The organism is Streptomyces sp. DSM 15324, from assembly GCF_001514285.1.
In the GTDB taxonomy this organism is placed as follows: Bacteria; Actinomycetota; Actinomycetes; order Streptomycetales; family Streptomycetaceae; genus Streptomyces.
In genome coordinates this window covers 230,687-288,357 of sequence record NZ_KQ949026.1, presented here as the reverse complement: position 1 = coordinate 288,357, position 57,671 = coordinate 230,687, and the positions used below count along the sequence as shown (strand labels likewise).

Annotated in this window: 34 protein-coding genes and 1 pseudogene (2 of these 35 running past the window's edge); 17 read left to right on the top strand and 18 right to left on the bottom strand. The window is 70.2% G+C overall.

Features of this window, described 5'->3' with window-relative positions; all coding sequences use genetic code 11:
• The 3 genes in view from AQJ58_RS15465 to AQJ58_RS15455 are tightly spaced (each overlapping or abutting the next) and all read right to left on the bottom strand, a layout consistent with a single transcriptional unit that may run on beyond the window.
• On the bottom strand, positions 1–2,054 hold the 5' portion of the coding sequence (locus AQJ58_RS15465; RefSeq protein ID WP_067250302.1) for a pPIWI_RE_Z domain-containing protein. It extends 1,717 nt beyond the left edge of the window; only the first 2,054 of its 3,771 coding nucleotides appear in the window; its start codon is at positions 2,052–2,054; its stop codon lies beyond the left edge, outside the window.
• Positions 2,047–3,315: a pPIWI_RE_Y domain-containing protein gene (locus AQJ58_RS15460; protein ID WP_067250299.1), complete on the bottom strand. Its 1,269-nt coding sequence runs from the start codon at positions 3,313–3,315 to the stop codon at positions 2,047–2,049. Before AQJ58_RS15460 ends, AQJ58_RS15465 begins: the two co-directional genes overlap by 8 nt.
• Entirely contained in the window at positions 3,308–5,053 is a 1,746-nt protein-coding gene (locus AQJ58_RS15455; RefSeq protein ID WP_234360060.1) for a PD-(D/E)XK nuclease family protein, read from the bottom strand. Before AQJ58_RS15455 ends, AQJ58_RS15460 begins: the two co-directional genes overlap by 8 nt.
• A 182-nt stretch (positions 5,054–5,235) precedes the next feature.
• Here AQJ58_RS15455 and AQJ58_RS15450 point away from each other — a divergent pair, with 182 nt between their 5' ends.
• Positions 5,236–6,717, top strand: coding sequence for a serine/threonine-protein kinase (locus AQJ58_RS15450; RefSeq protein ID WP_067250916.1), 1,482 nt, complete (start codon positions 5,236–5,238; stop codon positions 6,715–6,717).
• 28 nt (positions 6,718–6,745) lie between these two features.
• Here the strand turns inward: AQJ58_RS15450 and AQJ58_RS15445 are convergent, their stop codons facing one another.
• Both AQJ58_RS15445 and AQJ58_RS15440 read right to left on the bottom strand, forming a co-directional pair.
• Complete coding sequence (locus AQJ58_RS15445; protein ID WP_067250295.1) at positions 6,746–8,797, bottom strand: N-6 DNA methylase; 2,052 nt, start codon at positions 8,795–8,797, stop codon at positions 6,746–6,748.
• Positions 8,798–8,977: 180 nt separating this feature from the next.
• Positions 8,978–9,991, bottom strand: coding sequence for a serine/threonine-protein kinase (locus tag AQJ58_RS15440; protein ID WP_067250292.1), 1,014 nt, complete (start codon positions 9,989–9,991; stop codon positions 8,978–8,980).
• Between the two features lie 222 nt (positions 9,992–10,213).
• Here AQJ58_RS15440 and AQJ58_RS15435 point away from each other — a divergent pair, with 222 nt between their 5' ends.
• From AQJ58_RS15435 to AQJ58_RS15425, 3 genes are all read left to right on the top strand, one after another.
• A complete protein-coding gene (locus AQJ58_RS15435) occupies positions 10,214–15,493 on the top strand; it encodes a DEAD/DEAH box helicase (protein WP_067250289.1) in 5,280 nt (1,759 codons plus the stop codon).
• Between the two features lie 139 nt (positions 15,494–15,632).
• Entirely contained in the window at positions 15,633–18,599 is a 2,967-nt protein-coding gene (locus AQJ58_RS15430; protein WP_067250286.1) for a helicase-related protein, read from the top strand.
• On the top strand, positions 18,596–22,768 hold the full coding sequence (locus tag AQJ58_RS15425) for an Eco57I restriction-modification methylase domain-containing protein (RefSeq protein ID WP_067250284.1): 4,173 nt from the start codon (positions 18,596–18,598) through the stop codon (positions 22,766–22,768). Before AQJ58_RS15430 ends, AQJ58_RS15425 begins: the two co-directional genes overlap by 4 nt.
• Before the next feature lie 24 nt (positions 22,769–22,792).
• On the opposite strand, the gene AQJ58_RS15420 is transcribed toward AQJ58_RS15425, so the two are convergent.
• Complete coding sequence (locus tag AQJ58_RS15420) at positions 22,793–22,996, bottom strand: DUF397 domain-containing protein (RefSeq protein ID WP_067250281.1); 204 nt, start codon at positions 22,994–22,996, stop codon at positions 22,793–22,795.
• A complete protein-coding gene (locus AQJ58_RS15415; protein WP_067250278.1) occupies positions 22,993–23,868 on the bottom strand; it encodes a helix-turn-helix domain-containing protein in 876 nt (291 codons plus the stop codon). The genes AQJ58_RS15420 and AQJ58_RS15415 overlap by 4 nt, the downstream gene beginning before the upstream one ends.
• Positions 23,869–24,031: 163 nt before the next feature.
• Between AQJ58_RS15415 and AQJ58_RS15410 the strand changes: the two genes are divergently transcribed.
• From AQJ58_RS15410 to AQJ58_RS43310, 4 genes are all read left to right on the top strand, one after another.
• The gene (locus AQJ58_RS15410; RefSeq protein WP_067250276.1) at positions 24,032–24,505 is read left to right on the top strand and encodes an ATP-binding protein; all 474 of its coding nucleotides are present in this window, start codon (positions 24,032–24,034) and stop codon (positions 24,503–24,505) included.
• A gap of 102 nt (positions 24,506–24,607) precedes the next feature.
• Positions 24,608–25,678 carry a ParA family protein gene (locus tag AQJ58_RS15405; protein WP_199844592.1) on the top strand — a complete coding sequence of 357 codons (1,071 nt, stop codon included), beginning with the start codon at positions 24,608–24,610 and terminating at the stop codon, positions 25,676–25,678.
• Positions 25,675–26,223 (top strand): hypothetical protein, encoded by a 549-nt coding sequence (locus tag AQJ58_RS15400; RefSeq protein WP_067250270.1) that lies wholly within the window; start codon positions 25,675–25,677, stop codon positions 26,221–26,223. Before AQJ58_RS15405 ends, AQJ58_RS15400 begins: the two co-directional genes overlap by 4 nt.
• Before the next feature lies 1 nt (position 26,224).
• Entirely contained in the window at positions 26,225–26,398 is a 174-nt protein-coding gene (locus tag AQJ58_RS43310; protein WP_159056249.1) for a hypothetical protein, read from the top strand.
• A gap of 98 nt (positions 26,399–26,496) precedes the next feature.
• Here the strand turns inward: AQJ58_RS43310 and AQJ58_RS15395 are convergent, their stop codons facing one another.
• Together AQJ58_RS15395 and AQJ58_RS15390 are read right to left on the bottom strand one after the other, a co-directional pair.
• A complete protein-coding gene (locus tag AQJ58_RS15395) occupies positions 26,497–29,112 on the bottom strand; it encodes a GmrSD restriction endonuclease domain-containing protein (RefSeq protein ID WP_067250267.1) in 2,616 nt (871 codons plus the stop codon).
• A 78-nt stretch (positions 29,113–29,190) separates the two neighbouring features.
• On the bottom strand, positions 29,191–29,889 hold the full coding sequence (locus tag AQJ58_RS15390) for a hypothetical protein (RefSeq protein WP_067250264.1): 699 nt from the start codon (positions 29,887–29,889) through the stop codon (positions 29,191–29,193).
• A gap of 128 nt (positions 29,890–30,017) precedes the next feature.
• Between AQJ58_RS15390 and AQJ58_RS15385 the strand changes: the two genes are divergently transcribed.
• Complete coding sequence (locus AQJ58_RS15385) at positions 30,018–32,174, top strand: UvrD-helicase domain-containing protein (RefSeq protein WP_067250261.1); 2,157 nt, start codon at positions 30,018–30,020, stop codon at positions 32,172–32,174.
• 26 nt (positions 32,175–32,200) lie between these two features.
• Here the strand turns inward: AQJ58_RS15385 and AQJ58_RS15380 are convergent, their stop codons facing one another.
• The gene (locus AQJ58_RS15380; RefSeq protein WP_234360059.1) at positions 32,201–33,865 is read right to left on the bottom strand and encodes a sigma-70 family RNA polymerase sigma factor; all 1,665 of its coding nucleotides are present in this window, start codon (positions 33,863–33,865) and stop codon (positions 32,201–32,203) included.
• Between the two features lie 291 nt (positions 33,866–34,156).
• On the opposite strand from AQJ58_RS15380, the gene AQJ58_RS15375 reads away from it, so the two are divergent.
• The gene (locus AQJ58_RS15375) at positions 34,157–37,150 is read left to right on the top strand and encodes a hypothetical protein (protein ID WP_067250258.1); all 2,994 of its coding nucleotides are present in this window, start codon (positions 34,157–34,159) and stop codon (positions 37,148–37,150) included.
• A gap of 81 nt (positions 37,151–37,231) precedes the next feature.
• Positions 37,232–41,926 carry a DEAD/DEAH box helicase gene (locus tag AQJ58_RS15370; RefSeq protein ID WP_079078940.1) on the top strand — a complete coding sequence of 1,565 codons (4,695 nt, stop codon included), beginning with the start codon at positions 37,232–37,234 and terminating at the stop codon, positions 41,924–41,926.
• A gap of 198 nt (positions 41,927–42,124) precedes the next feature.
• Here AQJ58_RS15370 and AQJ58_RS43305 read toward each other — a convergent pair whose 3' ends face one another.
• Entirely contained in the window at positions 42,125–42,427 is a 303-nt protein-coding gene (locus AQJ58_RS43305; RefSeq protein ID WP_159056248.1) for an AAA family ATPase, read from the bottom strand.
• 254 nt (positions 42,428–42,681) lie between these two features.
• Here AQJ58_RS43305 and AQJ58_RS15365 point away from each other — a divergent pair.
• Positions 42,682–43,253 (top strand): annotated as a pseudogene (locus AQJ58_RS15365) (transposase); the annotation flags it as partial.
• A 61-nt stretch (positions 43,254–43,314) separates the two neighbouring features.
• Here the strand turns inward: AQJ58_RS15365 and AQJ58_RS40755 are convergent.
• From AQJ58_RS40755 to AQJ58_RS15350, 4 genes are read right to left on the bottom strand one after another with little or no spacing between them, the layout of a single operon-like run.
• On the bottom strand, positions 43,315–45,141 hold the full coding sequence (locus AQJ58_RS40755) for a TniQ family protein (RefSeq protein WP_079078939.1): 1,827 nt from the start codon (positions 45,139–45,141) through the stop codon (positions 43,315–43,317).
• 14 nt (positions 45,142–45,155) lie between these two features.
• Entirely contained in the window at positions 45,156–46,439 is a 1,284-nt protein-coding gene (locus AQJ58_RS15360) for a TniB family NTP-binding protein (RefSeq protein WP_067250256.1), read from the bottom strand.
• Positions 46,436–48,721 (bottom strand): transposase, encoded by a 2,286-nt coding sequence (locus AQJ58_RS15355; RefSeq protein ID WP_067250909.1) that lies wholly within the window; start codon positions 48,719–48,721, stop codon positions 46,436–46,438. Before AQJ58_RS15355 ends, AQJ58_RS15360 begins: the two co-directional genes overlap by 4 nt.
• Positions 48,721–49,398, bottom strand: coding sequence for a TnsA-like heteromeric transposase endonuclease subunit (locus AQJ58_RS15350; RefSeq protein ID WP_234360057.1), 678 nt, complete (start codon positions 49,396–49,398; stop codon positions 48,721–48,723). Before AQJ58_RS15350 ends, AQJ58_RS15355 begins: the two co-directional genes overlap by 1 nt.
• A 352-nt stretch (positions 49,399–49,750) precedes the next feature.
• Here AQJ58_RS15350 and argC point away from each other — a divergent pair, with 352 nt between their 5' ends.
• From argC to AQJ58_RS15325, 5 genes are all read left to right on the top strand, one after another.
• A complete protein-coding gene (argC, locus tag AQJ58_RS15345) occupies positions 49,751–50,779 on the top strand; it encodes an N-acetyl-gamma-glutamyl-phosphate reductase (protein ID WP_067250253.1) in 1,029 nt (342 codons plus the stop codon).
• Positions 50,776–51,927: a bifunctional glutamate N-acetyltransferase/amino-acid acetyltransferase ArgJ gene (gene argJ / locus AQJ58_RS15340; RefSeq protein WP_067250250.1), complete on the top strand. Its 1,152-nt coding sequence runs from the start codon at positions 50,776–50,778 to the stop codon at positions 51,925–51,927. Before argC ends, argJ begins: the two co-directional genes overlap by 4 nt.
• Positions 51,928–52,090: 163 nt before the next feature.
• Entirely contained in the window at positions 52,091–53,026 is a 936-nt protein-coding gene (gene argB, locus AQJ58_RS15335; protein ID WP_067250247.1) for an acetylglutamate kinase, read from the top strand.
• Complete coding sequence (locus AQJ58_RS15330; RefSeq protein WP_067250244.1) at positions 53,023–54,216, top strand: acetylornithine transaminase; 1,194 nt, start codon at positions 53,023–53,025, stop codon at positions 54,214–54,216. The genes argB and AQJ58_RS15330 overlap by 4 nt, the downstream gene beginning before the upstream one ends.
• A gap of 7 nt (positions 54,217–54,223) precedes the next feature.
• Positions 54,224–54,769, top strand: coding sequence for an arginine repressor (locus tag AQJ58_RS15325; RefSeq protein WP_067250240.1), 546 nt, complete (start codon positions 54,224–54,226; stop codon positions 54,767–54,769).
• A 77-nt stretch (positions 54,770–54,846) separates the two neighbouring features.
• On the opposite strand, the gene AQJ58_RS15320 is transcribed toward AQJ58_RS15325, so the two are convergent.
• The 3 genes in view from AQJ58_RS15320 to AQJ58_RS15310 are tightly spaced (at most 59 nt apart) and all read right to left on the bottom strand, a layout consistent with a single transcriptional unit that may run on beyond the window.
• Complete coding sequence (locus AQJ58_RS15320; protein WP_234360056.1) at positions 54,847–55,650, bottom strand: FAD:protein FMN transferase; 804 nt, start codon at positions 55,648–55,650, stop codon at positions 54,847–54,849.
• Positions 55,643–56,800 carry an FMN-binding protein gene (locus AQJ58_RS15315; protein ID WP_067250235.1) on the bottom strand — a complete coding sequence of 386 codons (1,158 nt, stop codon included), beginning with the start codon at positions 56,798–56,800 and terminating at the stop codon, positions 55,643–55,645. The genes AQJ58_RS15320 and AQJ58_RS15315 overlap by 8 nt, the downstream gene beginning before the upstream one ends.
• A gap of 59 nt (positions 56,801–56,859) precedes the next feature.
• Positions 56,860–57,671, bottom strand: the 3' portion of a protein-coding gene (locus AQJ58_RS15310) for a ferredoxin reductase family protein (protein ID WP_067250232.1). It continues 571 nt past the right edge of the window; only the last 812 of its 1,383 coding nucleotides appear in the window; its start codon lies beyond the right edge, outside the window; it ends in the stop codon at positions 56,860–56,862.

The following is a 57,671-nucleotide window of genomic DNA, read 5'->3' as shown; positions in this document are numbered from 1 at the left end:
CGGACTCGGCGTCGTGTCCGCTTCTCATCGAGGGTGTGCAGGACGTCGTGGGCGAGGGCCGTGAGCTCGTCGGCGGGAGTTCCGTAGGGGCCGCGTCCGCCGAGCGGATCGTCGCGGAACGTGTCGAAGAACCCGGTGATCGCGGTGCGTCGCTGTACCCAGGGAACGTCGGGGACGGGGGAGTCGCCATCGGCCCCGAGCCCTTCCTCGTCCTCGTAGAGTGTGCTCTCGTCCTCGACATCCTCTTCGTTCATGTTGTCCGGCCGCCCGACGGCCTGGCCTCGCGTCAGCGGGTACCAGGCATGCAGCAGCTTCTCCTGAAGGGTCCAGGCACTGAAGTAGTCGATCTGCGCCCAGTCCCGCATCGCTCCGTCGTCGATGAGCATGGCGTACAGCCGGTTCGCGGCGGATCCGACGACGTCCAGGGCGGCGGACCACCGTTCGACGTCCTGGTCGGAGAGTTGCAGCCGTCCCTGCCGGGCGAGTTCGGCGATCTCGTGAGTCTGCAGCTGGTCGAGCCAGGAGTCGGAGACACCCTTGGTGACGAGCGTGGCCGACGGGGCGAACATCTGGTCGAGCTGCATCTGTACGCGGTCGGCCTCGTCGACGACGACGATGTCGCTGCGCAGGCAGGCCAGCTCCAGATAGCGCAGGCGCTCGGCGTTTAGCTGACGCGGAACCGCCGTCTGGACGAGACTGGCCGGGTTGGCCACCCAGATCAGCGCGTCCACGAGGTCACGCGCGGCGGAGTGCCGGGGGCAGGCGCTCCACAGCGGGCAGGCGTGCGGGGTGCCCAGGTCCTGCTCGTCGGTGTCGGTGTCGTCCGTGGCGCCCTCCCTGTCGACGGCGCCTCGGGCTCGTTCGAGTTCGCGTACGGCGCGCTCGGCCGCGGGCTCCTCGGTGGTCTGCTGGCGCCGAGCGGGGTGAAGGCCACCGCAGGGCGCGTCGGTGTAGCGCAGGGGCTCGGACGTGTCGAGTGCGCGCAGGGCGTCCAGCGGGCAGGCGGTGCTGAGGTGGGCGAAGACGGGTCCGGTGTGAGCCAGTAGGGAGTGTTCTCCCCGTGCGGCGAGTCTGCGGTGCAGCCGCTGGGTGTGTTGAGGCCGCGTCGTGCCCCCCTGCACCAGGGCGGCGCTAAGGCCGAGCGTGCGGAACAGCTCGGTCAGCGTCAGCTGTTCGGCCACGTCGCCGACGACGAGAGTGATGCGCAGGCCTTTGTGGTACGCCCAGACGGCTAGCAGGGTCATCAAGGTCGACTTGCCGGCGCCGACCATGCCGACGAGGTGGGTGAGCCGGTCGAGCGGCAGCGCGGACGCCGCTTCGAAGACTGTCCCGTCCGGGGTACGGGTGTCGAGGTCGAGCTGGGCGAGACGCTGCTCCCAGTTCCCCGCCTTGAGCCCGCGCCGCCGCTCCTCCGCGTCCATCCACCGTGCGACGTCGGCGAGTTCGTCGAGTGGGACGTCGAGGGGGCCTGCGGTGGCCGGGCGTTCGGCGGTGAGGGGGTGGCCGGGGAAGGGGTCCCGCACGAGATCGGCGGGGACGGTGACAGAAGTGCGCCGGTGGCGGCGGTCCATGAAGCGATGTTCGCCCGCCTCCGCCGGGGGAAGCACCTTCGTGGCGAAGCCGGGGAGTTTCGCGAGCGCGTCGTCGTAGGTGGTGAAGCGGTCGGCCGCCACCTTGAGGGGGACCCGGTGGGCGGGCTCCCCGGCCGCCGGGACGCGGTACGCGCGCAGCCGTTCGGGCAGTTCCAAATAGGCGCCCAGGCTCTGCTCCCACATCCGGCCACGGCGCATCGGCCAGAGCAGGTGCCGGGCCGCGGCCAGCGCGACCTGTTCGGTGGTGCCAGTGGGGAGCTTCGAGGCCCGCGCGAAGGCGAGGCCGTAGCCGCCGAGGAGCGTCCACGCCCCGTCGGCAGCGTGACCGGGCGCCACGGTCTCCATCAGCCGCAGAGCGAGCTCGACCTGGCAGAGCAGAGCGGGCCGGGTCCCGGCGTGTTCTTCGGGCCAAGGCCTCAGTGCGGCGACGACCGGCTGGTACCAGCTGCTACGGTCACGCATGGTCTGCTCCCTTCTTCCCGGCGCCGTCGGTCGCCGCCGTCTGGTTTCCGGACCGGGACGACGCTGTGCGTGCCCCGCCGTGCTCCCTGGCCGGAGGCACTGTGTGCAGGGGCGCGATGGACGCGTCCGGCCCGCGTTCGCCGGACAGCCGCAGCCGCGCGGTCCGTTTCAGCTGATCGTCCGTCAGTAGCCGCAGACCGCCCGCCCCCGCGCCCCGCTCCCTGGCGTACATGGCCAGGTAGTCACGGCGGGCACGCACCCGGAATGCGGGCACCACCCAACAGGCTTCGTCGTACGGGGGCTCGGGGCGGACGGCGGTGGCGGCGCGTCCGAGGAAGGCGGGGTGTGCCCAGTCCTTGACGTCGACAGCCCATACGTGACCGTCGGGGAAGGTGATGCGAAGGTCGTACGCGTCGAAGCCGGGCCACATCTCGACGGTGAGGCCCAGGGCGCGTAGCTCGCCCTCCAGAAAGACCTCGGCGCGTCCAGGGCCGGTGACGAACTGCCGCAAAGGTTTCCGCAGTTGACGCAGCTCGCCCACCTCGGACGCGACGAGTTGCCGACCGCGCGGTGGGGGACCTTGGTGCCGGCACTGGTCGCGCTCGCACCACCACTCGGTGTCGGACACCGGATGGAGCAGGGTCAGGCAGCGGTGACAGCACAGGCACGCGCCGTCCCGGCGGAACCCGAGGGGGACGGGGGCGTAGATCTCCTCGATGAGAAAGCGCACGGGGTCGAGGAAGAGGTCGGTGCTCACCTCGGTCCAGTCCGCCTCGGTGAGGACAGGCCGATTTACCAGGAGGCGACGGAAGGCCGTGTACGACTCGGGTGACGACACGGCCCGGCAGGCGCGCAGGGCCTCGTGGATCACCAGGCGGTCGTACTGCCGTCCGGTGCTGTCGCCATACCCCTGCACGGCGAGCTCGTGGCAGAGCTGCGCGGGCTCTCCGGAATCCTCGTCGATCAGCCGGTCCGCGGTGTCGAACAGGTCCGCGGGCAGCCGGTCGAGGGGCCAGCTGCCCAAGGGGCGGGCGCGGGCCCAGCGCATCATCTCGGGCACCCCGGCCGGGGGCTTGGCGCCGTTGCGCAGGCACTGGAGTACCAGGGCATCCAGGGCCCGCTGCGCGCCGGCCGGGTAGGGCAGAGTGAAGGAGTCAAGGCGGTCGACGGCCGCCAGGTGCAGTACGGCGGTGGCCACGTCCCGCAGGAGGACGACATCGGGGTTGGACAGCCAGTCCGGTACGAGCTGTTGGTCAGGCATGGGGCGTGGCGTCTCCTCGTGGCGAGGTCTGCGTGTCGGGGCTCGGCGGGCGCGGATGGTCGGTGACGTAGGCGGTGCCGGGCCGACACCAGGTCCGGGCCTGACAGCCGTGGCAGTGTCGTCCGGTCCTCGGTTCGTAGGTGGTGTCGTCCAGGAGTGGCTGGGCGAGTTCGGTGATGACGGCCCGGGCTTCGTCGACGTTCTCGTCGCGGCCGGGGTCGATGGGTTCGAGCCGACTCTCCCCGTGGCCCTCACGTAGGTGCTCCAGTTCGACCCAGGAGCGGCGCGGGTCGTCGCCCAGCGCGCCCGCGTGAAACAGCAGGACACCGAGGGCGAGTTGGGGATAGGTGTGGAGCAGGGAATCGCGTTCCCACAGGGGGCGGGCCGACGTCTTGGTCTCGCGCCAGATCCACCGGCCGCGGTGGGTGTACACCAGGTCGGGTACGGCGAGGACGACGATGTCGAGTTCGGGCACGTAGGCCGTGACCCGATGCTGTACGAGCACCTGCTCGTCGGCGTCAAGTCCGTTGAGGGGGCACAGGAGCCGGTGTTCCGCGAGCATCCCGGCAGCCTCGCGTGCGGAGGTGTCGTCGAGTCCGGCCCTGGCCCGTATCGCCGTCGGCTCGGGGATCTCGCGGTCCCGGCAGCCGCGCACCGGGCGTTCGGCGTGCTCTGCGTCGAGCCAGGCATCGACGGCTCTGCCGCGCCGTGCCCCCCGGTCCTCGGCCGAGAGGTCGTTGAGGTGCAGTCGCCGCACCAGGTGGTACTGGGCGGGGCACTCGGCGTGCAGCCGCAGGTCCCAGACGGAGACAGAGCGGCGTGGGCGTGCGAGAGCCGGAGGGTGCCCGCCCCACAGCCGCGGGGTGCGTTTCAGATCCGTGCAGCCGGCGATGGCCTTGCAGTCGACACAGCTCTCCCCGGGCTGCACGCCGAGTTCGGTGGCAGCCGTGACGAAGGCAGGCACAGCGTCGTCCCTGAACCGCTGACTCGCCTTGGCGGGGTCTTCGGAGAGCAGCTTCTCCACGGACCCGTCGGCGCACCCGACGTCGAAGACGCGGACCACTTGGGGCAAGCAGGTGCTCTCGGTCGCGGTGGGCGGAGGCTGGGCGCGTTGCTTGCGGCGAGGCGTGGGCGCGCCGAAGGCCATCACCTGTGCCACGGCCCCGAGTTCCGCGTCGGGGCGGTGGGTCTTGGCCCGGCCCATGGAAGGCAGCCACAGGTCGCGCACCCTTCCGTCGGAGGAGGTGTACATGCGGCCCCAGAGGGTGTGCTCGTACTGCCGGGCGCCACGCGCGTCGGGAGCGTCCGTGCGGGAAGTGCGCCACGTCCATGGCTGCTTCACCGGCTTGGTCTCAGGCAGCCCGGCCTCGACGGCGGCTGCCTGTTCGCGGGTACGGGCGGCCACGTAGCGCTCCAGGGCGTGGGCGGTCCAGGCCAGGTGGGCGGGGTGGACCGGGGCGCCCCATCCCCGGAAGGGACCGCGGGTGCCCCGGAGTTCCTCGCGTACCCGCTCCACGGACCATCCGTCGTATTCCAGCAGGTCGAGGGCGGTGAACAGCGGGCCGAACCCGAACTCCTCGCGGGGTGGGCGCCGGAACGACACGGCCGGGTCGGCGACGAGCAGGGGCCGCATCGCGGTGCGTCGGTGGGTGGGACAGGCCGCGTCGTCGGGCCGGGCCATCCGGGGGCTCGCCCTGATCAACCAGTCGTGGCCGACGACGCCGGGTGGGTTCTGCATGGTGACCCCCGTGGCAGGCGGTATGGGCAGGAGGGTGCCCAGAGCAACGGGAGTCCGAGGACGTCCGGGCGCCACTAGAGCATGGCATAAATCTGTGAACTGAGTCCATGGACGGCTCGTGTCCAGAATCTTTCACGCTACGCTGGTGGGTCTGATGCGCAGCGGTGCGAAGGGGCACAGTGGTGGACGCGGATACGTACAAGCCCGGCGTGGGTGATCTGGTCAACGGGCGCTACGAGTTGAAGGACTCTCTGGGCAAGGGCGGGATGGCCCAGGTCTGGCGGGCCCGAGAGGTGTCCGGGGGGCGGGAGGTGGCGGTGAAGTTCCTGCGCCACGACTCCGAGGCCCTGTACTGCCTCGACCCGTACGAGCGGGATGTCGAACTCGCCGTCAGGAACGCCCGGTTCCGGCGCGAGGCCAACCTCCTGGGCACGCTCGACCATCCGGGAATCACCGAACTGTACGGAAGCGGATCGCACCGGGGCGTCCCCTACATCGCCATGCGCCTGGTGACCGGAGTGAGTCTGCGGACGTTCCTCGACGAGCACAGCCCCCTGCCTCTGGCGACGGCGGTTGCCGTCGCCATCCAGGTGGCAGGGGCGTTGGCCTGCGCACACACGCTCCCGGTCGTACACCGGGACCTCAAGCCCGCGAACATCATGATCGATGAGGAGGGGTGGGTCGTCCTCATCGACTTCGGCATCGCCAAGCCGCTGCACGCCGACGCCACCCGTTACACGGCGCACGGTTCGACGCTTGGCACCCGCGGTTATCTGGCGCCGGAGCAGCTCCTGGAGCGCGAGCCCACCACGCGCACGGATGTCTACTGCTTCGGCTGCATCTTCTACGAACTCCTCACCGGGCGGCCCCCGTTCCCGCTCGGCGCGGAGTCCGGCCTGACCGACAAGCACCTCAACGAGGAGCCGCTGCCACCGAGCACGTACGCCGCGGGCATCCCGGAGCCGATCGACGATCTGGTGCTGCGGATGCTCGCCAAGAAGCCCGAGCAGCGCCCGGCCGTTGACGAGGTCCTGGAGGTCCTCGACCCGTTCGCCCCGGGCGTCGGCGATCCCGAGCCCCGGCCCCGCACCCACCCCGAGCCCACCGCCCCCCTGCGTCGGCCGCGGGACCGGGCTGTTGGTCCGCGCCCGGTCGCTCTCGCGTTGCCTGTCGCGTCCGCACCGGCCGATGAGTGGCTGGACGCCCGCGTGGTGGAACAGCTCTGCGCGCAGGCCGAGTCGGAGATCGCGGCCGGTGAGCCGGGCGACGCGACCGACCGGCTGCACGGTCTGACAGAACGGGTCCGCAAGGAGTGGGGTGAGCGGCGCCCTCTGGTGCGTCGCGTGTGGCAGGGGGCTGCGGACGGATTCCGCCTCTCCGGCAACTTCGGCGCTGCGGCCCGCCTCTACCAGGCCGTCGACAACTATCTCATTCACGGGGACGGCCCGGACGAGCGGGCCGATCGCGCGCTGATCCGGCTGCGCACGGCCGAGTGCCGGCTCACGTTCGGGGAACTGGAGGCGGCCATCGCGGCGGTTGACACGGCGGGCCGCACCGCCGCCGGACTGCCACCGGAACTCGCGGCTCGTGTCGAGGCCGTACGCCACGCCGTCGACGCCCAGCTCACGGCCCGCCTCGCCGAGCCCAGGTGCAGGGAGGCGTGACGTCGGCTGGTGCGGGCGGGCCGATGTGCTACGCCTGGTTGGCGAGGCGTCCGGCCGCCAGTTCGTCGCCAAGGTCGCGGGCAAGGCTGGTGCCGAGGTCGGCCGCGCGGCGCAGCAGCCGTTCGAAGGCGGTGAGTTCGCGGAACGCCTCTCCGTAGCGCCGTTGTTCTCCGAGGGGAACCTGGCGGATCTGAAGACGGCGGACGTCGATGCGGGAGGAGTTCGTGGTGTGGGTGCCGGCCTGCCGGGCATTGGCGGGAGCCCGCAGTGAACCGGCGAGGAACCAGGCGTCGAGCTGTTCGGGCTGTACTCGCACGGCATGCAGTTGGGGGCCGAGGGCGGTCGGCGGCCCCTCGTGGACCCAGGCGGAGAAGGCACGGGCGACGCCCACCACCACGATGTCCCCGGGTTCGGCGATGACGGCCTCGCCGGCCGCCGCGGTGCCGGGAGCGAGCCAGCTGCGGGGTTCGCCGTCCACCAGAAGATCGGGGACGGTGAGGAGGGGGATGCCGTCGTCGGACGGCGGGCCGGCGTGGATCGATTCCTCCGGCGGCTGCTGGCCGCCGCGCAGGGTGAGCGCCCCGGCCCGGGCGAGCTCGGCGACTGTGGTTGCCGTCGGTGTGTCCGCCTCGGCCGTGGCGAGGTCGAGCGCCGCGAGCAGCCTGGCCGACTTGTTCACGTTCGCGGTGAGCCCGGTGAACTCCCGCCAGGATTCGGCCAGTCGGAGTGCCGTGTCCGCCGGGGGCGGGGCAATGTGGCGTCCAGGGGTGAGGTCGACCTCGTCGTTGAGGAGTTCGATGACGGGTACCTGTCGTACGTAGGCAGGGGCCTGTGGGGAGTCCGCCTCTTCGACGGCCTCGCGCACGAAAGCACTGATCGCCGCCCAGTCGGGGGTCCACTTCTCCTCCGGGTCCCGGGGGAAGCGCGAGGCCGCGTCGGCGACCAGTAGCCGATCGCCCACCGGTGTGCCTTCCCCGTGGACGGGCATCCGCAGCACCCACAGGTGCAGGGAGACGCTGTGCGGTGCGGCGCAGCCCGGCGGCAACGCGACGACGGCCCGCAGTTGCCCGGTGCGCAGCAGCGAGCCGCGGATGCGGCGGCCGGCCTTCCTGGCCGCGACGGCGGGCGGCAGCAGCAGTACCGCGGCGCCGCCGGGCCGCAGCTGGGCCAGGCAGTGCTGGACCCAGGCGAGTTCGGGCTCGGTGCGCGGGGGAAGGCCGTGGCTCCAGCGGGCGTCGGTGGCCAACTCCTCGTATCCCCAGTCCCGTTCGTTGAAGGGCGGGTTGCACAGGACGATGTCGGCGGGGGTGCCGGAGAACGGGTCGTCGCGTAGGGAGTCAGCAGCCCGAACGGAGACCTGCGCCCACTCCTTCTCCCTGTGGCCCTCGTTCTCGGCGAGGGCCATGCGGGAGTCCGCCAGCGAGGCGAGGACGGCGTCCCGGTCACTGCCGAGCAGCGTGAGTGCCTCGGCGCCGGATGCCCTCGCGGCGTCGGCCGCGGCCAGGAGGAGATGCCCGGGGCCGCAAGCAGGGTCCATGACCGTGGTGCCGCCGGAGCCGCCCGGGCTGTCGCCCGCCAGGCCGTTGGCCGCCCCGAGGGCGAGTTGCGCCATGAGGGATGCCAGCGGTTCCGGGGTCGTGGCGATCTGGCGCACATGGACGTCGAGCCAGCGGCGCAGCAGAAACGCGAACGTTTCCGTGCCTCCTTCACGCTGTCCGAGATCCACGGCCCGTTCGATCAGCTCCTGTGTGTCGGCACGGATCTCTTCGCCTTCATCGCCCACTCGCCCGGAGAGGAGCCGTCCTGCCTCGGCGATCGCGGCCCCTGTCTCGTCACGCCCGCCGAGCGCCTCGAAACCGGGCCAGAGCCATTCCCTCTCGGCGGACTTCTTCAACTTCTTGTTGTCGCGCAGCCAGCCCTCGATGTCGGTCAAGGAGAACTGAGGGTTGGTGTCGGTGCCGGCGATCCGCTCCGGGAAGGACGGATGCCGCCGCCGCCAGTTGCTCACCGCGGCTCGTCCCACACCCGCAAGGCGGGCGATTTCGGCCAAGGTCACCGGTACGGCGCGCGACGTGGACATTTACACTCCCAGGGCATTTCTGGTGGAGGGAGGACTTTTCCCCTCGGTCATGGGTGTGTGATCAAGCCACCCTTCCTCCGAACCGCATCCGTCAGCGTACATGACCATTGACTTTGTTCACAGATGCGTAATGGCGGGTGTGGGGGCATATGTCGCGTTCTGGTCGACGAGGTGCGAGGGTCAGTGCGACGGCCGGCCGTGCCGCCCGGACGTCGCCCCCGTCCGCCCCGGTCGGCCGTTCCGCCCCGATGCCGCCCATGCCCGCACCGGCCGGGCCTCGGGTCCCATCGGGTGGGTGAAGGGCCGCAGCGGGTCAACCTCGGCCCACGGGAGGAGTGCCTGTTCGGGGGTGCGGCGCTCGGGTAGCCACACGGCGAGGCGCCGCCACACCTCGCCGGCGTGGGCGGGTCGCTCGTCGGGGTCCTTGGCCAGTAACTGGAGCACCAGGTCCTCCAGTTCGGAGGGGATGCCCGCGCGGAGCCTTCCGGGCGGTACGGGCGGCTGCTCAAGGATCATGCCGGGCAGCATCAGTTCGGACTCGTGCGTGAAGACTGGCTCGCCCGTCAGCATCGCGTACAGCAGGCAGCCCAGCGCGTACAGATCGGTGCGGGGGTCGACCGGCTTGCCCTGCACCTGTTCCGGCGCCATGCACTCCAGGCTGCCGGGGCGCTCACCGGTCGTGGTGAGGCCTGTGGTGTCCGGGTCGAGGAAGGCGGCGACTCCGAAGTCGAGGACCTTGACCACGCCGTCCGTGCGGATCACGACGTTGCTGCCCTTGAGGTCGCGGTGCACGACGTCGCGGGCGTGCACTGAACCCAGGACCGAGGCGATCTGGACGCCGATCGACGCGGTCTCCTCGATGGAGAGCGGGCCCTCCTCGACGATCCGGTCGCCGAGCGGGGGCCCGATCACGTACTGCATGACGAGAAAGCGGGTGCCGTTCTCCTCGCCGAGGTCGTAGACGGTGGCGAGGCCCGCGTGATCGAGTCGCGCGACAGCCTGCGCCTCCCGGCGGAACCTTTCGGCGTCGCGGGCGCGCTGCTCCTCGGTGAGTCCCGGATCGACGTTCATGGTCTTCAACGCCACGTCGCGGCCCAGGTTCTCGTCGTGGGCGAGCCAGACGACTCCCATGCCGCCCCGGCCGATGAGACGCTTGATCCGGTAGCGACCGGCGATCAGTGTTCCGGTGTCCATTTGCGCTCCGGCCCGTCCCCTCCGTGCCCTGCCGCGCCCTGCCCGGGCTGGTGTCAGGGAGAGTGTGACACGGCGGTGCTTCGAATGCCGCCCGCGCGACGCTTTGTTCGTTGACTGAGTTCACATGCTCTTGCTCTAATGGGGTGAAGGCGGGGCGTTCGTCCCGTGCGCCTCACCCACTACGGTGAGGCGTGGATTACGTCGGGAGCTAGTGAGGATCACGTGGACGTCTTCGAGGTGCACCGTCGGCTCATCCGGGACTACAAGGAATACACGTCCGGATCGGTGGTGATCGACGACCCGCGGATCGGCGAGAAGGTGGCCAAGTCCCTTGCCGACGGCGACCAGTGGCCCGACCCCTGGCTCTCGCTCAACCCGAGCTTCGCGAGCGGCGGCACTGTCGACCACCTCGCCGACGACCTCGGCCTCCTCCACCCCGAGTGCAAGCGGATCTTCCGCACCGGCAAGGACAAGCGGGGTGCGACCATCCGTCCCATCCGCTTCCACCGGCACCAGCGCGACGCCATCGAGGCCGCCGACTCGAAGGACTCCTACGTCCTGACGACCGGCACCGGCTCCGGAAAGAGCCTCGGCTACATCGTGCCCATCGTCAGCCGGATCCTGAGCGAGAAGCGGCCCGGAGACCCCCCGAGCATCAAGGCGATCATCGTCTACCCGATGAACGCGCTGGCCAACAGCCAGCGGGGCGAGCTGAGAAAGTTCCTCACCGCCGGATACGGCGAGGGCAACGAGCCCGTCACATACGCCCGTTACACCGGCCAGGAGAAGCAGTCCGAGAAGGACGCGGTCCTCGACACCCCCCCGGACATCCTGCTCACCAACTACGTGATGCTGGAGCTGATGCTCACCCGCCCCGAGGAGCGCAAGCGGCTCATCGGCCGGGCCAAGGGCCTGCGCTTCCTCGTCCTGGACGAACTGCACACCTACCGCGGCCGTCAAGGCGCCGACGTCGCCCTGCTGGTCCGGCGTGTGCGCGAGGCGTGCGAGTCGCCCGCCCTGCAATGCGTCGGCACCTCCGCCACCATGTCCACCAAGGGCACCCCCGCCGCCCGCCGCCGTGAGGTCGCCGAGGTCGCCTCCACGTTGTTCGACACGGAGATCTCCCCGGACCGGGTGGTGGGCGAGACCCTGGTCCGCGCGACCGGCGACACGCCCCCCACGCGTGCCGAACTCGCTGCCCGCGTAAGGGAGAACAACCCGCCGCTGGAGTACGACGCACTCAAGGCCGACCCGCTGGCCCGCTGGGTCGAGACCGCCTTCGGTCTCACCGAGACCACCGACGAGGACGGCACCCGTCTGCTGGTGCGTGCCAAGCCCACCACCGTGGAGCTCGCCGCGCGCGTCCTGCGCGAGGACGCCTTCGACATCCCGCGCGAGGCCCCCGAGGACGCGCCGTACACCGCCTGCGCCAAGGCCATCCGGTCCACGCTTCGGGCCGGTACGCAGGTCCGCGACGCCGACGACCGCGCGCTGTTCGCGTTCCGCCTCCACCAGTTCCTCTCCAAGGGCGGCTCGGCGTACGTCTCCCTGGAGCCTGCGGACAGCCGCCACATCACCCGCACCTACCAGCAGCGGGTGCCCGGAGAGCCGGAGAAGCTCCTGCTGCCGCTGTCCTTCTGCCGTGAGTGCGGCCAGGAGTACCTCACCGTGGCCCGCGAGCAGAGCGACGACGGCACGGTCGCCTTCCGCACCCGTGAGGACGCGGACGACGAGCAGGGCTACCTCTACCTCTCGGCCGCCAATCCGTGGCCCGAGCGTGTCGCGGACGCGATCGACCAGCGCCGCTTCCCCGACAGCTGGCTCACCCTCGACCCGAAGAAGGGCACGCCCGTCCTCACCGCGAGCCGCAAGAAGCGCGCCCCGCAGCCCGTGTGGGTGAGGCCCGACGGCACGGCGGTGAACAAGGACGGGGACGGTCTGTACGCCGCCTACCTGCCCGCCCCGTTCCTGTTCTGCCTGGAGTGCGGCGTCAGCTACGAGCAGGTCAGGGAGCGCGACTTCGCCAAGCTGATGACGCTCGACCAGGAGGGCCGCTCCACCGCCACCTCCGTCGTCAGCGCTTCCATCGTCCGCCACCTCAAGAGCCTGCCCGCGAGCGAACTCGACGACGACGCACGCAAGTTGCTCACGTTCGTCGACAACCGGCAGGACGCCAGCCTGCAGGCGGGGCACTTCAACGACTTCGTCATGGTCACCCAGCTGCGCGGCGCCCTCTACCGCGCCATGCTGAAGGCGGGGCAGCCGGGCCTGCGCTGGAAGCGGCTGGGCGAAGAAGTAGTGGCCGCCATGGGGCTCGCCCGTCACGAGTACGCCAACAACCCCACCGAGGTGGAGGCGCTCGCCGAGGAGACGCTGAGCGCCCTGGCCCAGGTCGCCGAGTACCGGCTCTTCCTCGACCTGGAGCGCGGCTGGCGGATCACCATGCCCAACCTGGAGCAGACCGGTCTGCTGGGCCTGGAGTACGCGGGGCTCGACCAGATCGCCCAGGACGAGGAGCGCTGGCAGCGCGCCGCCGGGCCGCTGCGCACCGCGACCCCGGCGACGCGGCTCGAACTGGCCCGCGTCCTCATGGACGAGTTGCGCCGCCAGCGCGCCGTGGACACCCCGTACTTCACCGAGGCCAAGTTCAACGAACTGGGCAAGGAGTCCGCCAAGCTCAACGACGCCTGGGCCATCTCCGAGACCGAGTCCGCGCCTCCCGCGCCCGGCGTCGCGGTGGCCCGCTCCGGCCGGCCGGGCCGCTCCGGGCGTACCCGCAGCGAGCTGAACCTCACCGGCCGCACCGCCTTCGGCCGCCACGTCCGCAAGCCGGAGACCTTCCCGGGCTGGGGCCCCGACCTCTCCCTCGACGAGGCCCAGGACGTGATCCGCGACCTGCTGGAAATCCTCGCCGACGGCGGTGTACTGAGCCGGATCACCCAGGGCCGGGGCGAGGACCCCGGCTACCAGATCCACCACCCGGTGATCCGCTGGCACGCCCGCGACGACGAGCACGGCGCGGTGGACCGGCTGCGCCGCACCTACCGCACCGGCCGGGGCCCCCGCGTCAACGCCTTCTTCAAGGGGCTCTACAAGGAGGTCGCGTCCACCTTCGCCGGACTGCACGCCGCAGAGCACACCGCCCAGGTCCACCCCGACGTCCGCGAGGAGCGGGAGAAGCTGTTCAGCAAGGGGCTGCCGCTGCCCCTGCTGTACTGCTCGCCCACGATGGAGCTCGGCGTCGACATCGCCAGCCTCAACGCCGTCAACCTCCGCAACGTCCCGCCGACCCCCGCGAACTACGCGCAACGCTCGGGCCGCGCGGGCCGCTCGGGCCAGCCCGCGCTGGTCACCACGTACTGCGCGACCGGCAACAGCCATGACCAGTACTACTTCACCCGCTCCGACCAGATGGTCGCGGGCACCGTCGCCGCGCCCCGCCTCGACCTGGCCAACGAGGACCTGCTCGCCTCGCACGTGCACGCCATCTGGCTCGCCGAGACCCGCCTGGAACTCGGCCGCACGATGACCAGGATCCTCGACACCGACGGCAAGACCCCCTCGCTGGAGCTGCTGCCCGAGGTGCGGGAGCAGATCGGCGGGCCGGCCGCCCGGCAGCGCGCCCTCGTCCGGGCCCGCACCGTCCTCGCGGGCTGCGTCGACGCCCTGCGCGAGACGTCCTGGTGGCACGAGCAGTGGCTGGAGGACACCGTCGCCAAGGCCCCCGGGCGTTTCGACGAGAAGTGCGGACGCTGGCGGAACCTCTACCGCAAGGCCTTGGAGGAGCGGGAGATCCAGCACGACAACATCCGCAACCGCACGGCGACCGGCCGCTCCCAGGCCCAGGCCGTCCGCCGCCGCGCCCAGGCGGAGAACCAGATCGCCCTCCTGGAGAACAGACAGGGAGGCGAGCGCACGGTGCTGTCCGACTTCTACCCGTACCGCTACTTCGCCTCCGAGGGCTTCCTGCCCGGCTACTCCTTCCCCCGGCTGCCGCTCGCCGCGTACATCCCCGGCACGGGCCGCACCAGCCGCGGCTACGACGGCGACTACCTCCAGCGGTCCCGGTTCATCGCGATCCGCGAGTTCGGGCCGGGCGCGCTGATCTACCACGAGGGCAGCCGGTTCAAGGTGGACCGGGTACAGCTGCCCCCGGACACCAGCGGCGAACTGACCACCGAGAGCGCCAAGGTGTGCCAGGGCTGCGGCTATCTGTCCCCCGAGGAACTGCGCGAGGACACCTGCCTGGGCTGCAACAGCTCGTACGGCGACCCCCGCACCGGGCTGCTGCACCTGCACACCGTCTTCACCCACCGCCGCGACCGGATCTCCTCCGACGAGGAGGAACGCCAGCGCACGGGCTACGCGGTGGAGATCTCCTACCGCTTCAAGCAGCACGAGGACGGCCGGGACGGTTCGCTGCGCGCCGAGGCGAAGGCCGCGGCCGGCCGCCTCCTCGCCGAACTGGTCTACGGCGACAGTGCCACCGTCCGGCTCACCAACCTTGGCTACCGCCGCTCGGTCGCCAAGGGCGACATCGGCTTCTGGCTCGACCCGGCCACCGGCCAGTGGCTGGCCGGTTCCACCGGCAGGCCGAGCACGAGCGCACCCGGCCGGGAGACCCCGGTGGAGGACGAGGGCCTCGCCGACGCGGAGAAGGTCGTGCGCAAGATCCCCGTCATCCCGTACGTCCAGGACACCCGCAACATCCTCGTCCTCAAGCTCGCGGCCCCCGTCGACAAGGACACCGCGATCACCCTCCAGTACGCGCTGGAGCGGGGCATCGAGGCCGAGTTCCAGCTGGAGGACTCCGAGCTGGACACCGAGGAGTTGCCGCCGCACGACGGTCCCCGCGAGCGGCTGTTGTTCATCGAGAGCGCCGAGGGCGGCGCGGGCGTCCTGCGCCGCCTCCAGGCCGAGCCCGACGCGCTCGCCCGCGCCGCCCGCCGGGCCCTGGAGATCGCGCACTTCGATCAGGTCGGGCGCGACCGGGGAGCCGAGAAGCGCAACGGCGACCCCTGCGAGAAGGGCTGCTACGACTGCCTGCTCTCCTTCGGCAATCAGCGCCACCACCGGATGATCGACCGCACCCTGGTGAAGCAGTTGCTGATGGACTTCGCGGGCGGCGAGGTCGGCTCCAGCCACGCGGGCCGCACCCGCGACGAGCACGCCGACGCGCTCATCGAGGGCGCCGACTCCTCCCTGGAGGAGCGGTTCGTCGCCTACCTCAGGACGCACGGCCACCGCCTGCCCGACCACCAGCAGGTCAGGCTGAGCGCGGCCCTGTCCAAGCCGGACTTCGTCTACGACACCTCCTTCGGTCCGGTAGCGGTCTTCGTCGACGGCCCGCACCACGACCACGCCGAGACGACGCTGCGCGACGAGGAGGCCGCCGAGCGGCTGAAGGAGATCGGCTGGGAGGTCGTCCGCATCCGCTACGACGACGACTGGTCGAAGGCCGTCGCCGACTACCCTTCGGTGTTCGGCGAGGCGCGCCGCTGATCTCAGGGTCCGGGGTGGACCCCTTCGGTCCGCCCCGGGGCCATGGCCCGCACGCGATCCGCCCGGCCACCGCCCCCGCTGGCCCGCCCGAACGACCCCTACCGCCCCGACCCATACCGCCCGACCCCGGAAGGCCCGCATGACCACCGCCGCCCAGCCGGCCCAGCCGTACGCCGTCGGCTCCCTCGTCCACGCCCGGGGCCGCGAGTGGGTCGTGCTGCCCGACTCCACAGCCGACCTGCTCGTCCTGCGCCCGCTCGGCGGCGCCGACGACGACATCGCGGGCGTCCTGCCCGGCCTGGAGACCGTCGTCCACGCCACTTTCGCCCAGCCCACCCCCTCCGACCTCGGCGACCAGCAGGCCGCCGGGCTGCTGCGCACCGCCCTGCGTATCGGTTTCCGCTCCGGCGCGGGCCCCTTCCGGTCGCTCGCCTCGATCGCCGTCGACCCGCGCCCGTACCAGCTGGTCCCGCTGCTGATGGCGCTGCGCCAGGACACCGTCCGGTTGCTGATCGCCGACGACGTCGGCATCGGCAAGACGGTGGAGGCCGGGCTGATCGCCGCCGAACTGTTGGCCCAGGGTGATGCCCGAGGCCTGGTCGTGCTGTGCTCGCCCGCCCTGGCCGAGCAGTGGCGGGCCGAGCTGTACGGCAAGTTCGGCGTGGACGCTCGCCTCGTGCTGCCGTCCACGATCGGACGTCTGGAGCGCGAGACGCCGTACGGCCAGTCGGTGTTCCGCCCCGACGGCGCGTACGTCGTCTCCACCGACTTCATCAAGTCCCCCCGCCACCGGGAGGACTTCCTGCGCAACTGCCCCGACCTGGTGATCGTCGACGAGGCGCACTCCTGCGTCTCCGACACCACGGCCGGCGTGTCCGCCCGCTCCTCCCAGCAGCGGTACGCGCTGTTGCGCGCCCTCGCCGACCGGGCCGACCGCCACCTGCTCCTCGTGACGGCCACTCCGCACAGCGGCAAGGAGGAGCCCTTCCGCCGTCTGATCGGTCTGCTCGACGACCGTCTGGCCGCCGTCCCCTTCGACACCGACGCGGGCCGCAGGCTGCTCGCCGAGTTCTTCGTGCAGCGCCGCCGGGCCGACATCCGCGAGGACTTCCAGGACGGCGCCCACTTCCCGTCCTCCCGGGACACCGCCGAGACCGCCTACACCCTGCACCGCGACTACAAGAAGCTCCTCGACGAGGTCCTGTCCTACGCCCGCGAGACCGTACGCGCGGCCGACGGCGCCCTCCAGCAGCGTCAGCGCTGGTGGTCCACCCTCGCCCTGCTGCGCACGCTCTCCTCCTCCCCGGCCGCCGCCGTGCAGTCCCTGAACACGCGCGCCGGCGTCGAGGAGGCGGACACCCCCGCCGAGGCGGACCGCACCGGGGAGCGCACGGTCTCCGACCCGGCCGACAGTGAGACCCCCGAGTCCGCGGACGCCGTACCGGGCACCCGCCTCCCCACGGCCAACAGCACCGAGGCCACCAGCACCGAGGTCGACGCCGAGGCCGACGACGAGGAGAAGGCCCGCCTGGTCGCCATGGCCGAATCGGCGAAGAAGCTCTACGGCGCGACCCGCGACGCCAAGCTGAAGAAGCTGATCACCACCGTCTCCGACCTCCTCGACGAGGGCTACCGCCCCATCGTCTTCTGCCGCTACATCGCGACCGCCGACTACGTGGCCGACCACCTCAGGAAGGCCCTCAACAAGAAGGGCACCGAACACCCTGTCGCGGTCGCCTCCGTGACCGGCGAACTCTCACCCGACCAGCGTGTCACCCGTATCGCCGAGCTGACCGGCACCGACGAGGACGGCAACCCCGCGCCCGAGCGCCGTGTCCTGGTCGCCACCGACTGCCTCTCCGAGGGCGTCAACCTCCAGGAGTCCTTCGACGCCGTCGTCCACTACGACCTCGCGTGGAACCCGACCCGCCACGAGCAGCGCGAGGGCCGCGTCGACCGCTTCGGCCAGCGCACCGACGTCGTCAAGGCGCTTACCCTGTACGGCGCCGACAACCCCGTCGACGGCATCGTCCTCAACGTCCTGCTCCGCAAGCACGAGCGCATCCGTCGCGTCACCGGCATCTCCGTGCCCGTGCCGCAGGAGTCCGAGAGCGCCATGCAGGCCGTGTTCGAGGGCCTGATCCTGCGCGGCGAGCGGTCGGTGTACGAGCAGGAGGGGCTGTTCGCGCAGGAGGAGGTGGCCGAACAGCTGGAGATCGCCTGGCAGTCCTCCGCCGACCGCGAGAAGCGCCACCGCTCCCGCTACGCCCAGCACACCATCAAGAAGGACGAGGTAGCCGCCGAGGTCGACGAGGTCCGTGCCGCGCTCGGCACCGGCGAGGAGGTACGGGACTTCACCCGCCGCGCCCTGGGCGCCCTGCGCGGTATGCCCGCGCCCACGAAGCAGGGCGGCTTCACCGCGCACACCGACGCCCTCCCGCAGGGCCTGCGCGACACCGTCTCCCACGCACTCGGCCCCCGCCACCCCCGCCCGGTCGTCTTCCACGACGCCCCCAGCGCCCCGCGCGGCGAGGCCGCCCTCACCCGCACCGACCCGGTGGTCGCCGCCGTCGCCCGCTTCGTCCTGGACGCGGCCCTCGACGACGCCGGCAAGGTCCCGGAGTGGCAGCGCCCGGCCCGCCGCTGCGGAGTCGTCCGTACGAAGGCCGTGGAGCGGAACACCACGCTCCTGCTCGTACGACACCGCTTCCAGCTCAACCTGCCCGCCCGTGACGGCTCGGTGCGCGAGCAGCTCGCCGAGGACGCCCGCGTGGTCGCCTACCGCGGCAGGCCCGACGCCCCCGACTGGCTGCCGGAGGACGAGGCGCTGGCCCTCCTCGACGCGCGCGCCACACAGAACACCGACCCGAAGTTCGCCACCGAGCACATCGCCGAGATCCTGGCCGCCCTGCCCGCGATCATGCCCGAACTGCGCGACCAGTCGGCTGAGTTGGGCCGCACCCTGGAGGCCTCGCACCGCAGGGTCCGCACCGCCTCCCGCGCCCGCCTCGCGGGCCTGAAGGTCGTCCCGCAGGGCGACCCGGACATCCTGGGCGTGTACCACTACCGCCCGGCCCCGACGTTCCCCCAGGGAGTGGGCGCATGAGCACCGCCAGGACCTCCGTCACCGACACCGTCGCCACCGTCGGCGGCCTCCTGCCCTACGACCTCTTGGTCCGCATCAAGGAGGGCAAGGAGCAGACCGGCTCCAAGCCCGCCGACTACCGCCTGTACGCCAAGGGCGACTCGGTACGGGACGCCGCCGAGCGCTCCTGGGGCTACCTGCGCGGCGTATGGGCCTCCTACCAGGACGCCCTGGCCCGCGACGGCGCCGACGCCGACCCCGGCGTACACGCGGTCGGCGTCACCACCGAACGCTGGCTGCTGCCCCTCTTCGAGCAGCTCGGCTTCGGCGCCCTCACCCCCGTCCCCGTGCCCGGCCTGCCCTCCCACGACGGCGAGAAGGACTTCGAGGTCAGCCACCACTGGGCGCACGTCCCCGTCCACCTCACCGGCTGGAACGTCCCCCTCGACACGCGCACCACCGAACTGGCCAAGCAGGCCCCCCAGTCGATGGTGCAGGAGTACCTCAACCGCTCGGCGGACTCCACCCTCTGGGGTGTCCTCTCCAACGGCCGCCAGCTGCGCCTGCTGCGCGAGTCCGCCTCCCTCACCGGCGCCGCGTTCATCGAGTTCGACCTGCGCGCGATCTTCGACGGCGACCGCTCCGACGACTTCGTCCTCCTGTGGCGCCTCCTGCACCGCACCCGCTTCGAGCCCCGCGCCGAGGGCGAGCCGGCCGCGACCTGCCCGCTGGAGAAGTGGCGCACCGAGGCCATCGACAGCGGCACCCGCGCCCTGAAGGAACTCCGCAAGGGCGTCGAGAAGGCCCTGACCGTGATCGGCACGGGCCTGATCACCCACCCCGACAACGCCGACCTGCGCGACGCCCTGCGCACCACCCGCGACAAGAACGTCCGCGACGACCTCCACCCCGCCCTGCTCCGCCTCGCCTACCGCCTGCTGTTCCTCTTCGTCACCGAGGACCGGGACCTGCTCCTGCACCCCGACGCCACCAGGCAGGCCCGCGACACGTACGAGAAGTACTTCTCCACGGCCCGCCTGCGCCGTGTCGCCCGCCGCACCGGCACCCTCCACGGCGACCAGTGGCAGGCGCTGCGGCTGGTCATCGAGGGCCTCGGCACGCCGGGCGGCCGCCCCGAACTCGGACTCCCGGCGCTGGGCGGCCTGTTCGAGCCCACCGCCGCGGACCGGATCCTGGACGGCCTGAGCCTGTCCAACCAGTCCCTCTACGAGGCCGTACGCGCCCTGTCCGAGGTGTACGACGCCAAGCTGGGTCGCCCCCGCAAGGTCGACTACCGCCACCTCGGCGCCGACGAGCTCGGCTCGGTCTACGAGTCCCTGCTCGAACTGGAGCCGCGCCTCGGCGAGGGCAACGAGTACGTCCTGGCCAAGCTGGACGGCAACGACCGCAAGACCTCCGGCTCCTACTACACCCCGTCCCCGCTCATCGACTGCCTCCTCGACTCCACCCTCGACCCGGTCATCGACCAGGCCGTCAAGTCCGGTACGACGAAGAAGGAGCGCGAGGACGCGCTGCTCGCCCTGACGGTGTGCGACCCCGCCTGCGGCTCCGGGCACTTCCTGGTCGCCGCCGCCCGCCGCATCGCCCGCCGCCTCGCCGAGATCCGCACCGACGACCCCGAGCCGAGCGCCGAGGACGTACGGCACGCCCTGCGCGACGTCATCGCGCGGTGCGTGTACGGCGTCGACCTCAACGAGATGGCCGTCGAGCTGGCCAAGGTGTCGTTGTGGATCGAGGCGATGAGGCCGGGCCGACCGCTCACCTTCCTCGACGCCCACATCAAGCACGGCAACGGCCTGCTGGGCACCACGCCGAAGCTGCTGGCTGAGGGCCTGCCCGACGACGCGTTCAAGCCGCTGGAGGGCGACGAGTCGAAGCACGTCACCGACCTGAAGAAGCGCAACGCGGCGGAGCGGACCGCGTGGAAGGTCGCGCTGCGCCACGGGGCGAACCAGGACGCCCTGTTCGCGGAGGAGGAGGTGCTGACCGAGTCCAACGCGGAGTTCGGCGAGACGGTCTCGGCGATCACGGAGACGGACTCGCAGGAACTGGAGGACGTCCGGAACCAGGCCAAGGCGTACCGAGAGCTGACCACCAAGGACCGCAACTACACCCGGGCGCTGAAGTTGGCCGACGCGTGGTGTGCGGCGTTCGTCTGGAAGAAAACGAAGACGGCGACGCCGCCGGCGCTGACGACGAAGTCGCTGCTTACGCTGCACTCCGAGGACGGCGGCGCGAGCCTGCCCGACGGTACGTTGAAGCACATCGAGGATCTGCGGGAGGAGTACCGGTTCTTCCACTGGCATCTGGAGTTCCCGGAGGTGTTCCGGGTTCCGGCGAATGCGAAGGCGCCGGGGGTGGACGAGCGGACCGGGTGGGAGGGCGGGTTTAGCTGCATGCTGGGGAATCCGCCCTGGGAGACCCTTGAGTTCAAGACCGAGGAGCACTTCGCCACCACCGCACCGAAGATCGCGAAGGCCGCGAACCAAGCGGCACGACAGGTTCTGATCGACGAGCTCGCCCGGGGCGACGACGAGGCCGACCATGAGCTGCATGCCAAGTACATTGCCGATAAGCGGCGATCCGACGGCTCCTCCCATCTAGCGCGATGGTCGGGCCGGTTCCCGCTGGCCGCGCGCGGCAAGTTGAACACGTACCCGCTGTTCGCGGAGGCGGCGTCGCACGGGATCGCGCCGCAGGGGCGGTTCGGGCTGGTTCTGCAGACGGGCATCGCCACGGACGCGACGACGGCACCGTTCTTCTCCGACTTGGTGCGCTCGAAGCGGCTGGTGTCGTTCCTGGACTTCAAGAACGAGGCGTTCGTGCTGAGTCGGGACGTGCACCATTCGACGCGCTTCTGTCTGCTCACGGTTACCGGCCGAGAGGTGCAGGTCCGGGATGCTTCCTTCGCGTTCGGGACTTGGTACATGGAGGACCTGCCTTCGCGCCGGTTCACCATGCCGCTGGAGGAGATCCTGCTGGTCAACCCGAACACCGGGAACCTCCCGGTCTTTGAGTCCCGGCGCGAAGCCGAGATCACCTTCGGCGTCTACAGCCGAGTCCCTGTTCTGCTCAAGGAGCCGGACGAATACGGCAGGGGCGGCAGCAACCCGTGGGGGCTGACCTTCCGACAGGGCCTGTTCAACATGGCCTCCGACTCCCACCTGTTCCGGGGCAAGCAGGAACTGGCGGACGAGGGATGGAAGTTGACCGGCAACGTCTTCACGCGCGTCGACGAAGAGGGGAAGACGCGCCGCTATCTCCCGCTGTACGAGGCGAAGATGCTCCACCACTTCGACCACCGCCTCGGCACGTACGAGGGCCAGACCCAGGCCCAGGCCAACGTCGGCACCCTCCCGCGTGTGACGCCGGAACAGCACGACGACCCCGACTTCGCGCCGATGCCCCGGTACTGGGCGCCGGAGTTCGACGTGGACTCGGGCAAGCGGGATAAGAAGCTGAACCCGATCATGTGGCCCGGAGTTAAAACGCGGCTGGCGGACAAGGAGTGGTACGAGGACTGGCTGTTGGGGTGGCGTGACATCTGCCGGACCGTGGATCGTCGGACCATGATCAACACGGCTCTGCGTCGCACCGCCGTTCCTGACGGCACGTTGTTGATGCTGCCTTCCTTCGGCAATCCTGCGCTGCTCCAGGCGGCGCTGTCCTCGTACGTGCTCGACTTCGTGGCACGTCAGAAGTTCAGCGGTACACACCTGAAGTTCTTCACGGTCTACCAGCTTCCAGTTCTCAGCCCCGAGGCGGGCGACCAGCCGTGTCCGTGGAGCAGCGGCGAGATCGTGGCGGAGTGGGTTGCCGCAAGAGTGGCGGAACTTGCTTACACCGCCAACGACATGGAGGCGTTCGCCATAGCGATCGGTGTGGCGGGGCGCCCCTTCCGGTGGGATGAGGAACGGCGTGGATTGCTGCGTGCAGAGCTGGACGCTGCCTTTTTCCACCTCTACGGACTGGCTCGCGATGACGCGGAGTACGTCATGGACGCGTTCCCCCGTCTCAAGAGCGACGAGGAAGCTGCCCATGGCCGCTACCGCACCAAGGACCTCATCCTCGACATCTACGACCGTATGGAAGAGGCCCGCGTGACCGGCGGCGAGTACCGGACCGTGCTGGACCCGCCGCCGGGGAAGGGCCCGCGTCACGAGGCCTGAGCGCCGCAGCCTCGGGCGGGTGGGTCAGAACCCGTCTCGCCCGAGGTCCGCGACGAACCCGGCCCACGCGTCCTGCGTGAAGGCGAGCTGCGGACCGGCGCCCCGTTCCTTGGAGTCCCGTACGCGGACGGCGGTCCCATAGGCGGCGACCTCGACGCACGCACCCCCTTCGCCGCTGCTGTAGCTGCTCTTGAACCAGTCCAGCCGTGTGGGCTGTTCGGCGTTCATCGGTCTCCCAGCATCTTCTCGATCAGGGGCAGTGACTCTTCTGGCGTGAGCGCCTGCGCCCTGATGCTGCCGTAGCGTGCGGCAAGGATACGGACCTCGTCCGGGTCGGTGATCAACCGGCTAATGTGCTGCACCTCCAGATAGGCCACCTGTGGCTTGCCCTTCGGCGTGAGCATGATGAACGGCCCGCCCAGGCTGGGGTGTTCCTTGCGGTCCATAGGCAGCACCTGGAGTTCGACGCTGCGCAGTCTGCCGAACCTCAGCAGTGCTTCAAGTTGCTCGTAATGAACGTCCCACCCACCGAGAGGGCGGCGCAAGACTGATTCCTCGATGGTGAACGTCGTGAACGGCGGCGGCCAACGCTTGAAGATCTCCTGGCGGTCCAACCGCGCGGCCACGCGCTGTTCGACGGTCTCCTCGTCCAACAGGGGTTGCCGCGTCCGGAAGACCACCTGGGCGTGCGCCTTGGTCTGCAAGAGCCCGGGAACGGCGAGCGCGCTGTAGTCGTGGAGCTCAACCGCCTCCGCCTCCAACCGCGCATAGTCCCGAAACCACTCCGGATGCCGCACCCTCCTCCTCGACCTGGCCCGCTCCACATCCTCCGCAGCCGAGGCCAGCAGCCCCCCACACTCCAGCAACTCATCCGCCGCGACCAGCAGTTCCGGCTGAGGTGTCCGCCGCCCCCGCTCCACGGACGAGATGGTCTCCTCCCCGTACCCGAGCCGGTCGCCCAGCTCCTTCTGGCTCATCCCGGCCCGTACCCGCGCGACCTTGATCTGCCGCCCGAGTGCCCGGAACAGGTCGGCCACCTCGTCCGTACCGTCCGCCTCACCGCCGGTGGGAACCCCCGAACTGCCCGCCTGTGCCGCCATCCCGTACCACCGCCCGCTTCCGTCGCACCAGGGGCGAACCGCCGTACGCCCGGCCAGGTCACGGCCGTACGCCCGGACATCCCGCCCTCCGCACCGGGACAGTCACCCTCCGTACCGCCCCGCACCCTCCACACAGTAGAAGCGGTCCGTCACTCTCGGTGAGGTGATCCAGCAAACCGTCACCGTCACCGGTGAACCGACCGCCACCACCCACCACTTCCGCCTCACGTTCCCCACCAGCAGACACGGCGCCCACGCCGCCCGCCACGCCGCCGAACGCTGGCTCGCCGACCAGCAGGACTGCCCGGAGGTCGCGGCCGGCGACGAGGGCACGGCCACGGCCTCCCTCCTCATCGCGGAACTCACCGCGAACGCCGCCCTGCACGGCCGTGTACGGGGCCGCCACGCCCGCCTCGCCCTGACCCTCACAGTCGGCACCCTGCGCATCGAGGTCACGGACGCCCGAGGCGAGCGTCTCCCCGCCCCGACGCCTGACGCGGACGGCGAGTCCGGACGTGGTCTGCTCCTCGTCGCCTCGCTCGCCGACGCCTGGGGCTGCGAGCCCCACCACCCCGGAGGGAAGACGGTGTGGGCGGAATGCGCCCAGCGCAGACCCGCGCGCAAGGGGGGCGCGTGAGATCAACTGTGCTCCCAACCAACGAAGTTGGGGATTGACGGTGGTTGTGAACGGCCTTCACGCTTAACGGGTAATCGTGAAGGCCGTTCACGGGGAGATGTCATGGCAGGCACGCCCGAGGCGCAAGACCAACTCGTCGGACTGTTCGAAGTGGCGGAGATGGCGGGGGTCGGCCGGACGGTCGTAGCGAATTGGCGCGCTCGTGACAAACACTTCCCCGCTCCCGTCGCGGACCTGCGGAGCGGTCCGGTCTTCCGGGCGAGTCAGATTCAGCGCTACCTCAAACGGAGGAAGAAGCACATGGCACCCAAAGCCCATGTCATCTCGACCATCAATCTGAAGGGCGGAGTCGGGAAGACCACGACCACGGCCGGACTCGCGGAGTTCCTGTCCGCGGAGTTCCGTAAGCGGGTCCTGGTGGTCGATCTCGACCCGCAGACCAATCTGACCACGGTCCTGATCGGGGAGGAGAGGTGGGAGGAACTCAACGACGAGGGATACACCCTGGCGACCCTGTTCAAGGATGCCCTCCGGCCCGAGGACGAGCCTCTGGAGTTCGACCTGGAGAAAACACTCCAGCGCAATGTCTCTTCCGTGGACGCGGTGACGAAGGTGGACCTCCTGCCTTCCTCGCTGGACCTCATCGACGTCCAGGACCGCCTGGCGTCCATGCCCAGGGGGCGTTTCCACGCCAACAACCCCACCGATCTCCTGCGCAAGGCGATCCGGAAGATCATTGATGACTATGACTACGTGCTCGTCGACTGCCCTCCCAACCTCGGCATCGTCACTTTGAACGGTCTACGCATCTCCGGGGGATACATCATCCCGACCATTCCCGACGTCCTGTCCACCTACGGCATCCCCCAGATCCAGCGGCGGGTGCGGGCCTTCGCGGACGACCTGGGGGAGACCATCAAGGAGATCGGCATCGTCATCACGAAATACAAGGCCAATTCGACGGTCCACTGGAACACCGTGAGGCGACTTCAGGGCGACAAGAAGCTCCCCGCCGTGCTGCCGACCTTCATCCCCGAGAAGAACGACATCGCCGGTTCGGCGGAGTTCGTCGGTCGCGGTACCCTGCGGCAGAAGTACGGCTACCAGGGCGGGTTCGACGCTTTCCGTGGCATGACGCAGGAGTTCATCGAACTGGTCGAGGAGAAGGCGTGATTGAGCAGAGCGACAGTCGGCCCGACGACAGCGGTCTCCTGAACGCCCAGGTGCGGGAGGCCGAAGAAGCCCTGACCAAGCTCGGCGCCTCCGACCCGGAGCTCGCGGCGACGCTCGCACGTGTCCTCGGCGTGGTGGCGTCCGAAGCCGCACGCACGACACGCTTCGCCCGAGCACTGGCCAAGGCGCTGACGCCTCCCGATGCGCAGACCGCACCTCGGCCGGCAGAACGCCCGAGGCGTAGCCGACGAGCTCCGGGAGTGATCGACCCGTTCGCGGTGCTCGCCGAATCCGGCGAGACGGGACTCCGTTCGAGCTTGAGCGAGCTCGGCCTCGAACAACTGCGGGACATCGTCTCCGAGCACGGGATGGACCACGACCGGCTGGCGCTGAAGTGGAAGGACCCTCAACGGGTCATCGACCGCATCGTGGAACGCGTCGAATCGCGGACAGCCAAGGGAGCCGCCTTCCGGGGACGGCCGGAACAGCCCGCTCTGCGGCACGATGAGGCTGTCGGCCCGGCGGCCGAGGACTCGTCGACGTGAGGTGAGCCGGGCGCGACGAGCCAAACGCCTCGCGGCCGCCGCCCATGCCAAGGCCATCCGCATCGAGCGCTGTGTCAAGGACCGCACCATCCTCCTCTTCGACGCCCTGTTCACCACCGGCGAGCAGATGCCGGCCGTCGCCCGCCTGTTGCGCGGGCGGGCGCGGCTGAGGTAAGGGGTCTCGTCCCTGCTCGCGCCCCTTGGCGAGGGGCGGACCGCCAGGGGGCACTGTTCGACGCGTGATGATCGACCTGTGCTCCCTGAGTCCCTGCCTCAGTCCGTGCCCCGACTTTCCCAGCAGTCCCGGAACCACATCAGAGCCTCGACGAGCAGATCACGGTTGCGATCCTTCTCCAGAACGGACAGCCGGAAGTCGGGGTCCGGTCCCGGCTTCCTCACCTGAAGGTCGACACCTTCAAGTTCGTTGAGAAGCCGGAGGAATTCGACACACAGGGCGCGGTCGATGAACGGTTCCTGTACCGCCAGGAACCGCAAGCTGACATACGCCGTGCCGCCCCCGGGGCCCGGGAGCAGGCCCAGCGGCGAGATCCCACTGCCCGGGGCGCCCGCCTCACCCATCGTGAGGTTCGCGCCGATGAAGTGGTCGTTTCCCACGTGGACGATCGAGCCGCCGATTTCTTCCCAGCGGTCGAAGAGGGCGCGCACCGCCTCCACCGTCCCGGAGGAATTGTTCTTCGCAAGCTGACGGAAGAACCGCCTCTCGGGGGAGTTCTCCGCCATGAGCTGAAGGTAGAACGGGTCGGCGTGCCTCTGCTCACCCTGGCTCTCCGGGATGGGCCGCGCCGTGTCCTCCTCGCCGTCGGCCTGGTCGTCTTCAGCGCCGCCGACCAGCAGAGCAAGCTCGTCGGCGGAGAGGCGCTGCGCCGGATCGGCGGCCCCGTTGGCCGTGAAGCGCACGCCGTCGGCGCTCAGCCGGGCGCGGACGTCTCCTCCCACCTCCTGAGGCGTCCAGCGGAAGCCGTCGGAGACCTTGCCCTCGGAAGTGAGCACCCGGTACGCGTTGGCCACCCCCGGCGTATTGGCCAGATGGTTGCCCACGGCCTGGGCTCCGGAGCCGATGAACGCCGCGAGATCGCCGTACGACGTCCAGGCGCCGTGGGGGAGCGCGGCGAGCACCTGGTGGGCCAAGTTCCAGTCCCGGCTCCGCTCCGCTCGGCCGACTCCGCGCAACGGAGCCGGCCACAGCGCGATCGCGCGGTCGGCGAGTTCGTCGGCACGCGCGCGGATCTCGTCCGCGCCCCACCGCTCTGTGGTGGCGATGCGGCGGTTCATCTCCAGGTGGCTGCCTTGGAGCAGGCCCTGCTTGCGCTCGAAGGGGTGATTGGACAACTCCGCGTTGACCGCGGTCAACGTCAGGTTCCCGAGCGTGTGCTGAAGCCGGGAGTGCAGGTCCTCCGCGCTCTCGCCGGCGACCACGTCCTCGCTCAACATCCGGAGCCACTCGTCGCCCGGCGACTGCGGCATGACGTGCTCGATGGTGAGCTGCGCGGCGGCGAAGTCGACCGGTTCGGGATGCTCGTAACTCTCCTCCAACCGCTGGAGCACCAGCTTGCGCTGGTGCCCGCGTCCGAACTTGTAGAAGGGCGCCGTCCGGACCTTCTCGCGTAGCTCGTCGTCATCGGGCCAGAAGCGGTTCTCGGCGGAGAGGAGCTGGTGCAGCCCGTCAGCGACGGGCATGTCGAGCGGCAGCTGCCCGGGCACCGCCTGGAAGATCCTGTTGAGGTTGTTCGTCGGCACGCGGCACATCATCCGGCGTACCAGGAAGCTCTCGATGTACGACATCGCGCGGGCCGTGTCTGCGGAGTTGAGGTCCCTGCGCTCGCGTCGGTCGAGCAGCAGCATCAGGGCGGGGTAGGTGACCTGGGCCTGCCAGGTGTCCAAGCGGTGCAGATGGGCGCGGACGGCCGCGTTCGGCTCCACTTCGGGGTGCAGCAGCCGACGGAAGAGGGCGCCGCGCCGGTACAACTCCTTGATGTACGCCTCGATCTCCGCTTCGCTGACCTCACTGCGCTCGAAGCGCTGCTGCTGAGCCGCGTAGAGGTCCTGGCGGCGGACCCGGTCGTCTCCGTCGAGCACCAGCTGCAACCACATGAGCTGTTCCAGCTCGTCGTTGCTCAGACTGTCCTGCAGCGGAAGCCAGTAGGTCTCGTAAATGCGCTCACCGCGGGTGGGCAGCCGCATGAACAGGTAGTTGCGCAGCAGGTCGGCCTGGCTCAGCTTGAGGCCGGTGTTGTTGAGGGACTCGAAGATGCGGTGCACGTTGTCCGCGCGCTCGGCTGTCACCGCCACCAGCGTGAGCCGGGAGGTGATGGCCTCCTCGATGCGGAGCACGTCCTGCGGGGCGGCCGGATCGGCGGCCTCGACGAGCTTGCGGCGGAAGAAGCCGTAGGCGGCGGCGACGGCTCCGCCAGCGGCCTGCTCCGAGAGCGGCCCGCGAACGTATGCCGCGAACTGCGCCCGGTCAGCCTGGGTCGGCAGTAGCCGGAAGCGATCGCTGCCGTTCTTGCGCTTGTTGATGAGGTATTCCTCGTCGATGCGCTCGGCCTCGTCCGGCTCGCCGTCCGCTATGTGGTCGCGGATCGCGGCCAGGGCGAGCGACAGTGTGGTCAGCCGCTGCTGACCGTCGACGACGAGCCAGCGGGGGAACGTCGCCTCGTTCTGCGGCGACGGCGCGAGCACCACGGACCCCAGGAAGTGTGTGCTCGCCTTCTCCCCGGACTCCAGCAGCTCGGCCTGCTCCAGGATGTCGGTCCACAGCTGTCTGAGCTGCTTCTCCGTCCAGGAGTACGTCCGTTGATAGAGCGGCACCTGGAACTGCTGTGCCCTGCCCTGGACGAGATCGGCGAACAGCGTCTCCTTCGCCTGCACGGCGTCCCCCTCGGTGATCGGTCCGGTCGTAGCGCGTGGGAAGGACCTTAGGGCTTCCCGCTGACAGTCAGGGGCGCTTCAGCCCTCGTCCAGGCACGCACACCACAGCGCGTGGGCCCGGTCCATCTCGTCCAGTGCCGCCCGCGTGAACCGGGCGTCCACGAAGGCTCGGTCGACGATCCGTTCCGCGAGTGCGACCAGGTGCGCCGCGACGTGCTCCACCCGCTCCCCGCGCACCCGGTCCTGAACCCGCTCCAGGCGTTCCTGACGCTCCCACAGGTCGGCGAGGCTCGCGCCCGCCTCCTCCTCGTCGTCGTACACGGACGGCACGCGGGGCAGCAGGTCGGCGGTGAGGGCGGGGACGGAGTCCAGGGCGGCCGGCTCGTCCGGTCCGCCGTTGCCGAGGATGCGGTTCGCGATCGTACGGACGGCCTCGGAGCGTTCGACGCGCGCCGCCTGGGCCCGCAGGGCTCCGAGCAGTGCCGGGACCTCGGCCCGGGCCTGGCGCCGCAGGGTCTCCGCGAGTGCGGTCGTCAGGTCCTCGCCCAGGTCCGAGGCGTCGTCCAGTACGTCGTTCGCCGCGCCGACCTCCTCGAAGGCGCGCTGCGCGGTGCGGGCCGCCTCGGTGAGCAGGGCGATGTCCTCGGCGGTCGGCTTCACTCCTGCCTTCAGCCGGGCCACGGCCGCGTCCAGAGGGTCACCGGCCAGATCGAAGAGGTCCACGCAGGCGTCTTCCAGGGCGAGTTGGGCGTCCGTATCCGGTTCCTGCAGTGTCATCTCCCCAACAACCCCCGCGCTCGCGATGCCCCTGTGCCGTGCGGCAACTCCTGCGACGAATCATGGAGGTTTTCGTAAACTGAGTCAACAGATACTCTGTCGGTCGGTGTTGTCGGAGGGTGGGGAACATGCCGCAGATCGCGATCACCAACACGTTCTGGGAGGGTGTCGACCGGCTGGACAAACCGGCCCGCGCCCGCGTTCACAAGGCGATGGCCAAGTTCGAGCAGTTGACGGTCCCGCAACTCCACGCGGACAAGGGGCTGCACCTGGAGTCGGTGGTCAGCTCGCGTGACCCGCGGATGCGGACCATCCGCGTCGACGACGGGCTGCGGATCGTGCTGCTCGCGCCCGACGACGGCAGCGACGTCTTCGTCTTCGTCCACGTCGTCCCCCACGACAAGGCCTACTCCTGGGCCCGCCGACGGCTCTACACGGTCAACTCCGTGACCCGCTGCCTCGAAGTACGCGACCTGACCGCCATGGAGCAGATCACCCCGCTCTTCGCTCAGGAGGCCGCCGCGGCCCCCCAACTCCTGTTCGCCCCCTGGTCGGACACCGTCCTGCGACACCTCGGCGTCGACGACGTCACCCTGCGCGCCGCACGCACCGTCACGGGCAAGGCGCAGTTGGAGGCGTTCGGGTCGCTGATGCCGGAGGACCAGTACGAGGCGCTGTGGCTGCTCGCCGAGGGCCTCGACCCCGACGACATCTACCGGGACCTCGTCGCCGTACGCCAGAAGACGACCGTCGCCGAGAGCGCGGCGGCGAAGGACACCGCCGGGGACGACCTGGCCGCCGCCGTCACCCGCACCCGCAGCCGCATCGCGCTCGTCACCGGCCCCGACGAACTCGCCGACATCCTGACCAAGCCCTTCGCCGCCTGGCGGATCTTCCTCCACCCCATCCAGCGGCGCATCGCCTACCGGCCCGGCTATGCCGGACCCGCCCAGATCACCGGCGGCCCCGGCACCGGAAAGACGGTCGTCGCCCTGCACCGGGTCAAGCACCTCCTGGACCGGGCACCCGACACGCGCGTCCTCCTCACCACCTACACCGGAGCCCTGGCCCGCTCCCTGCAGAGCAGCCTCGCCCTGCTGCTCGACCACGACCCGGCGCTGCTCGCCCGTGTCGACGTCACCACCGTCGACGCCGTCGCCCACCGCGTCGTACGGCAACTGCGCGGCAACCCGGGGACCGCGCTCGGCGACCGGGACGAGCGCACCCGTTGGCAGCGCGTGGCCCGCCGCCTCGAACTGTCGTGGAACGAGGCGTTCCTGTCCCAGGAGTACCGGCACGTGGTCCTCGCCCAGGACCTGCGGAGCGAGGAGGAGTACCTGGCGTGCGAACGGCGTGGACGCGGCAGCGCGCTCGGGCAGACCCAGCGGCGGCGCGTCTGGCAGGCCGTGACCCTGTTCGAGGACGGCCTGACCCGTGACCGGGCGCACACCTGGCTCCAGGTCTGCGCCGAGGCCACCCGGCTGCTGCGCGACAAGCCGGGTGCGGGACCGGCGTACGACCATGTCGTCGTGGACGAGGCGCAGGACCTGCACCCGGCGCAATGGCGCCTGCTGCGCGTCCTGGCGGCCGAAGGCCCCGACGACCTGTTCGTCACCGGCGACCCGCACCAGCGGATCTACGACGCCCGGGTCTCGCTGCGCTCCCTCGGCATCTCCGTCGCGGGACGCAGCGGACGACTGCGCGTCAACTACCGCTCCACCGAGGAGATCCTGCGCTGGGCCCGCGGCCTGCTCGACAGCGAGCCCGTCGCCGACCTGACCGGCGACGCCCACGACACCCTCACCGGATACCGCTCGCTGCTGCACGGCGCACAGCCCGTGTGCGAAGGGCACGGGAGTGAGAACGAGGAGGCCGACGCCGTCGTGCGCCGGGTGCGCGACTGGATGGACGCCGGTGTCGCCCCCTCGGACATCGCCGTCTGCGCCCGCTTCAACACCCTGGCGGGCAAGCTCGGCGACCGCCTCGCCGCGGCCGGCATCCCCGTGGTGCGGGTGCGGGACGGGGAACCGGAGAGCGCGGTCGGGGTACGGGTGTCGACGCTGCACAGCATGAAGGGCCTGGAGTACCGGTGCGTCGCCGTCGCCGGAGTCACCCGGTCCGCCTTCCCGTTCGCGCCGGCCGTCACCCCGGCCGAGGTGGACCGCATCCAGCACACCACGGACCTGGCCGCCGAGCGATGCCTGCTGTTCGTCGCCTGCACGAGGGCGCGGGAGGCGCTGTATGTGTCGTACAGCGGGCGGGCCAGTGAGTTCCTCGCGGCGTGATGCCGAGCGTGGGCTCCGGCACCGCCTCAGTCCGGAGCCCCATGGATCTTGCCGACTCCCGTGCGGTGGCGACGGACAGTCGTGATCTCGCGCCCGTCGTGCACCACTCGGAACCATTTGTCCGCCACCTGGACGGTGACGGTCCTGGCATGCCACTGCATGCCCACGTGAATCCTCTGATGGCCGACCACGATGAATCCTCCGGGCCTGTAGACCTTTCGGCGCACACAGGGGACGTCGGAGGCGAACTCGGTGGGCGGCCCGTCCGTGTCGCTGGGAGGCCCGTCCACGTCGCTCGGTACGGCGCGCGACGGCTCGCGGACCGGACGGGCGGCGCGGATGCGGTTCTCGTTGATCCGCCCTCGCAGCTTCGCCAAGGCCTTGGACTCGATCTGGCGGATCCGCTCCCGGGTGAGGTTCAGCTCCGCTCCGATTACTTCGAGGGTGAGCTCGGGGCCGTCGTCGAGTCCGAGCCGGAGGGTCATCACCTGGCGCTCTCGTTCGGAGAGGCAGCCGAGCAGCTCACGGACTTCTTCCGGGGATAGATCACCGTAGTAGAAGTCCGGTTCGGGCCAGTGCGGGCCCTGAATGCTCCGGTCCGCTTCTTCGTGCAAGGCGTCGTCACCGATGGACTCGGTCAGGTCTTCCATGGGGAGTACGCGGCGGACCCGGGCCAGCAGGTCGTGCGCCTCGTCGACGGTGACACCCGCGCGGGCGGCCACCGTGGGGAGAGCGTCGGTGGGTGAGTCGTACCCCGACTCCCGTGCCGCCTTCCGTAGCGCGGTCAGGGTTTCGTGCGCGTGGACGGGGATGCGTATCGTGCGGCCCTTGTCCGCCAGGGCCCGTGTGATCGCCTGCCGGATCCACGGGACGGCGTACGTCGAGAACTTGTTCCCCTTGAGGTGGTCGAACTTCTCGATGGCGCGCAGCAGACCGAGGTTGCCCTCCTGGATCAGATCCATAAGGTCCAGCCCTCGGCCCGTGTACCAGGTGGCCATGCTGACCACCAGCCGGAGGTTCGCCTGGGCGAAGTCCGTGAACGCCACTTCCCCGAGCCGGACCAGCTGTGCAAGCTCACGCCGCAGCTTCGGGGCGATCTTCCGGCCGGCCTCCTCCAACCGCTCGCGAGCCAGCAGCCCCGCCTCGATGGCCTGGGCCAGCTCCGTCTCCTGTTGCCGGGAGAGCAGCGGGAACCTGTCGATCTCCTTGCCGTACTGCGTGAAAGAGTCGCCCACGGCCTGACGTGAGGACGCGTCCTCCTCCGGGGACTCGGCGACGGGCTCGGAGCGGGGGTACGGCACAGGCGGTGCGGTCGTAGGGTCGACGGGCGTCTCGTACGGCTTCCCGGCCTGCAGGGGCGGCCTGGACGTGGACGGAACGCCGTGGCCGAGCGCTTGCACGGTCAACGCGGAAAGGTCCAGCCTGCTGTCCTGGTGCAGCTCAAGGGTGAAGCTCGGTGGTCTGCGTCGTTCCGGTGACGGCCCCGCTGGAACGCTGCGTTCACCCTGCGTGCCGCTGGGCGGATCGGCCGTTGCAGGAGGCTCTGGCGCGGCCGGGGCCGCGGAACCGCCTTGCAGACCGAACGCGGCCACCGCGGCCGGAGGCAGCGCGACTCCCGCCTCCATCACCCGGCCCAGCACCTCGGCCACCACCGCGGTGTCCACGCCGGCCACCAGTCCCCGCAAGGCCACCGGAGTCAGGGTTCGCTGTGGCCCCGCGGCAGTTACCAGCGCCTCATGCAGCACGGCCGACGTCCCGGCCTCGGTGTCCGTCGTCATCAGCGTGCCCCCCATGTGCCGTACTGCGGTGCGACGAGCCTTATCGCATTTCACCACCCACCACTGACAATCAGTCACGCCCCGGGTGGAGCGCACCGTTCACCTGCGGATTCCCCATGCTCCTTATGTGAAGGAATGGTAGAACGTACAACGATGGTCGGTCCCGGGCGAGATCGGTACGTCCGAGACGGGGAGGGGCGGGGCATGCTGGTCGATCCCACGCAGTTGCTGGACGACTGCGAGCGGGCCTGGCGCGAGGCGGGGGAGCCGTCTGCTGGCACGGTTGAGCCGGTCGCTGCCGTACGGACCGCGCTCGTCCTGGAAGCGCTGGTGGCGTACCGGCTGCTCGCGGACCACTCCGACCTCCCGCGCGACACGGTCTTCGCACGCTGGCCCGCCTGCGCGGTCCACACCGTGGCGCTGGCCGACGGTCCGGAACTCCCGCGCCTGGTAGCTAAAGCCCGCGCGCGCGTGCTCGCGGCGCGCCCTGACGTGGGGTCACACGGAGCCGCCCCGGAGAGCGCCGACGAATGGAGTCGCGCCGCGCAGGAGGCCGCCCGCTCGCTGGGCTGGACTTGGCGCGTACCGACCGCGGCGGACGGTTCGGTCACCCCGCCCCGCGGCGCTACCTCCGCTCCCGAGGTCCGTCTCGGGCCCGGCGCGGGCAGCGTGCTCCTGACCCTGCCCGGCGAGCCGGACGCGGGGGACTGGCAACTGTCCGCCGACGGTGAGGTGTTTGCAGCCCTGCCGCCCTACTGGGTATTGCCGGGCCCCGTGCGCCGTGTCGAGGCGACAGACCCGACGGGAACCACTCATGTCTCGGCGATCGTGGACCCGGACGACGCCCTCCTGGCCTTCGGCGTCGACGGCCACCGCATCCCCCCGGACGAGCCCCTGCCCGCCGCCGAGATCTGCCTTCTCCACGCCGGCACCCTGCAGACCGAGGGCGCCGACCCCGGCATCGTGGAACTGCCCACCCCGTACGGCTGGAACGGCTGGACGCTGAGCAGGGTGTCACTGACCGGGGTGACGCGGGTGCGGGCCGCCGCCGCGGTTCCGGGAAACTGGCTGGACGTAGCCGCCGGACGGCCGCTCGGGTGGGAGGGCGGTGCGACGCTGCCCTGGATCACGGGCGACGACGGGGCACCCGTGTGGCATCGTCCGCCCGCTCTCCGGCTTCCGCGGCGCGCCGGTGAGCCGGACGCGCGACTCTGGCAGGCCGAAGTGCGCCGTCGCGGCCACGAGGAGCCTCTCGCCCGTCAGACCGGTGCTCCCGGGGCGCTCCTCGATCCCTGGAAGGACGTACCCCGCCCGCTTCTGGGACCGTATGAGATCCTCGTCCACCGCGTCGGCTCCCGGCGCAGGCGCCGACTGGCGGCCTTCCTCGCCGAGGGCATCACGGCCGAACCGACCGCCGAGTGGCGTCTGCTTGCCCCGCACGGAGGCCTGGTCCCCGCTCGGCTGACTCTCGGCACCGGCGGACCGGTCACCGCCTCCGAGCGCGTCGTCGCGTTCTCCCCGTACGAGATCACCAAGGGGCTGGTGCTGGGCGACGGGATCCGTCAGTTCACCGTCGAGATGTGCATTCCGCACTCCGAGGTCCGCCTCGAACTCGGCGGTCACCCCCTGACCTGGTCCATCCGGCCGCTCGACATCGACGCAGCTGACCTGGCCGGCGAGAGCGCCCTGACCGTCCGCCTGCCGGAACAGGCGGTGGCGGTGACACCTCTGCTGGCACTGGTCGTCGAAGGGACGAACCTGCTCACGCTGCGTCCAGAACGCCGCACTCGCACGCGCAGAGGAGACCTCCGGTACTCACTGGCGGCCCTGGCGGACACCGTGCGCGACTGCGTGAAAGCCGAGATACGGCTGCTGGTCGCGGGGGAGAGCGTCCATGTCGCGACCGTGCGCACCCAGCCCATCGCGGAAAACGTCGTACCCGACGGCGGCGGACTGCTGCTGCGGGGGCTGAGCCACCCGGGCGAACTGACCGCCCGCCTGTACGCCGTCTTCGCCCCGTGGGAACAGCTGTTGACGGCCACCGTCGACCAGAGCGGCCGTATCCCGCTGCCAGCGGCCTGGCGGTCGCTCGGCCCCCTGATCGTGCACCTGAAGGCGGGCTCCCCCACACCCACAGTTCCCGGATGGCCCCACCTGCGCGATCGCGACACCCTCGTGCTGCGCCGCTCCCCGTGGACCTCCGCCGCCGGCCGCGGATCCGGCGCCAGGATCTCGGAGTACCTGGCTGGGCACGGCGCGCTGCCGCGCGACACCGACGCGATCCCCTACCAGTGGATCGTGGCCGCCCGCGGACGCGACCTGCAGGCGTGCGGAGCCAGAGAGACGGCACCGGCGGAATGCCGCAGCGCCCTCGCGGACGCCGGGCCCACCGCCCTCACGGGAGCGGCCGACAGCGCACTGCGCTCCGGCGAACTCGCCTCCGTGCTCGCGGGCAGCGGTCTCGCCGCCCTGCGGATACGGGAAGTGGCGGACCCTGCCACCGTACGTCGCGTCTGGCGGCAGGCTCCTTTGTGTGCGCTGCTGCTCACGGCCCCGTTGCTGCCGTATCTCTCCGGTCACCCCGCTTATGACGTCGGCGAGCTCTACCCGGAGGAGGCGGAACTCCTCGGCGAGGTCGGCCAGTTTCTGGGCGACGCCAGCGCGGCGTTGCTGGCCGGGCAGGCGGATCCGAGCGGCGCGGTCGGCCGGTTCGACGCCCAGGCCCGTGCCCTCGACCAGCTCCCTGAACTCCAGCAGCAGGCCGTGTGGCGCAGCGCCCGTGTCGTCCCTCGGGGCCTTCTGGACCCCGACACTCGTGCCGACGCCGCCTGGCAGGCGTTCCGTGCCCGCAAGGACCTCCAGTACCACGCCACGCGTGAGGAGTTCTCCGAAGCACTCGACGCCGTATCGATCTTCCTGGACGACGGACACCCCGACCTGGCCCAGGCCTTCCGCGGACGGGACCCAGGCCGGTTGCACGGGCCGGGCGAAGCCTGGATGCGGGTCCCTCACCTGTCTCTGGGATGCGCGCTGATCGCGAGGCTCGCCGCCGCCGGTGACGCCCGTGCCGCCGGTCTGGAACGGGGACTTCGCCACCTGTGGACGCCCATCGCGTCCCACGCACCGGATCTCACCGCCGTCGACATCGCCCTCGCGGAATGCCTGGTCACCGCGGAGGCCGTGCACAGCACCGGCTGACCACCGGTTCCCGTCCATCCCGTACCGCACCGGTACCGCCCCACCGCTCGTCCGAAGCCGACCGTCACATCGGAGCCTCCCGTGCACAGCCTCGACCCGCTCGCCACCTCCCGCATGATCAGCGACACCTACCGCCGCTACCTGCGTTCCCTGCTGCCCCTGCGCGAGCCCCGCCTGGCCGAGGCCCTCGCCCACGCCATCGACACCAGCCCGCTGCTCACCAAGGGGCCCCTGCTGGAGGCCACCCCCGCCTACGCGCCGGGCGCCACCCTGAACGAGCTCGTCGCAGAGGGCGTACTCGACCCCGCGTTCCAGCAGCTGACCGGCCCCGCACTGCCCGCCGACCGTCCCCTGTACCGGCATCAGGAACAGGCGCTGCGCAAGGCCGTCGCCGGACACAACCTCGTCGTGGCCACCGACACCGGCTCCGGCAAGACCGAGAGCTTCCTCCTGCCCGTCCTCAACGCCCTTGCCGCCGAACACGCCCGCGGCACCCTCGGACCCGGTGTCCGCGCCCTGCTGCTCTACCCGATGAACGCCCTGGCCAACGACCAGATGAAGCGACTGCGCCGACTTCTCGCCGACGCCCCCCACATCACCTTCGGCCGCTACACCGGCGACACCAAGGACGATCCGCAGCGCGCCGCCGACACCTTCGAGCAGCTCAACCCCGGCGAACCGCGCCTGCCCAACGAACTGCTCAGCCGACGCGAGATGCGCGCCACACCGCCCCACCTCCTGCTCACCAACTACGCCATGCTGGAGTACCTGCTGCTCCGCCCCCAGGACATGGACCTCTTCGAGGGAGAACAGGCGGGTTCCTGGCGGTTCGTCGTCGTCGACGAGGCCCACGTCTACGACGGAGCGCGCGGCGCGGAACTCGCCATGCTGCTGCGCCGTTTGAAGGACCGTGTGGGGCAGGGGCGGGAGATCCAGGCCATCGCCACCAGTGCCACCGTCGGCGCGGAGGAGAACCCGGCCGCCGTCACCGCCTTCGCCCAGGCCCTCTTCGACGTCCCCTTCCGGTGGGACGCGAGCGAACCCGCCGCCCAGGACCTGGTCACCGCCACCCGGGTCGGGACACCCGACGGCCCGCACTGGGGACCGCTGCCGACCACCGAGTACCTGCGCCTGGCCACGACCGCCGACCCCGGACCGGAGATCGTGTCGGCCGCCCGCATGCACAGCCTGCCCGCCGACACGACCGCGGCCACCGCCCTCGCCGCCGAGGCCGGCACCGTGGCTCTGCGCCGGGCCCTCGCCGACGGACCCCGGCCCGTGAACGAGATCGCCCGCGACGTCTTTCCCGGTGACCCCGTCGGACCCGCGGCGGTCACCGCGCTCATCCAACTCGCCAGCCAGGTGACCGACACCGACGGCGCTCCCGTGCTTTCCGCCCGCTACCACCTTTTCGCACGCGCCACGGAAGGCGCCTTCACCTGCCTCGACCCGGCAGGCCCCCACCTCGACCTGGCCCGCCACGAGACCTGCGCGCGGTGTGCCCGCCCCTCCTTCGAGGTGGGCGCCTGCCGCCGCTGCGGTGCAGTACACCTGCACGGCACCCTCACCGGCAAGGGGGCACAGGCCCGCCTCGCACACCGCAAGTCTCCCGACAGCCCCCACACTTGGCTGCTCCTCGACGGGGACGGCTCGGACACCGGTGCCGACGAGGACGACGAGACACTCGGCGACAACGCCAAGGGCGGCCTCAAGGAACGCCGACTGTGCACTCGCTGTGCGGCCGTGCACCCCGCGGCCACGGCATCCTGCACCGCTCCTGGATGCGGTGGCACCGAACTGCGCCGAGTCCACCAACTCGACACCCACGAGGGCACCCCGGCCGCATGCCTCGCCTGCGGAGCGCGTGGTCACGGCATGATCCGCCTGTTCGAGGCGGGCAACGAGGCTTCGGCCGCCGTCCTCAGCACCGCCCTTTACCAGGCGCTGCCTCCGGCGACCGACGGCCCGGCCGCCGCACTGCCCGGACAGGGCCGCAAGCTGCTGTTCTTCAGCGACAGCCGACAGGCCGCCGCGTACTTCGCGCCCTACCTGGAGGACTCCTACACCCGCATCCAGCACCGACGTCTGATCACCCAGGCCGTCCGGCAGGGCTGCCCCGATCCCGACGAGCCCCTGCACATCGACGACCTCGTCGCCCACACCATCCGCGCCGCCGACCACGCCGGAGTCTTCCGCCGCAACGACTCCCGCCAGGCCAAGCAGCGCGAAGTGGCCCTGTGGGTGATGCAGGAAGTGCTCAGCCTCGACGACCGCCAGTCACTCGAAGGCCTCGGCCTGCTCCGGGTCGACATCGACCGCGAGCCCTTCTGGCAGCCGCCCGCCGCCCTCACCTCACTCGGCCTGACGGACGACGAGGCATGGCTGCTGCTGCAGGAACTTCTGCGCAGCCTGCGCAACCAGGGCGCGCTCACCATGCCCGAGGACGTCGACGCGAGCGACGAGGCGTTCGCCCCGCGCAAGGGGCCCATCTGGGTCCGGTCCCAGGGCTCTGAGGCCAAGCGCAGGGTGATCAGCTGGCTGCCCAGCGCCGCGAGCGCCTCGAACCGACGGGTCGACTACCTCGTACGCGTACTCGACGTCCTCGGCCACCAGGGTGAACGACGGGCCGCCGCTCTCGATGTCCTGAACCGTCTGTGGACCGACCTCACGGCAGGTCACCTCGCCGACTGGCTGCCGTCCGAAAGCCAACCGGGGATCGGCGTCGTCCGTCGGCTCGACCACGCCTGGCTGCGGTTGCGGCCGGTGACGGCGGACAGCGATCCGCTGTACGCCTGCGACCGCTGCCGCCGCATCACCGCGGTGTCCGTGCGCGGTGTGTGCCCGACGCTGCGCTGCACAGGACGCCTGGAGGACTTCAAGCCGTCGCCCGAGACGGACGAGCATCTGCGGCGCCTCTACCTGACCTTTGACCCTGTTCCACTGCGCGCTCAGGAGCACACCGCGCAGTGGACCGGGGAGAAGGCCGCCGAGATCCAGGGGGAGTTCGTTCGAGGGCAGGTCAACGCCCTGTCCTGCTCCACCACCTTCGAACTCGGCGTCGATGTCGGTGAACTCCAGGCCGTCGTCCTGCGCAACATGCCGCCCTCCACCGCCAACTACGTCCAGCGCGCCGGCCGGGCCGGCCGCCGCGCCGACTCGGCCGCGCTGGTCCTCACCTACGCACAGCGGCGCCCCCACGACCTTTCCCGATTCGCGGAGCCCGAGCGGATGATCGCCGGGGAGGTGAGGGCCCCGATCGTCCCTGTCGACAACGTCCGGATCGACCGCCGCCACGCCCACTCCATCGCGCTCGCCGCCTTCTTCCGTGCCATGAAGGACGAGCGGGGCCGGATCTGGCGCAAGGCGGGAGAGTTCTTCCTTCCCGACGACACCACCGGTGAGATCGCCGCCCACACGGTGCGCGACTGGCTGACCCCCGTTCCGGACAGCGTCATGGCCTCCCTGCGCCGGGTTCTCCCCGACCAGGTCCAGAAAGAGATCGGCATCGACTCCGGCGACTGGGTCGCCGAACTGGACCGGCTCCTGCGGGCCGCGCAGCAGATCCTCGACCAGGACGTCACCTCGTACAGCGAACGCCGCGACCAAGCGGCGGTCGCCCGCAAGTACCGGCAGGCGGAGATGTACGAGAAGGTCATCCGTAACCTCACCCAACGCGAACTGCTCGGCGTCCTCGCCAACCGCAACGTGCTGCCCAAGTACGGCTTCCCCGTGGACACCGTCGAACTGCGCATCCCCCAGGAGGGTGGCGCCGTCTCGGGGCAACTCGAACTCACCCGTGACCTGAGCGCCGCCGTCCACGAGTACGCCCCGGGGGCCGAGATCGTGGCGGGCGGCCACCTGTGGGCGTCCGCCGGCGTCTACCGGCTGCCGGACCGCGAACTGGTCAGCCGCCACTACGCCGTGTGCGCGGCCTGCGGCCGCTACCGGGAGGCCACCGAACCCGTGGACCCCGTCTGCGCCGCCTGCGGCACGCAGTCCGCGGCCGCGCAACGCCGGTACGTCGAACCGGTCTACGGTTTCGTCGCCGCGCGCGGACCACAGCGCCGCCCGGGGCAGACCCCGCCACGACGGTCCTGGTACGGCGACGTCCACATGTCCACCGACACCGCCGACCTCCAGGAAGGCGCGATCACCTTCGTCTCCGGCCACACCACGCTCTGGTCGGCGGGCACCCGGGGAGAGATGGTGGTCGTCTCCGAGGGACCGGCCGGTGCCGGATACCAGATCTGCGACTGGTGCGGCTGGGGCCGTCCGCACGCTCAGGCCGGGCCTTTGCGCGGCGGCCACCCGCACCTGCTGAAAGACACCCAGTGCACGGGCCCTCTCCGGGTCGTCTCCCTCGCTCACCGGTACCAGACCGACTTCCTCCAGATCCATCTGGACCCGCTCACAGCCCTGACCGCCACCCCGGCCCGTCTGCGCTCCGGCTTGTACGCACTGCTCGAAGGCGCCGCCGCGCGCCTGGAGATCAGCCGCGACGACATCGACGGCACGGTTCACACCGGCACCGACGGCATGCCGTCCCTGCTGCTCTTCGACACCACTCCGGGGGGCGCGGGCAACGCCGTGTCCATGGGCGAGCGGCTCGAACCGGTTGTCTCTGCCGCGCTTGCCCGGGTGGCGGCCTGCGAGTGCGGCCCGGAGAGCAGCTGCTACGCGTGCCTGCGGAACTTCCGCAACGAGCGCTTTCACGAGCTGCTGAGCCGCCGTGAGGCCGTCGCACTCCTCGATGCCCTGACTGGCAATGTGAGCTGAAGGGATGAGACGCGATGTCCAGACACGGAGTTCGGGCCAGTCCTACCTCGTCCAGATGTAGACCAGGCACTTTGGACTGGGCGGCCGCGGCGAGGGCTTCGTGCGTGCCGTCACAGTCCGAGAAATCCACGTCACCGACGTCCAACGACTGAACTTGCTGAGATTGTTCGGGTTCCAGGAATTCATTCGCATAGCGCTTCACGGCGGAGACGCCGATCGCCAGGGGAATAAGGTCTTCGATGGTGCGTACACCGTCAGGTGCGGTGCTGGCGACTTTGTCTCCCGGAACGTCGCAAAGAACTGTGAGTAGCGGCAGAAATCGCCGCGCTCAATTCCCTTGCCGCTGAGGGCATGCTTGATCGCCGACAGCAACTGACTCTTGCCGGACTCGTTGGCGCCTACGATCGTGGTCACGCTGTCCTCCAGCGGAACCTTCACGAACGGATACTGCAGTTGAACGAGCGAAAGAAGCGGAGGTACACGGCCGAAACGAACATCCATGGCTCCATTCCGGGCGGCAGTTGCTAACAGATAGCAATGCTACTCAGCAATGCTACCGGTAGTTCGTTGAATCAAGGTCAGCGGTGGGAAGAATCTGGGTGTTGGAGAAATCTGGGGGAGGGGGCCGCGATGACCAGGCCCAAGCCGGTTGCTCCCGCGCCGGTTCCGCTGGAAGCCTATCGGTAGCTCGTTGAATCAAGGTTGGCGGCGGGTAGGTGCCGGGTGCGGAGTTTCCTTGCAAGGGAGGGTCGGCGATGACCAAGCCGAAGCCGTGTCCGCCCGCCCCGGGGCCGCTAGAGGCGTATGCCGCGTGGTTCGACGACTGCTTCACGCATATCGCCCAGCGAAGCGGTTTCGCACCTTCCTGACGGGGCTGCTGGTGCCGCTGGACCGCAACAAGACACTGACCTGCCTGGCCGGGGCCGAACCGGTCACCGAGGCCGGACGGCCACAGGTGCAGCGGCTGCAGTTCTTCCTGTCCGAGTCGTGCTGGGATGCCGAGAAGGTCAACGAGGTGCGTCTGGGGCTGTTGCTGAGCGACCGTCACACCGCCCCGCACGCCCACGGCGTGGACGACTCCGGCGACCGCAAGGACGGCACCGTGACCGCCTTCACCGGACGGCAGTGGCTGGGGCGGCTGGGCAAGACCGACAACGGCATCGTGACGGTCACCACGCTGTGGGCGGACGAGCGCCTGTACTACCCGCTGCACGCGCTGCCCTACAGCCCTGCCCACCACTTCCCCAAGAAGCGCAGCGACCCGGGCTTCCGCACCAAGCCGCAGCTGGCCGCCGCGGCAGCCATCCTGGCCGCGCGGGCCGGCGTCCCGGATCTGTGGGAGCCCGAGGGTGAGATCCCCTTGGGCCACCCGACTGGATGACCGTTGGTTATCTGCCTGCACCCGAGTCGATGTCCCGGGCGAGCTGTTGGGCATATTCGGCGAGGAGTTTCCGTAGGTCGGCGTAGTGCCGAAAGGGATCTGGCCGGACGAGGTTGTACCAGGTGGTGTTGCGGCGAAGAGCCCATTCGCGTTGGACGTCTTGAGGCTGCTCGGCCTCAACGGGGCGCGGGGCGAAGAGATGCTCGCCTTGTGTGACCTGTACCCAGATGAATACGGAGGCGTCCTGACGTTTGCGATCGCCGACTGCAGGCCGAATGGGGCCGGGGATGGGCGGTAACTCGCTGACCAGGGCGTCCCATTCGTCAGGAGGCAGAGCCCATTCTCTGAGTGCCTCACGTCGGCGCTGGTAGTTGATGCGTGGTCGGTGAGGTGCTCGGAGTTCGGCGCTGAGCTCGCGGAGGACTCGTTCGAACTCGGCCGGGCTGCGTCCTGCGCGTTCCCAGCGTTGGACGTCGGTGTTGGATCTGAACCGCACGCGGTCCGGGGCTATGCCGAGGTAAGTCGCGGCCTCATCGAGGGGTCCGCCTATGGCCCACTGGACGAGCCGGACTGCTGCGGTTCGACGCAAGACCTTCGGGGCGATTCCGGCAATGGGTGCGAAGTATCTTTCATACCAGGCCGGTTCCAGGTATGCCGGGATGTGTTCTGGTCGGTAGTCGTCCCGCAGTGGTGCTCGGAGTCCTTGTGGGCCGCCGATTTTGCGATAGGTGCGTGTCAATGGTTCGGCCGCGTCTCGGAATCGCCGCGAGCACGAGTTTTCATGGCGGGCGTAGATGCGTACCCAGGGCGTGCGTGTCGGCCGCTCTCCAGGGGTGTGGACGAGCTGGGAAAGGTGCTCGGACAGATCGTCTGCTTTGAGTAAGGAGTGTGCGGCGCGTAGGAGTCCGGCACAGGCAATCGAGTCACGGGGCAGTACATCGCGCAAGCGATGGTCCTGCAGACGGTTGCTGGTACTCGAATTCCCTGAAGTGGAGTGGACGTACGCGGTCACATGCCCAGCGAGGGCGGTGTCGAGAAGATGCTTCCCCGCTGGCCAAGTAGTCCCGATCAGTGCGGTGGCCAGCCGGAGATCCGTGAAGTACTCGGATGCGTCCGAGGCCGGAGTCAGCGGTTCTAGGCGGGCAAGCAGGGACTGCTGGAAGCGAAGGATGCCCTGTGTTGGGTGTGGCCGATGGCAAGGATCTGTAGCAACTCGCTGATCGAGTCTGCCGCCGCAGGCGCGGGACTTTCGTTTCTGGGTTGGGCTGTCGATCGTCCACCGGCATTGCGCTGGGTGCAGGGTGTGATCGTTGGCTCGCTCAATCAGGCGCCCTGATATGGCGCGCGGCTGCCCGCAGTGCGGGCAGCTTGCTTCCAGATAGGTCTGGTGTTCTACGCAGCTGAAGACAATAGGTAGGTGCCAGAGCTTGCGCCAGGGGCCGCCGTGGAGTTGCTGGGCCGGGGTGCAGTCGCCCGCCAGGCAGGTGGGGCAATACCGTGGGGAGCCGACGAAGAGCCATGGGTCCGGCCTCTTCGGCCCCGGTCCGGGCACGGACAAAGCGATGGGGGGATACCGGTCTCGCCACTGTTTCAGTGTCAGTGCCGACACTTCCTCGGCTGTCTGGCGGGTCAGTCGGGCGAATCCTTGGGCCTCCGGCCCGGTGAGATTCAGCAGCAGACTGCCTGGGATGTGAGTAGCTTGGACGCGATCGGTCCAGCCAGCCGCACGGATCAGTTGCAGAGGCGGGAGGCTGAGGCGATGCCCTAGCCGAAGCAGGTAGCTGACAAGGGACTCTCCTGAGGCAGGTTCGAGACTCCGGGGCAGTGGATGCATCACGGCTCCATCCGTCAGGCGCCCGCGCGGGCAGACGGGCCAGGGTCATCGAAAACGGTGTTCCGGGGTCGTTTCGCCTGCGTGGCCTTCTTGACGGCGGTCCGCGGGGCGGCCGGGATGATGGGCTCGTCCGGCGGCTGCTCGGGCTCGTCCCGCCGGAGCACGATCTCGTTCAGCAGGCTCTCGTCGATCATTTCCTTCCCGGACTCCATGGCTTCCTGGGCGCCGTCTTCGAGCAGGCGTCCCAGCAGGCCGATGACACCGCCGGTGCGACGCATCAAGTACTCCGGCATACCGCCGCCGGTGAGCATGCCCTGCGTCGCGTTCATCAGCCGCAGGTGCTTCTCGATTCCCTTCAGGTGATTGACGAAGGCCGCGATCTGTTTCGGGGTGGTGTAGCGGAACCGGTCGATCTCGATGAGCTCGAAGCGGTGTTCCGTCTGGGTGACCTCCAAACCGTGGATGCGGGTCGACTCCAGCGGTGGCATCTCCCATTGCCGGATCTTCTTGTTCCACTGGGCCTCACGCAGCAGCCCGATGCCGGAGATGTTGACGCCGGTCAGGATCAGAGTGACGTCCAGGCTCATAAAGGCCCGCATCAGGTCGAGGACGTCCTGGTCGTCGGCTCTGTGCATCCGCAGCCGGCTGATGTCGTCCAGAATCAGAGCTTTGACGCCATGGTCATAAAGGGAGTCGGCGACCTGCCGTACCAGTTCTGGCAGCGTGGCCGACTTGCGGGTCGGGGCCCGGAAGAAGCCTAAGATCGACATGCAAAGGCTTCTCGGGGTTGCTGTCACCGGGGTCGAGACATAGACGACCGGTGCGTGGAGATCGCGGGTGCCCGGCAGAGCCTGGGGGTTGAGGTGGCTGTGGAGTTCCAGCCACTGCTTTTCGAAGACGGCCCCGGCTGAGCAGACAGACGCGGTCTTGCCGTAGTTGCCCCAGCCGCTGATCATGACGCCGGCGCGGGTCGGGTCGTTCTTCTTCCTCGTGTTGCCGCTCAACCGGCGCCGGATCAGCTTGCCTACCTTCTCGTGCATGGGGGTGTCCTGCAGCGGGAGGTTCGCGTTCGTCAGCTCCCGGTAGAGGTCGTAGTCGTACTTGCGGCCATCAGGGAGCATCGACCACCGCTGCGGGGAGATTGTCGGAGCGGGGACGAGTAGGTCGTAGTGGGTGCGGTAGTGCTGCCAGCCGGCGTAGGTGTCGAGGGGCGGGCGGCTGCCCAGGATCAGCTCGGCGATCCTGGTTCGTGAAGGCAGACCGTCCAGCGGATCATCGTGAGAGAGGGCTCTGGTCACGTGTCGTCCTCCTGGACAGGTGTATCGGCTTCCGAGTCGTCGGGGGGCGGAAGCCGGAACATGGGACGCCGGTTCAGGGCCTCGTGTAGCGTTGCCGGGGCCACGGGCGTGACGTCGGCGAGGGCTTCTTCGCGTCGTCGACGGCGGTCGGCGTCGACCGCGTGGTCGATCGTGCGGGCGTGCTCGGCCCAGGCCGCGGGCATCTCAGCCGGAGCCGGCTCATCCGCGATGGCTGGTGCGGCGGGGCGGTCAGCGGCTGCAGCCTGTGCTCGGGTGATCTCGCGGGCTTGGGCGACGCGCTGCTTCTTTCCGGCCTTCTTCTTGGCCTGGCTGGGCCATTGGTCGACGGGGGTGACCGAGCCGAGGATCCCGAGCAGATGTTCCAGGAGCTCGCTCTCGGAGTGGATCCTGATCTTGTTCGCCCTCACGCGTGTCAGCAGGGCGTCGGCAGTCTTGTCCGAGAACGCAGGGATCTCACCTTCGGGCGGCAGTCCTCCCCAGCGTAGAATGTGCCAGGTCTCGTGGTCGGCAGGGTCCTGGAAGAACACCTGCCGGCGGTCCCTCCGGTCACTGCGGACAACCCACTTGCCCGCGTGTTTGCCGCCCCGGGCGGAGGGCTGCTGAAAGCGCGGCTCGTCGAAGACCGGGTGGTGATACCAGAGCCCGAGGATCTTCACCCCGCGACGAGGATGGATCTTCACGTGGTGTTTGCGCAGGACCTTGTAGTAGAAGCTCGGTTCGGGGAAGTCCAGGTCGAAGCCGCCCTGTTCCATCGCGGCAGCGAACAGGGTGTTGGGGCTGTGGTCTTCACCCGGCGCCCAACTCGGGGCGTATTCGCCTAGTTTACGGTTCTGCCAGATCTGGACGATCCAGGTCGCGATGATGTGCTCGGCTTGCGCGAGCGTGAGGCTCGCATCGCGTTCCGGGTCGGCCCCGCGGTCCGCGACGTCACCGCCGGTGAAGCCCAGCAGGTGCTCGAAGAGCATGGTCTGGATGGTGAGGAACTGGCGCTCGACCGCGAACTTGTCGGTCTGCCGCAGGACGCGAGCAGGCAGGATCCGGCAGCCGATCTCCGTCTCGGCTTCCACCAGGTCGTGATTCTTGTAGGGGCCGCCGTGGTCGGTGGTGACCGTCTCCGGGGCGAAGAACGGCAGAGCGGCGACCCGGTGCCCGGTGAACTCGGCGATCACCTCGGCCGGCACCCCTGCGTAGGGCCATTCCATGTCCTCGCCCCAGCCGTCCCGCATCGGAAGCGGCAGCATCACGTCCCGCAGCAGCATCGCGATGTCGACCGAGGTGTCGGACTGGAGCGTAAGCCGGAAGGCCGGCAGCCCGTGCGTGTAGAGATCGAGTGCGAGGGTCAGCGTCGCGGTGATCGCGTCGCCGAACACGGTCTCGCGCAGCTTCACCGGCATCGGGGTCGAGTCCAGCACCAGAACCTGGCCCGGCCGGTGGACCACCATCCGGCCGGAGACCCCGGCCTCCACGGCCGCCTCCGCCGTCCGCCCGTAACGCGGCCGGGCTCCGCCGGGCCCGAACCACTCCTTCCAGACGGCCGCGAGTGTCCACCGGGAAGGGATCTTCTCAGTGGGAAACGTCGGGAACCGCTCACGCATGTACTGGTGCATCAACCGGTGCTTGGCGCCCTGGCTCAGGCGGGCGCGTGGGCCGCACTCGGCCTTTACTGCGAAGATCGCCTCCCGGACCTCCTTCGTGATGGTGCGGTGCCCGCCCCGTCGCCGTGTCCAGCGCCCGTCCGCACAGGCCAGCAGAAGACTGTCGCCCGCCACTCCCGACAGGCGTACCAGCGTCCGGTAGCTGAGGTGCTGCAGACCGCACCGGACCGCCTCCGGACGGGGCATCGCCTCTATCTCCGCAGCCTTCGCGTACCGACGCTGAGTCAACGTCGTGCGGTCCGGGTCGTAGGCCGGCCGGGGCTCACCCGGCAGGGCCCGAGCCGGGTGGCCCTCCCGGAACCCCGTCTCGGCTTCCAGTACGTGCGCAGCCCGCAGCCGTGCCCGCTCTAACTGGTCCTTGGTCAGGTCGGCCAGGGTCCTCGGCTGCCGGGCGACCGGCGGCGGGCGCCCCGACTCGACTGCCGGAAGAAGCCGCAGGTCTGCATGGTTGATGAGCCAACGGAACGAGCGGGTCTCCGCGCGGCCGTCGTCATCCAGGAGGACGAGCTGGCCGAGTTGGCCGTGGACGTCGTCAACCGTCCACTCGACGCCATTGAGCGCGACCCGCCTACCTGGCGCGATCTGCAAGAACCCCCTCGCTGCCATCACACCGCCCAGATCAGTGAGCTGTGGCGCAAGGGACTGCCCAGGTCAACGCCGAGCTCGCGGTGCCAGAGCAGCCGGACGATGTTCGCCCGGCCAACGGAAGGCACGCTGGTCGCCTCCGCCAGGTCGGAGAACGTCATCGCCTGCCCCTGCTGCCCGCTGATAGCGGTGAGCAGCTGCTCACGCATGCCGAGAAGGTCCCTCGCCGGCCGCCGGCGCGAGGACAGGTGGTCAAGGACGCTCCAGACATGCGGTCGCCAGCCCGCGACCACCGAGTACCGCCAGCCGCAGGCAACCGCCACTTCCCTGGCCGCCGCGAACTTCAGCGCGTCCTCTTCCTTGATCAGCTCCATCGGGCGGACGTCCAGCAACCACATCCCACCGCCGATCACGGCCAAGAAGTCCGGGATGTGCCAGGCATGCCCGCCCGCATGCTCGAAGTCCAGCCGGAACGGCTGCGACAGCACTTCCGATGCCCTCAAGAAGTCCAGCGCGACCAGCAGGCTCACTTCCTTCAGCGACTCGAAACCATGCTTCCCGCCCGCTGACGCCATCGCCTCCAGGCCGGGGCGGTGCCGCTGCTTCGCCCGCCACGTGAACCCCCGCATCGGCCGGGACGACATCACCGGTACGTGAGCCATGTCCCGGACCGGCCAGCAGACCTTGTCGGCGCCCACCTGCCACGTCGAACTCCATCGACGCGGCCAGTCGTCCCCGAGTCGCAGCCGATCCCGCAGTCCGGCGTCCCCGTCGTACGCCGTGACAAGGTGGTCCAGCTGACTTGAATCCGACGGGATCTTCGCTCTCGCTGCCTCGCCCACTCATCCAGAGAAGCACCACTCGACCGGCGACGGGGGCGTTTCGCCGGTACTGCCCGCAACACAGCGTGACGGGACCAAGATTTGCCAACCAGCGTTCTCCATGTGCCAACTAAAATTCTCCGTCGCAACCGGCACCCGTGACCCCCCTCACAAGATTGCATAAAAGTGCGGCGAAACGTATAGTCATGCCATCCAGGAGGAGGAGTCCATGGCGGTACGTGCGGCAGTGGCCGGAGCGAGCGGGTATGCGGGCGGCGAAGTGCTGCGCCTCCTCCTCGCGCACCCCGAGGTCGAGATCGGCGCCCTGACCGGCAATTCCAACGCGGGCCAGAAACTGGGCGCACTCCAGCCGCATCTGCTCCCGCTGGCCGACCGGGTCCTCGAGGAGACCACCGCCGAGGTCCTCGCCGGACACGACGTCGTCTTCCTCGCCCTCCCGCACGGGCAGTCCGCCGCCGTCGCCGAACAGCTCGGCCCGGACGTCCTCGTCGTCGACATGGGCGCCGACTTCCGGCTCGCCGACGCGGCCGACTGGGAGCGGTTCTACGGCTCCCCGCACGCCGGGACCTGGCCCTACGGCCTCCCCGAACTGCCGGGCGGCCGCGCCGCGTTGGAGGGGTCCAAGCGCATCGCGGTCCCCGGCTGCTACCCCACGGCCGTCTCGCTGGCCCTCTTCCCGGCCTACGCCGCCGGCATCGCCGAGAACGAGGCCGTGATCGTCGCCGCCTCCGGCACCTCCGGCGCGGGCAAGGCGCCCAAGCCGCATCTGCTCGGCTCCGAGGTGATGGGCTCCATGTCGCCGTACGGCGTCGGCGGCGGCCACCGGCACACCCCCGAGATCGTGCAGAACCTCAGCGCGGCGGCGGGGGAGCCGGTCTCCGTCTCCTTCACGCCCACCCTCGCGCCGATGTCCCGCGGCATCCTCGCCACGTGCAGTGCCAAGGCCAGGCCCGGTGTCACCGCCGAGTCCGTCCGCGCCGCCTATGAGAAGGCCCTCGCCGACGAGCCCTTCGTGCACCTGCTGCCCGAGGGCCGGTGGCCCGCCACGGCGTCCGTCCACGGTTCCAACGCCGTTCAGATCCAGGTCGCCTACGACGAGAGCGCCGGCCGGATCATCGCGATCAGCGCCATCGACAACCTGACCAAGGGCACGGCCGGCGGCGCCGTCCAGAGCATGAACATCGCCCTCGGGTTCCACGAGAACACCGGGCTTTCCACGATCGGAGTCGCACCGTGAGTGTCACGGCAGCCAAGGGATTCACGGCCGCGGGCATCGCCGCCGGAATCAAGGAGAACGGCAACCCGGACCTGGCCCTCGTGGTCAACACCGGGCCCCGCCGCGCCGCCGCGGGCGTCTTCACCTCCAACCGCGTGAAGGCCGCGCCGGTCCTGTGGTCCGAGCAGGTGCTCAAGAGCGGGCAGCTCTCCGCCGTGGTCCTCAACTCCGGCGGCGCCAACGCCTGTACGGGCCCCAAGGGCTTCCAGGACACCCACGCCACCGCCGAGAAGGCCGCGGACGTGCTGGGCGTCGGCGCGGGCGAGGTCGCCGTCTGCTCGACCGGCCTCATCGGGGTGCTGCTCCCCATGGACAAGCTGCTCCCGGGCGTCGAGACGGCCGCGGCCCAGCTGTCCGGACACGGCGGCGAGAAGGCCGCCATCGCCATCAAGACCACCGACACCGTCCACAAGACCTCCGTCGCCCAGGGCGCCGGCTGGACCGTCGGCGGCATGGCCAAGGGCGCGGGCATGCTCGCCCCCGGCCTCGCCACCATGCTCGTCGTCCTCACCACCGACGCCGACGTCGACGCCGGGACCCTGGACCGGGCGCTGCGCGCCGCCACCCGGGTCACCTTCGACCGCGTCGACTCCGACGGCTGCATGTCCACCAACGACACCGTCCTGCTGCTCGCCTCCGGCGCCTCCGAGGTCACCCCGGAGTACGAGGAGTTCGCCGCCGCCGTACGCACCGTCTGCGACGACCTCGGCCAGCAGCTCATCCGGGACGCCGAGGGCGCCAGCAAGGACATCAGGATCGAGGTGGTCAACGCGGCCTCGGAGGACGACGCCGTCGAGGTGGGCCGCTCCATCGCCCGCAACAACCTCCTCAAGTGCGCCCTGCACGGCGAGGACCCCAACTGGGGCCGGGTGCTCTCCGCGATCGGCACCACCCGGGCCGCCTTCGAGGCCGACCGCCTCAACGTCGCCATCAACGGCGTCTGGGTCTGCAAGAACGGCGGCGTCGGCGAGGACCGCGACAAGGTCGACATGCGCTACCGGGAGGTCCACATCGTCGCGGACCTCGCGGCAGGCAACGAGTCTGCGACGATCTGGACCAACGACCTGACGGCCGACTACGTCCACGAGAACAGCGCCTACTCCTCTTGACGTGCCCGCTTGGTTCTCGCGGGTCCTCGTCGTCGCCGACGAGGGTTCCTGTTTCGCTGGCGGCCGCTCGCCCTCGGACGAGTCCGGGATGAGTCTTACGTCGCCTCCGCAGGCCAACACCGCCCGCCCGGCGGCTGATCCGAGATTCTTCCGAAAGTCGGCTATGACGGTCAATCACTCAGAAGAGCGAAAGTCCCCCACCCGCAAACACACCGCGCTCCCCAAGGCCCAGATCCTCATCGAGGCCCTGCCCTGGCTCACCCGGCACAACGGCAGGACGGTCGTCATCAAGTTCGGCGGCAACGCCATGGTCAACGAGGAGCTGAAGGCCGCCTTCGCCCAGGACGTCGTCTTCCTGCGCCACGCCGGCCTCAACGTCGTCGTCGTGCACGGCGGCGGCCCGCAGATCAGCGCAGCCCTCGACAAGCACGGCATCGTCAGCGAGTTCAAGGCGGGCCTGCGCGTCACCACCGAGGACGCCATGGACGTCGTACGGATGGTGCTCGCCGGACAGGTCCAGCGCGAGCTGGTCGGCCTGCTCAACCAGCACGGACCCCTCGCCGTCGGTCTGACCGGCGAGGACGCGCACACCATCACCGCCACCAAGCACCAGCCCGAGATCGACGGCGAGCTCGTCGACATCGGGCGGGTGGGCGAGATCACCGCGATCGACACGGGCGCGATCGAGGCCCTGCTCGCCGACGGCCGGATCCCGGTCGTCTCCTCCATCGCCCGCTCCCAGGACGACGGACATGTCTACAACGTCAATGCTGATACGGCGGCTGCGGCACTCGCTGCGGCGCTGGACGCCGAGACCCTCGTGGTCCTCACGGACGTGGAGGGCCTCTACGAGAACTGGCCCGAGTCCGACGAGGTGATCAGCCGCCTGACCGCCTCCCAGCTGGAGAAGCTGCTGCCGGACCTCAGCGCCGGCATGGTCCCGAAGATGGAGGGCTGTCTGCACGCCGTCCGCAACGGTGTGCGGACTGCCCGGGTCATCGACGGCCGGGTGCAGCACTCGATCCTGCTGGAGATCTTCACCGACGAAGGAATCGGCACGATGGTCGTGCCCGACGAGCAGCAGGGGGAGTCCGCGTGAGCAACCAGGAACTGACCACCCGGTGGCAGGGCTCGCTCATGAACAACTACGGCACCCCGCGGCTGCCGCTGGTGCGCGGCGAGGGCGCCCGGCTGTGGGACGCCGACGGCAAGGAGTACCTCGACTTCGTCGGCGGCATCGCGGTCAACGCGCTCGGCCACGCCCACCCGGCCGTCGTCGAGGCGGTCAGCAGGCAGATCGCCTCCCTCGGCCATGTCTCGAACCTGTTCATCGCCGAACCCCCGGTCGCCCTCGCCGAACGGCTCCTGCACCACTTCGGCCGGGACGGCAAGGTGTTCTTCTGCAACTCCGGCGCCGAGGCCAACGAGGGTGCCTTCAAGATCGGCCGGCTCACCGGGCGGCCCCACATGGTCGCCACCCACGGCGGCTTCCACGGCCGCACCATGGGCGCCCTCGCGCTCACCGGCCAGCCCGGCAAGCAGGAACCGTTCCTGCCGCTGCCCGGCGAGGTCACCCACGTCCCGTACGGCGACGCGCAGGCGCTGGCCGCCGCGGTCACCGAGGACACGGCACTCGTCGTCATCGAGCCCGTCCAGGGCGAGAACGGCGTGGTCGTGCCCCCGGCCGGCTATCTGAAGGCGGCCCGGGCGATCACCGCGGCCACCGGCTCGCTCCTCGTCCTCGACGAGGTGCAGACCGGCATCGGCCGGACCGGGCAGTGGTTCGAGTACCAGGCCCACGAGGGCGTCCTGCCGGACGTCGTGACCCTGGCCAAGGGGCTCGGCGGCGGGCTGCCGCTCGGCGCGACCGTCGCCTTCGGGCGGGCCGCGGAGCTCCTGCGGCCCGGCCACCACGGCACGACCTTCGGCGGCAACCCCGTCGCCTGCGCGGCCGGCCTCGCCGTCCTCGACACCATCGAGAACGAGGGATTGCTGGAGAACGTCAAGCGGCAGAGCGAGAAGCTGCGGGGCGGGATCGAGTCTCTCGGCCACCCGTTGATCGATTATGTCCGGGGCGCGGGTCTGCTCCTGGGTATCGTGCTCTCCGAGCCACTCGCGCCCCAGGTGCAGCAGGCGGCTCAGGAGGCCGGATTCCTCGTGAACGCGCCCGCCCCCGACGTCGTCCGGCTGATGCCGCCGCTGAATCTCGGCGACGACGCGGTGGAGGCGTTCCTCGGGGCGCTGCCCGGCATCCTCGACACAGCCCGCGGGGACGGATCCGGAGAATGAGACGACGATGAGCCAGGCCCAGGACCACGAGCAGGCTGGGGCGGGCGGGCCCGCCGTGCCGCAGACCCGCACCGCCCGCCACCGCCGGATCGTGGACATCCTCAACCGGCAACCCGTGCGCTCGCAGAGCCAGTTGGCGAAGCTGCTCGCCGACGACGGGCTGAGCGTGACGCAGGCGACGCTGTCGCGGGACCTGGACGAGCTGAACGCGGTGAAGATCCGCAACACCGACGGCGATCTCATCTACGCGGTGCCCAGCGAAGGCGGTTTCCGGACCCCGCGGGCCCCGCTCGGGGGGTCCGCGAAGGAGGAGCGGATGCGGCGGCTCTCGCAGGAGCTGCTGATCTCCGCCGAGGCCTCGGCGAACCTCGTGGTCCTGCGCACCCCGCCGGGTGCGGCCCAGTTCCTCGCCTCGGCGATCGACCAGGCGGAGCTGCACGACATCCTGGGCACGATCGCCGGCGACGACACGCTGCTCCTGATCAGCAGGGAGCCGACGGGTGGGCAGGCGCTGGCGGAGCACTTGCTGAGGCTGGCTCAGAACGGCCACTGAGGGGGGCGGTCGCGGGGATCGGCCGGCTCCGGGCGAGTGGGGGCTGTTCGCGCGGCCCCCCGCCCCTGGACCCCCCGTCAGCCCAGACGCCGGGCCAGTCCCCCCGTGCACCGCACCTCGTCGCCCGCCGTGATCAGCAGGGCCTCGACGTCCGGCAGTGACTCCAGCCAGGCCAGCGCCTCCCGCGAGCCCATCGCGAACGCCGCCGTGGCCCAGCAGTCGGCCCAGGTGAGACGAGGCGCGACCACCGTGACGGCGACGAGGTCGGTCACCGCGGACCGCCCCGTGCGCGGGTCGACGATGTGCGCACCCCGCTCGGCGGTGCCCGAGGTCGCGACGGCCAGCTCGTCCGCCCCCGCCGCCGACACGACCGCCGCGAGACCACCCGGCCGCAGCGGGTCGGACACCCCGACCCGCCAGGGCCGCTCCGCCCCGGGCACGCCCAGCAACTGCACGTCCCCGCCGCCGTTGACGCTGACGCCGCTCACCCCCGGCACCCCGGAGAGCAGCCGCGCCGCCCGCTCCGTGGCCCAGCCCTTGACGATCCCCGTCGGGTCGAGCCGGCCCTCGTACCGCATGCTGAACCAGCCGTCGCTGGCCCGCTCCGCCTCGGCGCCCAGCTCCAGCACCTCGGCCACCTCGGGATCGCACTCCCCGACGGTCAGCTCACCCCGCGCCATCCGGGAGACCTGGCTGTCCTCGCGGTAGGTGCTGAACACCTCGTTCACCCGGTGCAGCGAGCCCACCGCCGCGTCGAGCGCCGCGCGCACCGCCTGCGGTGGGCCGCCGCGGACGTCGAAGGAGAAGACGGTCCCCATGACCTCCTCCGCGTGACGCACCGCGGCGGGAGCTGCTGCCGACTCGGCCACGGTGTCAGTCACCGGCCTGGTCCAGCGCCGACTGCAGGGACTGCTTGTAGCCCTCGCTGGTGTAGGTCGCGCCCGAGACGGTGTCGATGTCGGCGCTGCCGGCCTTGACCGCGGCCTGGTTCAGCTTGGGGACGGAGAGTTCCGTCTTCTGCGTGCTGGTCCCGCCCGAGGGGGCCTGGACCGCCTCCGCCTTGGTGATCTTGCCGCCCGTGACGGTGATCCGGACCTGCACCGGGCCGTACTGCGTCTGCGCCACCGCGCCGGTGAAGGTCCCGGAGGCCTGCGCCGCACCCGAGCCGGACCCCGAGCCGGACCCAGACCCAGAAGCGGAGCCCGAACCCGAGCCCGAGCCCGACCCGGAGCCCGAACCCGACCCGGAGGCCGACGCCGAACCTCCGCTCGCCTTCGCCTTGTCCAGCGCCGACTGGAGCGACTTCTTGTAGCCCTCGCTGGTGTAGGTGGCCCCGGACACGGTGTCGATGTCGGCGCTGCCGGCCTTGACCGCGGCCTGGTTCAGCTTGGGGACGGCGAGTTCCGTCTTCTGCGTGCTGGTCCCGCCGGACGGCGCCTTGACCGCGTCCGCCTTGGTGATCTTGCCGTCGGCGAGCGTGATCCTCACCTGGACGTCGCCGTACTGCGTCGTCGCCACGTCCCCGGTGAAGGTGCCGGAGGCCTGCACGGCGCCCGAGCCGGAGCCCTGGGAGGAACCCGCGCTCGCGTTCGCCTTGTCGATCGCCGACTGGAGGGACTTCTTGTAGCCCTCGCTGGTGTAGGTCGCGCCCGAGACGGTGTCGATGTCCGGGCTCTGCTTGGCGACGACGTCCGCGTTCAGCTTCGGGATCGCCAGCTCGGACTTCTGGGTGCTGGTGCCGCCCGACGGCGCCTTGACGGCCTCCGCCTTGGTGATCTTGTTGTTGACGACGGTGATCCGGACCTGGACGTCGCCGTACTGCGTCTTGACGGCGTCGCCGGTCATCGTGCCCGTCACGGGCGCCCCGGCTCCGCCCTGGGCCGCCTCCTGCGCCGCCGTTCCGCCCGCCGCCCCCGCCGCCTGCGTGGACGTCGGGTCGGTCGTCGGCTTCAGCGACAGCAGCAGCACGATCCCCGACACGGTGGCGGCACTGGCCAGCACGACCCGCCGAAGAGGGTGGCTCTTCCTCATCTGCTCCTGAGCTCCTGATTCCTGTAGAAGGCCACGTCACGGGCCGGGAGTCGTGCCGCTCACATCTCGAACGACTCGTGATGGATACGGCGGGCCGGAACGCCGGCGCCGCGCAGTGCCTCGTACACGCCCTGGGCGAAGCCGTTCGGCCCGCACATGAACACGTCGTGGTCCTCGATGTCGGGGATCTTGCGCTGGAGGGACTCCGCCGAGATGTCGGGGCGCTCCCCGTCGGGGCTGTTGACGGCGTACATCAGCCGCGCCCCGCGCTCGTCGGCGATCTTCGCCAGCTCGTCCCACAGGGCCAGGTCCTGCGTGCTGTTGGCCCGGTAGAGGAGCGTGATGTCACCGGGCGCACCCGGCAGCGTCTCGAACAGCGTCCGCATCGGCGTGATGCCCACACCGCCGGCGACCAGCAGCACCTTGCCGCGGCTGCGCCGGGAGGCGGTCATCGCGCCGTACGGGCCCTCGGCCCACACCTTGGTGCCGGGCCGCAGTTCGCGCAGCGCCGCGGTGTGGTCGCCGATCGCCTTGACCGTGATCCGCAGCAGTTCGGGGCGCGGGTTCGCCGACAGCGAGTACGGGTGGGAGCTGAACCGCATCCCCGGCGCGAGGAACCGCCACCGGAAGAACTGCCCCGCCTCCGCGCCGATCCGGTGCAGCTTGCGGCCGCCGATCAGGACGGACACGATGCCCGGCGTCTCCTCGATGACCGCCTCGACGTACATGCGGTGCCGCAGGTTCAGCCGGATCGGGGTGAGGATGCGGTACCAGATCACCAGCGCGGTGACCGAGCCGTACAGCCCGTACCAGACGGTCTTGGCGGTGGGCTCGACGGCGAACTCGTTGCCCGTCGTGAGCTGGTGCCAGA

Excerpts from the sequence above, each read along its gene's own strand:
- AQJ58_RS15460 (WP_067250299.1), bottom strand. The coding sequence starts at position 3,315 with ATGCCTGACCAACAGCTCGTACCGGACTGGCTGTCCAACCCCGATGTC.
- AQJ58_RS15455 (WP_234360060.1), bottom strand. The coding sequence starts at position 5,053 with ATGCAGAACCCACCCGGCGTCGTCGGCCACGACTGGTTGATCAGGGCG.
- AQJ58_RS15445 (WP_067250295.1), bottom strand. The coding sequence starts at position 8,797 with ATGTCCACGTCGCGCGCCGTACCGGTGACCTTGGCCGAAATCGCCCGC.
- AQJ58_RS15440 (WP_067250292.1), bottom strand. The coding sequence starts at position 9,991 with ATGGACACCGGAACACTGATCGCCGGTCGCTACCGGATCAAGCGTCTC.
- AQJ58_RS15430 (WP_067250286.1), top strand. The coding sequence starts at position 15,633 with ATGACCACCGCCGCCCAGCCGGCCCAGCCGTACGCCGTCGGCTCCCTC.
- AQJ58_RS15425 (WP_067250284.1), top strand. The coding sequence starts at position 18,596 with ATGAGCACCGCCAGGACCTCCGTCACCGACACCGTCGCCACCGTCGGC.
- AQJ58_RS15420 (WP_067250281.1), bottom strand. The coding sequence starts at position 22,996 with ATGAACGCCGAACAGCCCACACGGCTGGACTGGTTCAAGAGCAGCTAC.
- AQJ58_RS15415 (WP_067250278.1), bottom strand. The coding sequence starts at position 23,868 with ATGGCGGCACAGGCGGGCAGTTCGGGGGTTCCCACCGGCGGTGAGGCG.
- AQJ58_RS15405 (WP_199844592.1), top strand. The coding sequence starts at position 24,608 with ATGGCAGGCACGCCCGAGGCGCAAGACCAACTCGTCGGACTGTTCGAA.
- AQJ58_RS15390 (WP_067250264.1), bottom strand. The coding sequence starts at position 29,889 with ATGACACTGCAGGAACCGGATACGGACGCCCAACTCGCCCTGGAAGAC.
- AQJ58_RS15385 (WP_067250261.1), top strand. The coding sequence starts at position 30,018 with ATGCCGCAGATCGCGATCACCAACACGTTCTGGGAGGGTGTCGACCGG.
- AQJ58_RS15375 (WP_067250258.1), top strand. The coding sequence starts at position 34,157 with ATGCTGGTCGATCCCACGCAGTTGCTGGACGACTGCGAGCGGGCCTGG.
- AQJ58_RS43305 (WP_159056248.1), bottom strand. The coding sequence starts at position 42,427 with ATGGATGTTCGTTTCGGCCGTGTACCTCCGCTTCTTTCGCTCGTTCAA.
- AQJ58_RS40755 (WP_079078939.1), bottom strand. The coding sequence starts at position 45,141 with ATGCATCCACTGCCCCGGAGTCTCGAACCTGCCTCAGGAGAGTCCCTT.
- AQJ58_RS15355 (WP_067250909.1), bottom strand. The coding sequence starts at position 48,721 with ATGGCAGCGAGGGGGTTCTTGCAGATCGCGCCAGGTAGGCGGGTCGCG.
- argC (WP_067250253.1), top strand. The coding sequence starts at position 49,751 with ATGGCGGTACGTGCGGCAGTGGCCGGAGCGAGCGGGTATGCGGGCGGC.
- argB (WP_067250247.1), top strand. The coding sequence starts at position 52,091 with ATGACGGTCAATCACTCAGAAGAGCGAAAGTCCCCCACCCGCAAACAC.
- AQJ58_RS15325 (WP_067250240.1), top strand. The coding sequence starts at position 54,224 with ATGAGCCAGGCCCAGGACCACGAGCAGGCTGGGGCGGGCGGGCCCGCC.
- AQJ58_RS15315 (WP_067250235.1), bottom strand. The coding sequence starts at position 56,800 with ATGAGGAAGAGCCACCCTCTTCGGCGGGTCGTGCTGGCCAGTGCCGCC.